This is a genomic window from Nitrobacter vulgaris (genome assembly GCF_002028545.1).
Lineage (GTDB): Bacteria > Pseudomonadota > Alphaproteobacteria > Rhizobiales > Xanthobacteraceae > Nitrobacter > Nitrobacter vulgaris.
Genome location: NZ_MWPQ01000059.1, coordinates 1 through 49,223, shown reverse-complemented (window position 1 = coordinate 49,223; position 49,223 = coordinate 1). Strand labels below are relative to the sequence as shown.

The window sequence follows — 49,223 nt, the reverse complement described above, 5'->3', positions numbered from 1 at the left end:
TGTTCGCTCGTCATGCTGTTCTCTCCATCTTCAAATTGAAGACAGGAACAGATCGGGGTCGCTAACGATCGAACAAGGGTGCGAGAAATGGACGCTTACGCGAAATACAAGAATCGCCGTTCGGATCTGACCGTAGGCGAAGCCGCGCGCTGGGAGGCCCGCTATCAGATCGGAGCGGTGCTCTACGCAATTGTGCTTGGCGCATGGTGCGCCATCGCGCTTCTGATGACCGACGACGCCGTCGCGCACATGATCTGCATCTCGGTCACCACGGGCTATGTGGCGGCCGGCGCCGGCCGCGCCTACGGACGCCCATGGATTTTCCACCTGCAGATTCTGCTGACCTGCGGGCCGATGGCTGGGGCGATGGCGCTGAAAGGCAGTCCTTACTACCTTGGGATGGCGCTTCTCACCCTGCTGTATTTCCTTGGTCTCGAGAGGATCACGACCAGACTACAGCAGATTTTTCTCCGCGCCTTGATCGCGCGCGAACGCGAAGCCGCGCTCGCCGGCCAGTTCGACACCGCGCTGAACAACATGCCGCATGGCCTGTGCATGTTCGGCGCAGACGGTCGCCTTGGCGTGATGAACTATCGTTTCAGTGAAATGATGCATCTCGCCGACGACTTCGTGCATCGCAGCGTCGGCGCAGCGGATGTCATCGCCGCATGCGTGGCCGCCGGAACGATGTCGTCCGAAAACGGGCGGACGATTATCTCGGAGATCGAGAATTCGCAGGCCGGCGCAATCGTGACCACCGACGTGGATATGGAGCAGGGGCGGGCGTTATCGTGGACGTTCCAGCCGATGGCCGTCGGCGGCGCGGTCGTGCTGGTCGAGGACATCACGGAGCGGCGCAAGGCGGAAGCGAGAATCAACCATCTCGCTCGCTTCGATCCGCTTACCGAATTGCCCAACAGGCTCAGCTTCCGCGACGAAATCGAACGCCTGCTGGCGATTTCCAATAGTGCGCCGAGGCTATCGGCGCTGCTGTTCATCGATCTCGATCAGTTCAAGCAGATCAATGATACGCTGGGTCATCCCTGCGGGGATCGCCTGTTATGCATTGTCGCCGACAGACTCCGGGGAATGCTTCGCCCGGAGGACTTCGTCGCGCGATTCGGCGGCGACGAATTCGTGGTGTTTCAGCAAAACATCCAGTCGGCGGAGGAGGCGGCCGCGCTATCCCGCCGCATCGTCGAACGGCTCACCGAGCGATATGAAATTGATCGCCATCTTGTCGAGATCGGCGCGAGCATCGGTATCGCAATGACATCACCTGGCATCACGGCCGACAACATTCTGAAGCACGCCGACATGGCGCTCTACCGTGCCAAGGCCGATGGCCGGGGAACCTTCTGCTTCTTCCGCAACGAGATGGCTGAAACGGTCGAATCGCGCCGCGCCCTCGAACTCGATCTACGCAACGCACTGGCCAAGGAAGAGTTCGAACTGTTCTATCAGCCGCTGGTCAATCTGAAGTCGGGCCGGATCACCGCCTGCGAGGCACTCCTGCGCTGGAATCATCCCTCGCGCGGTACAGTGTCGCCGATGGACATCATTCCGGTGGCGGAGGAGATGGGGATCATCATCGATCTCGGCCGCTGGATTTTGCGCAAGGCCTGCATGGAATGCATGACGTGGCCGGAGGTTGTCAGCGTCGCCGTCAATTTCTCGTCGGAGCAATTCCATCAGCGCGACATCCTGAGCGAAGTCCGCTATGCCTTGGAGGTTTCCGGTCTTCCGGCGCACCGCCTCGAAATCGAGATTACAGAATCGTCGTTACTGCGCAACACGCAGTGGACCCACGACGCGCTGAGCCAATTGCGCTCCGCGGGCGTGAGGATTTCACTCGACGATTTTGGCACAGGGTATTCGAGCCTTAGCTATTTGCACAATTTCCCGCTCCAGAAGGTCAAGATCGATCGCTCGTTTCTGGAAGGGATCGATACGGACCGGCCCCTGATGCTATTGCGTGGTGTGGCTCGGCTGAGCGCCGATCTCGGCATGGCCGTCGTCGTCGAAGGCATTGAAACCAACGAGCAGCTCGATCTCGTCAGCGTCGATGGCACGGTGACGGAAGCGCAAGGCTATCTGTTCAGCCGACCGGTCTCGGCGGCAGGCATCCGTCGGCTGCTCGACGCCTCTCATGGACGTCGTCTGATGGCAGTGTGAAGGTCGTCCGGTCGATCGCTTAGATTTCTCCCTAAGGGCATGCCACCACCTCCGAGTCGAGGGTGGTCCATTGAAAGAATGTGAGGATACACTAACATTAATGTTTTGTTATCTTTTCATTTTATTAACGAATCGTTAACCTTCGATTGTCTGCTGGAATCAGACGGCGAGGGTGCTCCCAATGAGTTTGGCTCTAACAGTCGCCAAGCCTGTAGACCGAAGTATCGAACTTCTGGATCGGGTTGATTATCGCTTGGTGGAAACGCCGGCAGATAGGGATATCATCTACCGCCTTCGATATCGTGCCTACCTGAATGAGGGCGCGATCGAGACCAACCGCGACCATAAAATCTTCGATCGTTTCGACGATATGCCGAATTCCTGGATTTTTGGCATCTATCTGGACGGCGCGCTCGCCAGTTCCATTCGTCTCAGCATTTCGTCGCCGGAGCATCCGCGCAGTCCCTCGGTGGATGTGTTTAACGATTATCTCCAGCCGGAAGTCGATCGGGGCAAGGTTATGGTCGACCCGACCCGCTTCGTGGCGGATCCGGAGCTCGCGGGCCGATTTCCTGAATTGCCCTACATCACGCTCCGTCTATGCTTCGTCGCCTGCAGTTTCTTCAATGCGGACCTTGGTCTGGCCACCGTTCGCGCCGAACACCGGTCGTTCTACCGGCGTTTATTTGATCACCAGCCGTTGAGTCCTCCACGCCGGTATCCTGGTCTCGTCAAGCCGATCTGTCTGATGGCGGTCGATTTTCCGGCCTCGCGCGAAAAGGTCTTTGCCCGCTATCCGTATCTCCGTTCGAGCTATTTCGAACGTCGAATGTTATTCGAGCGCAGAGCTGGCGCCGCAACTCTGGTGCCCACCGATTCTCCGTTTTCGTTCGCGCGACCCTCGATCGTCCCGAGGTCCTGATATCCGACCTATTGTTGTGATGTATGATGTGGGTTCAGGGGCGGACTCCGCGGACCGCACGGTTGTGAAATCGCTGTCGGTTCACCCTCGCGCCACATTTGCGGCTTATTAACCATCGCGGGCGCTTCTTTCGCAAACATGGCATTTGATGCAATCGAGCAACCTCTCATCAAGGTTGACGGAACGTTCGCTTAACCATCACCCTGTAGAGCGAATAACAGTGGAAAACGCGAGCGTGGAGGCTCCGGAATGTTAAATCAGAAGCGATTCCTCCGGGGATTGAAGCTCGCCGCCGTGGTTGCGGCGGCGCTGTCGATGGGTGCTTGCGCTAATAAAAATCCGATGGACGGGAGGGGCGGCGGGATGGCCGGCGCCGCGACCCCGGGCAGCCAGCAGGATTTCGTGGTCAATGTCGGCGATCGCGTTTTCTTCGAGAGCGACCAGACCAGCCTGTCGCCACAGGCGATAACGACGCTGGAGAAACAGGCGCATTGGCTGCAGACCTACAATCGCTATTCCTTCACCGTCGAAGGCCATGCGGATGAACGAGGCACCCGCGAGTACAACATTGCGCTCGGCGCCCGCCGCGCGCAGACGGTTCGCTCTTTCCTTGCGTCGCGCGGCATCGATCCGGGCCGGATGCGGACTATTTCCTATGGCAAAGAGCGCCCGGTCGCGGTCTGCAACGACATTTCCTGCTGGTCCCAGAACCGTCGCGCTGTCACGGTGCTCAACGCCAGTTCCTGAGGCGTCCCTTATTTTGTTTTCAGCCGGCGCTCTTGGGGCGCCGGTTTTTTTGCGCCAGGACGATCGATGAAATAAAAGCCGGCTTCTGCCTTCTGTCTTGACGATGCAAACCGGCTGTTATCTGCAGCTCAAGCCAGAGGGCGCCGTTTTCACCCTTAACGCCACGAAAATATTTAAGGAGAAGACTGACCGGCAAGATCGTCGTAAAGTGATTGTTGTTGTTGGACCAAGTCACATTTTCGGCGTACTGAAGTTTTCAATGGGTGCGCTTTCGATGTGACGTTTATTCAGTCGACAGGCCAAAATGTCATCCATACCTTCGAGGTTTGCACGCGCAATGGCCGTTGCCACGATGCTCGTGCTTTCGTCACATGTCTCCGCGCAATATGACGTCGATCCCGAACTCCGCATCCAGCAACTGGAACAGCAGCTGCGAACCCTGACCGGGCAGAACGAAGAGTTGCAGCACCGGAATCGGATGCTCGAACAACAGCTGCAGCAGTTGCAGCCTGGAACGGCATCACCTGGCGTCGCGGCGACTGCGCCGGCAAATCCAAACGCCGGTTCGCCTCAGCCGAATTACGATCAGCGAGGAGGTCAGCCACCCCTCGTGCAGGAGCAGGTCGTGCCCGTGCCTGCGCAAGGTCATCGGGGTGATGCCTTCAACCCCAGTCAGAACCCTAATGCCCCGGGTGCGCCGCGCGCGCTCGGCGGCGGACAGATGCCGGTCCCGGCGACGGCCGTAGGTTCGCCCGGCGGCCGCGAAGCCGGCGCTCCGCTCGATCTCGCCAACGTCGGTCCACGCTCTTCGGGGAACTATCCGACGACCGGCAACGCCCCGCTCAATTCGGGGGGCCTGACAACACTGCCGCCATCGGCGACGCCGCGGGACGAATTCGATCTTGGCATTGGCTACATGCAGCGCAAGGACTATGCGCTTGCCGAGGAAACCATGCGCAATTTCACCCAGAAATACCCTTCCGATGCTCTGACGGGTGACGCGCAGTACTGGCTCGGAGAAAGCCTGTTTCAGCGTCAGAAATATCGCGAGGCTGCTGAGTCTTTCCTGGGCGTGACCACAAAGTACGACAGTTCGGCAAAGGCGGCCGATGCGTTGCTTCGGCTCGGACAATCGCTGGCCGCGCTGAAAGAAAAAGAGGCCGCCTGCGCCGCGCTTGGTGAGGTCACGCGCAAATATCCCCGCGCCTCCGCCGGAGTGAAACAGGCCGTGGACCGTGAGCAGAGGCGGGTAAAATGCTAGCGCATGATCCGCCACAGTGTGAGCGGTTTGGCGAAAGATCATGCGTATTCTCAATATTCGAGTGCGATCGGACGCAAAACCGGAAACCACTTTTGCGGATCGCGCTCTAGAGAACATGCGCCGGATCGCGTAAATTCGGGCGGGTCTCCGACTGTAAGGAGCGTGTCCGATGAGCCCTCATGCCCCGCAATTTTGTTCGGCCGCGACCCTGTTCGTGGTCCAGGACGTCCCCAAAGCCGTTGCTCATTATCGCGACGTCCTCGGCTTCAAGGTCGGCTTCACCTACGGTGATCCGGTTTTCTACGGCGGCGTCGAGCGGGGCGACGTCACGATTCATTTCCAGGCCGAGAACAAGACGCCACGCGAATCCGGCCAAGGCGCCGTCAACGTGTTTGTGACCGAGGTCGACGCGCTGCACGATGAGCTGAAGTCGCGCGGGGCGACCATAGTGCATCCGCCGGGCGATCGTCCCTACGGCATGCGTGATTTCGATATCGACGATCTGGACGGCAACCGCCTGACATTTGGGATGGGCATCGGTGGTTCGGACTAGATCGACCGCACAAGCGATGAAGCCACCGAAAACGGGCCCCGCTTTGCCGATTTCGGCAACGGAAGCGAAAACGCTGTTCGCGGACTGGAAAGCGGCCCGCGTACTCGTCCTCGCCGTATCCGGCGGCCCCGATTCCATGGCGCTGATGTGGCTCGCGGCACGTTGGCGGCGCGCCGTGACAGGCGGTCCCGACCTCATTGCTGTCACCATCGATCATGGCCTGCGGCGTGGCTCCGCGCGCGAGGCGCGACACGTCAAGCTGCTCGCAACCTCGCTCGGCGTGACCCACCGCATCGTGCGCTGGAGCGGCGCCAAACCGGAATCCGGATTACCGGCGGCCGCGCGAGACGCCCGCTACCGCCTGCTGGCGAGAACAGCCCGTGCCCACGGCGCATTGCATATCCTCACCGCTCACACCTGTGATGATCAGGCGGAAACCGTTCTGATGCGATTATCACGCGGCAGCGGCATTGCGGGCCTCTCCGCAATGGCACGTGAAACGATGCGTGACGGGTTCATCCTTGCCCGGCCGTTTCTGAATGTTCCGAAGTCGAGGCTGATTGCGACGCTGAAGAAGGCAAAGATCGACTACGTGGAGGATCCGACCAATCGCGACCTCAATTTCACGCGTCCGCGTTTGCGTGCTCTGATGCCGGCGCTGGCGGAGGAAGGATGCGATGCCCATAACCTGACGCGGCTTGCATCGCGTCTGGCGCGAGCTAATACAGCGCTGGAACTCCTCGTCGACGGCGCGGAGCGTTATCTGGCCCTGCAGGATGACGACGCGCAGCATCCGGGCTTTCGAACGGAGGCGTTTGCGGTCCTCTCGGAGGAGATCAAGGTTCGATTGTTGTTGCGGGTGATCGATCGTATCGGCTGCGAGGGACGGGCTGAATTGGGTAAGGTTGAGGCTCTGCTCTTGGCACTCGAAAGCGCCGCAAATCATGCGGGTTTCGGCCGACGCGTTTTGCTCAGAAGGACGTTGGCGGGGGCGCTGGTGACGCTTACCTCCGAGCGGATCAGCGTCGAGCCGGCACCGCCCCGGCGTCGGACCAACTAATGCGGCTTGGTTAATCGCCGCGCAGAGGACCTAGCCTGTAATCCAAGGCGGATCTCATTTCCGCCCCGCGTCAAGTTCCGTCAAGCGCCACTATGCTTCAAAAATATGAAGCGACCGCAGACTCCGCCGGGCGTAAGCTTGAAAGATGAAGCGGATCAAAGAGGTGATAAGCAGAAATATTGGAAATGCGAAACCTTGTGTCAACTGCCAGGGCCGAATAGGTTTTATTTAATAAGAGTTTCACCCGGTTCCCTTGGCAGGGGCAACCTCCGCGCCTAGATTGTATACGTCTCGGCAACCCCCATCTATTAAGTCGATGCAGGGATATCCGGCTGCGATCCGCGCGGCCTCGAAGGAAGATCGATGAACGCCAATATGCGCAACTTCGCCCTCTGGGTCATCATTGTCTTGCTCCTGTTGGCATTGTTCACATTGTTCCAGAGTCCTGGTCACCACACGACCGCGCAGGATATTTCGTTCTCGCAGTTGCTGACGGAAGTCGATCAGAACAATGTTCGCGATGTCGTGATCCAAGGGCAGGAGATTCACGGCACCTTCACCAACGGTTCCAACTTCCAGACCTATGCGCCAACCGATCCGGGGCTGGTGAAAAAGCTCTATGACGCCAAGGTGCAGATCACAGCTAAACCCCCCGGCGACAGCGTCCCATGGTTCGTTTCGCTACTGGTCTCGTGGCTGCCGTTCATCGCGCTCATCGGCGTGTGGATTTTTCTGTCGCGCCAGATGCAGGGCGGCGCCGGCAAGGCGATGGGTTTCGGCAAGTCTCGCGCCAAGATGCTGACGGAGGCCCACGGCCGCGTCACCTTCGAGGACGTCGCGGGCGTCGATGAGGCCAAGCAGGACCTGCAGGAGATCGTCGAGTTCCTGCGCGACCCCGGCAAATTCCAACGCCTCGGCGGGCGTATTCCGCGCGGCGTGCTTCTGGTCGGCCCGCCCGGCACCGGCAAGACGTTGATCGCGCGCGCTGTCGCGGGCGAGGCCAACGTGCCGTTCTTCACCATTTCGGGCTCGGACTTCGTCGAGATGTTCGTCGGCGTGGGCGCCAGCCGCGTCCGCGACATGTTCGAGCAGGCCAAGAAGAATGCGCCCTGCATCATCTTCATCGACGAAATCGATGCGGTCGGCCGTCACCGCGGCGCCGGTCTCGGCGGCGGCAATGATGAGCGAGAGCAGACGCTGAACCAGTTGCTGGTCGAAATGGACGGCTTCGAGGCCAATGAGGGCGTCATCCTCATTGCGGCGACCAACCGCCCCGACGTGCTTGACCCCGCGCTACTGCGCCCTGGCCGCTTCGACCGTCAGGTCGTGGTGCCGAACCCGGACGTCGTCGGCCGCGAACAAATTCTCAAGGTTCACGTTCGCAAGGTGCCGCTTGCACCCGATGTCAACCTCAAGACCGTCGCCCGCGGTACGCCCGGTTTCTCTGGCGCGGATCTGATGAATCTCGTCAACGAGGCGGCGCTGACGGCCGCCCGCCGCAACAAGCGCATGGTGACGCAGGCCGAGTTCGAGGAAGCCAAGGACAAGGTGATGATGGGCGCCGAGCGCAAGTCGCTCGTCATGACTGAGGAAGAAAAAATGCTGACGGCCTATCACGAGGGCGGTCACGCCATCGTCGGCCTTAATGTCATCGCTACCGATCCGATTCACAAGGCGACCATTATTCCGCGGGGCCGGGCGTTGGGCATGGTGATGCAACTTCCCGAACGCGACAAGCTGTCGATGTCGCTGGAACAGATGACCTCGCGACTCGCGATCATGATGGGTGGCCGCGTGGCAGAGGAAATGATTTTCGGCCACGAGAAGGTGACGTCCGGGGCTGCGTCCGACATCGATCAGGCGACGCGTCTTGCGCGCATGATGGTGACGCGCTGGGGCCTCTCGAAAGAACTCGGCACCGTGTCCTATGGCGAGAACAATGACGAGGTGTTTCTCGGCATGCAGGTCAACCGCCAGCAGAACGTGTCCGAGGCGACCGCCCAGAAGATCGACTCCGAAGTCAGGCGTCTGGTCGAGACCGGTTACAAGGACGCGACCCGCATTCTTGGCGAGAAGCGTGCCGATCTGGAGACGCTGGCCAAGGGCTTGCTTGAGTTCGAAACCTTGACCGGCGATGAGATCACCGATCTGCTCAACGGCAAGAAGCCGAACCGGGAATCGGTGCTGGAGCCTGCGACACCGCGCACGTCGGCGGTGCCGCCTGCCGGCAAAACACGTCCGCGCCCGGAACCCGATCCAGGTCTCGAACCACAGCCGCAGGCCTGAGCACCGAACGTTCGGTGCTATCCATCGGCGTCTAAAATCAAAACAGCCCGGCGTAAGCCGGGCTGTTTTGCGTTGTGCTCCGAACTTGAATTGTACGTGGATATCACTTCAGAACGAGGCCGTTCGCGTAGCTTGCGCGGCGTTGTCGAAACGTGGTGTAAGGCGCGCACGGTTTCCCTTACGAGGAATGGTTTCAAACCATGGCCAAAGCTGCCTCGAAGTCGAAAAAGCCTGCAACGAAATCAAAACCATCTACAAAATCCCGGGCGAAAAAGCGAAATTCCGCCGGTACGGGGAGGGCGACGAATAACGCAACGCCGCCGGCGAGGGGCAAGTGGGTCTATACGTTTGGAGACGGCAAGGCGGAGGGCAAAGCAGAACTGAAGGAGCTGCTCGGCGGCAAGGGTGCCAATCTCGCCGAGATGGCAAATCTCGGTTTGCCAGTGCCTCCCGGCTTCACGATTACCACCTCGGTATGCGCGGTTTTCTATGCGCATGACAAATCCTATCCCAAGGAGCTGAAGCCACAGGTCGAAAAAGCACTGCAGTACGTCGCAAAAATAACCGGCAAGGTGTTCGGTGACGCGGCCAATCCGCTTTTGGTCTCGGTGCGATCGGGAGCGCGCGCCTCGATGCCCGGCATGATGGATACGGTGCTCAATCTCGGTCTCAATGACAAGACCGTCGAAGCTATGGCCGCGCTCTCTGGCGATCGGCGATTTGCTTATGATAGCTATCGCCGCTTCATCACTATGTATTCGGATGTCGTGCTGGGCTTCGCACATCATCACTTCGAAGACATTCTGGATACGTTCAAGGATGGCAGGGGCTATTCGCTTGACACGGACCTGACCGGCGACGACTGGGTCGAGGTGGTGGGCAAGTACAAGACGGCTGTTGCACGCGAGACCGGCAAGGATTTTCCGCAAGATCCTTATGAGCAGCTGTGGGGCGCGATCGGCGCAGTGTTCTCGTCCTGGATGAATGCGCGGGCGGTCACTTATCGCAGCCTGCACAATATTCCGGAGTCGTGGGGCACCGCCGTCAACGTGCAGGCCATGGTGTTTGGCAATCTGGGTGAGACATCGGCAACCGGCGTGGCGTTCACGCGCAATCCGTCCACCGGCGAAAGCCGGCTCTATGGTGAGTTTCTCATCAACGCTCAGGGCGAGGACGTGGTGGCAGGCATCCGCACGCCGCAGGACCTCACCGAGGCGGCGCGCAAGGAGTCCGGGTCCGACAAGCCGTCGATGGAAACGGCAATGCCCGAATCCTTCAAGGAGTTGACGCGCATCTACAGGTTGCTTGAAAAGCACTATCGCGACATGCAGGACATGGAGTTCACGGTCGAGGATGGCAAGCTGTGGATGCTCCAGACCCGAAGCGGTAAACGTACCGCGCGCGCCGCGTTGCGCATCGCGGTCGAACTTGCCAATGAGGGCCTGATCTCCAGGAAAGATGCGGTGGTCCGTATCGATCCGGCCTCGCTTGATCAGTTGCTGCATCCGACCATCGATCCCAGCGCACAGCGCGACGTGGTTGCCACCGGCTTGCCGGCGTCGCCCGGCGCGGCTGCGGGTGAGATCGTGTTTTCTTCGGAGGAGGCAACCAAGCTGCAGGCCGGCGGCCGCAAGGTTATCTTGGTACGGATCGAGACCAGTCCGGAAGACATCCACGGTATGCATGCCGCCGAGGGCATTTTGACGACGCGCGGCGGCATGACCTCGCACGCGGCGGTGGTTGCGCGCGGCATGGGCAAGCCCTGCGTTTCCGGCTGCGGCAGCATCCGCGTCGATTATGGACGCGGCACCATGGCAGTCGGAGATCGCACCTTCAAGGTCGGTGACGTCATCACCATCGACGGTTCGCTCGGCGAGGTGCTGGCGGGACAGATGTCGATGATCGAGCCCGAGCTGTCCGGTGAGTTCGGTACGCTGATGGGCTGGGCCGACGAGATTCGCAAGCTCGGCATCCGGGTCAACGGCGACACGTCAGCCGACGCGCGAACGGCGGTGAGGTTTGGTGCCGAGGGAATCGGCCTGTGCCGCACCGAGCACATGTTCTTCGAGGAGACTCGCATCCGTACGGTGCGAGAAATGATTCTGGCCGAAGACGAGCAGGCGCGCCGCGCCGCGCTGTCGAAACTGTTACCGATGCAGCGCGCCGATTTCGTCGAGTTGTTCGAGATCATGAAGGGCCTGCCGGTCACGATCCGATTGCTTGATCCTCCGCTCCATGAATTTTTGCCGCATACGCAGGCCGAGATCGAGGAAGTCGCGCGTGCGATGAATACCGATCCGCGCAAGCTGGCTGACCGTGCTCGCAATCTCGCGGAATTCAATCCAATGCTTGGCTTTCGTGGGTGCCGCCTTGCCATCGTTTATCCTGAGATCGCCGAAATGCAGGCGCGGGCGATCTTCGAGGCGGCGATCGAGGCCGAAAAGCGCACCGGCAAGGCCGTCGCCGTTGAAGTCATGGTGCCGCTCATCGCGACCAAGGCGGAGTTCGATCTGGTCAAGACGCGGATCGATATGACCGCGCAATCGGTGACACGCGAAACCGGCGGCAAGCCGGCTTACCAGGTCGGCACCATGATCGAATTGCCGCGCGCCTGTCTGGCGGCAGGAGAGATCGCCGAAACGGCGGAGTTTTTTTCGTTCGGCACCAACGACCTCACGCAGACCACGTTTGGCATCAGCCGCGACGACGCGGCGAGCTTCCTTGGCGCCTATATCGCGAAGGGAATTTTGGAGATCGATCCATTCATCTCGATAGATCGTGGCGGCGTCGGAGAACTGGTGAAGATTGGCGTCGCGCGTGGCCGCAAGACCCGCCCGAATCTCAAGGTGGGCATCTGTGGTGAACACGGCGGCGATCCCGTTTCGGTGGCATTCTGTCACGAGATCGGATTGAACTATGTGTCATGCTCACCATACCGCGTACCGATCGCGCGTCTTGCCGCCGCTCATGCGGCGCTCGGCAAGATGGTCGCGAGCCGAGTGGATGATGGACGGTCATGATCGGAAAGCCTGCCGGCCGCCTAAATCAGTTCCTGAAAGCAGAAGCAGGTTTTCAGATAAGATCATGCTCCGCCGGTGAACCGCCTGCGCGTCATCCGCGGCAAATCAAGCGTTGACCGTATCTTTACTATTTCGCTCGAGGCGTTGTTTACCAACGCTCCCGATATTCGCGCGCGCTTTCGGATGCCTCTTGCCTGTTGTGCACTTGCATCGCCGATTAACGCCCTCGCAACTTTAATTGGATATTACCGAGATCGATCGAAATGGACTAAACGTACAAATCGATCACGTGTGTGGCGTTGCGTGAGCGTGTCGATGTCTGTGTTGCGTAACCAACCGAAGAGCGCGCATCTTGCGCTCTTCGGTTTCGGTCTCTGCGTCTTCGCATTGATCCCGAACGAAGTCGGATATCAGGATATTGCGTCATTGCTTGCGAGGCAGCCGGGTGTCGCCGAACGCTGGCAAAGGCGTGTTTCCGCCAACGCGGTCAGCTCCATTCAGGTCGCGACCTTCAATTTCGGGCGTCCGGTCGGCACATCGGTACCGCGCGCGGCCACACTCTTGCTTGCGAGTCTCGATGATGGCGTTGGTGCTGCCGCGCGCACCCGGCTGACGCGGCCGCCGCCACGCTATAGCGCTTCGGATTTCCCCAAGGTCAATCGGACGCTGAAGAGCGACCGTTTAGCCCTCGTTGCGCCGGAGCCGCCGCCCATTGCGCCGACGGATGCTGCGCCGCAGGACCCCTCAACGTCCAATGCGTCGGTGTTCGGGGCAAAGACGGCGACGACCCGTCATGACGGGGAACCCTCGGGGCTCGATCCCGAACTGGCGGAAGCCCTGAACGCACCTCCTTTGCCGCAATACGATATTCCGCTCGATGTGCAGCCGTCAGACGATCTTGAGGCTGACAAAGCGGTCGAGAGGCCGCAACCTTCCACCGACGAGTTTTCCATCAAGACGGCAAGCCTGTACTTCGGCAGTTCGGCACTAGGTGTCGCAAGTGAAGGTTTGGAACATTGGCGCCCCGGCGAAGAACCCATGATCGTGATGCCGGCCCTGGCAGCGGATCCTGACATGAAGGCATCCCGGCCGCCGCAGCGGGATTCTGCAAAAGCCGGCGAAACCGTGGTCGGCAAGGGCGAGGTCAAAACGCCGGCCGAGCGGCTCGGTCTTCTGGATGACAAGAAGCGCGCCAAGCAGGAAAAATGCCTCGCGGAGGCGGTTTATTTCGAAGCGCGCGGCGAAGCGGTTCGCGGCCAGATCGCGGTTGCTCAAGTGGTTATGAACCGCGTGTTCTCGGGTTACTATCCGACCACGGTGTGCGGCGCAGTCTACCAGAACGCAAATCGTCGTTTGGCCTGCCAATTCACGTTTGCCTGCGACGGCATTCGCGACGTCGTCACCGAGCCGGACATGTGGGATCGCGCCCGCAGGATAGCGAAGGCCACTCTCGACGGACGGCTGTGGCTGTCGGAAGTCGGCAAGTCGACGCACTATCACGCCTATTGGGTGCATCCTTCCTGGGTGCGCGAAATGAAGAAAATGTACCGCACCGGTGTTCATACCTTCTACCGTCCGCGCGCGTGGGGCGACGGCAAGGATGCGCCGAGTTGGGGCACAACGGCTCAGACCGCCGAAATCTCCGCCAGACTCGCCGAGGCAGCTCACAGTTCGGCTGAATTTGGTAGCTCTGCCCGGCGGTAGAGTTGCCGGCGCAATCGCCAACAGACGGCCACTGTCATTTTGGATCCTAGGCGGAGTAAGGCGCGGATCAAGGGCGACTGGCTGGCGGCTTGCGAATGATTTCTATTGTTAGAAATATCTGAAATAACTTATGAAATTCGTCTGGAAGCGTTGATCCAGCCGTCACCAGGATTCTCGCGGGCGAAGTTCGCGGGCGCCTCGTGGTGAAAGTTTCCTAGGATATTCAGACTTTACCAACCAAGCTGCTCCAATGTTGCCACGGTTAGTATGGTAAGGAGCGGGTAAAGGTCGGCCATCGGCGCCATCCCGCGATCAAGTTGTCGGAGTTGCAGTATGCTCGCGCGTTTCGTGTCAGGAGTCCTGGTTGCAGGTGCGATCGCCGCACCGGCAACGGCCGGTCACCTCATGAATGCCAACGAGGCCAAACGGTTCGTATCCGGCAAGGTTTTCGCGTTCACCTGCTTCGACGGTACGCGTGGCGCCGGCCGGGTGTTCGAGGACGGGGGCGCGGCCGGCGCGGTGCAGTTCAGCGGCGAAGGTCCGGTTCGCCACATGAGGCTGCCGGGCAATACATTACAGGTGCGCGGTCAGGCGGTTTGCGCGTCGATCAAGGGTCTTCCGTTCGAACCGTGCTTCAACCTCGACAAGAAGAGCGAAGCCAGCTTCCGCGGTTCGGTATCGGGCATGGGCTTTGCGTATTGCGACTTCGACCATCAGGGGGGCAGGCAGATGCTGCTGGCGCGCGCTGCTGCACACCCGTATGCTCGCCGCAGGGTTTCGCGCACGGCCGATGCGTCGAACACGGAAGTGACCGCGCGTGTCGAAACCCCGAGGGTCGAGAGCGCCAGGCTTGAGCCCGTCAAGCCGGAAGCCAGGCCGGCCAAGGTCGAAGGCGCTTTGGAACTACGACGTTCCACCGATTAAGTTCGGTAGACACACCGATCGCGCTGGGTCGCGAGCCGCTTTTCCGCGAAAAGCATAATATCGATTATTCCAGATCGATGCGGAACGGTCGGCCTTCGATCGTCATATCGCCGGGACCCATTTCGTCGACCGCGCGCAGCATTCGTCCTCCACGTCCAAGAGCTTTGTCTGCCAGCGCTACGATCAGGCGATTCGGCTGCGCGATTGGCGAGGCCGCTCGGATCTGACGTGCGATGGAGATCTCGTCGCGATGCGGGTTGAGCGCGCAGGCGGCGGTGAAAGCGCTCGCGGTCGACCGGCTGATCCCGGCGTAGCAATGCACCACCAGCGGCGCCTTGCGATCCCAGCCACGGATGAACGTCAGAACCTGCATGATATGATCGTCGTTCGGCGCGACGAAACCATCCACGGGCTCGTTGATGTCGTCCATCGACACCTTCAGATGATTAGCCTCGAGAATCGAGTGCGGCCGCCGCACCTGATCGACGTTCGCCATGACAGTGAGGACATGGCTGGCACCGCTGGTTTTCACGGTTTGCGCAAGCGCGGCAAGCGAGCAGACGTGGATCATGGCGTTCCCGAGTTTTCGGGAGATTATAGGCCGGAGCGCCTTGGGACAAAAGGCGGTCCGCGAAGATGATGCGGTTCCGATATTTTTGGGCGGGACGCAGGCGCCAAATACTTATCCTGATCCCGCTCTAACCGCACAGGCTCTGGAATCGCGCCAGGAACCGGTTCTCGGCCTCGCTCGCCGGCCACGGCGTCAGATAATCCTCGATCATCGCCTCCGGAAGGCCCGGATCGCTGCCGAACAGCCGCTTCGCCTCGGGCTCCGAGAAACCTGCGAGATGGGTCGCTTCGAGATAGGCCGCGCCCATGTCGGCATCCTTGATCTGCTGCTCGATGTCGGCGGGCAATGCTGGTTGCAGTCCGAAGCGGATGTGGATCGCCGACAGCAGCCGCTTCTCCACCGCCTTGTAGGAACCGCCGATCACCGCCTTGAATGGTGAGATCATGTCGCCGATGACATATTCCGGCGCGTCATGCAGCAGCGCCGCCAGCCGCACCCGGATATCGACGCGTGGCGTGTGCTCGCGCATCACGGCCTCGACCAGCAGCGTGTGCTGCGCGACCGAGAAAATATGCTCGCCGTGGGTCTGGCCGTTCCATCGCGCGACGCGGGCGAGGCCATGCGCGATATCCGCGATCTCGATGTCGAGCGGCGAGGGATCGAGCAGGTCGAGCCGCCGCCCGGACAGCATTCGCTGCCATGCGCGCGTCGCGGTCTTCGAAACCCGTCCCGTCATTGCGCAGCGGAACGTGGCTTGCGCGCCTGCTTGCCGCACGTCTCATGGCAATGGCATGTGACCAGATGGTCGTTGACCATCCCCGTCGCCTGCATGAAGGCGTAGACGATCGTGGGCCCGACGAACTTGAATCCGCGCGATGTCAATTCCTTCGAGATTTTGATCGACAGCGGTGTCGAGGTCGGTACGGTCGCGGTGGTCTTGAACCGATTGACCTTCGGCCGGCCGTCCATGAAATTCCACAGCAGCGCGGAAAAGCCCGGACCCTGCTCCATGATCGTCACGTAGGACTTCGCGCTGGTGATGGCCCCCTCGATTTTAGCCCGATTGCGTACGATTCCCGCATCGTCCATCAGCGCGTGGACCTTCTTCTCGTCGTAGCGGGCGATTGTCTCAGGGTTGAAATCCTCGAAGGCGCGGCGGAAGTTGTCGCGCTTGCGCAAAATCGTGATCCACGACAGACCGGCTTGAAAGCCGTCGAGGATCAGCTTTTCGAACAGCGCGCGGTCGTCATATTCGGGTATGCCCCATTCAGTATCGTGATAGGCGAGATAGAGCGGGTCGTCGCCGGGCCACGGACAGCGGGCGAGGCCGTCGGCATGCATACGCGCGGATTGCGTCATGCGACAGTATTCTTCGCCGATAGCTTCAGATCGTCCGGTTCGGCGACATGGATCGGAACGCCGCCCACGGTCAACGGAATCCCGGCCTCGATCGCGTCGGCGGCGCGATCCAGCCGCAGCAGCGCAAGACCCTGGTCCGCTGCCGACGAGCCCATGGTGCCTACGGACTTCTCCCCCGCGACCACGGCCGCCCCTGGCTCGGGCGCGCCATTGTCCAGGCGCACTCGCACAATCCGGCTGCGCGCAGTGCCGCGATGCTCCATGCGTGAAACCACTTCCTGACCGACATAGCAGCCTTTGTCGAAATCGACGCCGTGTAGCCGGTCCATATTGGCTTCATGCGGAAAAGCATCGCCGAACGTGAAATCCAGTCCGCCGCTCGGCACGCCCGCGGCGATCCGGTGAGCCTCATAGTCGGCGCTTTCGACCAGTTCGGCGCCGATCACATTGGCTGCTCGGGCCGCGAGTTCTTCCGGCGCGAGAATGCGCCAGCCGAGCTTGTCGCTGCGCGGGTCTGCGAAGGTCAGGTCGGGGTGCATGGCGGGTTCGCCGTCCCAGGCCGCCAGCACGCCGAGCTTGCCCGAAAGGTTTTCGACCGTGACCTTGGCGCGCAGCTTGTAAAAACCCAGCTTGGTCGCGAGCGGCTGAGCTAGCGGCAACGGGCAATCGATAAGAAAGCCGCCGCCGTGACCGGCCTGCGCTTCGGTGATGAGGAAATCGAAGGTGATCTTGCCTTGCGGCGTCAGCAGCGCGCCAAATCGCCCAAGCCCCGGCTCAACCTTGGTCACGTCCGTGGTCACCAGACCGTTGAGAAAATTGCGGGCGTCGTCGCCGCTGACCTTCACCACGCCCCGGTCGGGAAGAAACGCTGCTTTCATGACACTTCTCTTGGTTCGGGCGTTGCTCTCTTGGCGGTTCCCGCGCAGTACCCACCGGGGAAACCTGCGTGCCGGATTTCGCTTTCGGAACGTAAGCCGCTAAGGTGCGGGCAACAAGGTCCGCGCGGCCGCGCGGAAAGCTTTTGGGAACGATGACCAAGACATTTGACGTGATTCTGAGATCCGGCACCATCGTCAATCAGGACGGCGAGGGGGTCGGTGACATCGCCGTTTCAAACGGCCGCATCGCGGCGATCGGCGGATTTGGCCAGGCCGACGCGGGCGAGGTCATCGACTGCCGGGGGCTGCATATTCTGCCCGGCGTGATCGACACCCAAGTGCATTTCCGCGAGCCGGGACTGACGCACAAGGAAGACCTCGAAACCGGCTCGCGCAGCGCGGTGATGGGCGGCGTGACTGCGGTGTTCGAGATGCCGAACACCAATCCTCTGACAGTCACGGCGGAAACCTTCGCCGCGAAGATGAAGGCGGCGCATCATCGGATGCATTGCGATTTCGCATTCTTCATAGGCGGCACCCGCGAGAATGTGCAGGATCTGCCCGAACTGGAACGCGCTCCCGGCTGCGCCGGCGTCAAGGTGTTCGTCGGATCGTCCACCGGCGCGCTGCTGGTCGAGGATGACGACAGTCTGCGGAAAATCTTCAACGTGATCCGCCGCCGTGCCGCGTTTCACGCCGAGGACGAATACCGTCTGAACGAGCGCAAGAATTTGCGCGTCGACGGTGATCCGCGCTCGCATCCGGTGTGGCGCGACGAGACCGCCGCGCTACTGGCGACGCAGCGGCTCGTTACTCTCGCCCGCGAGACCGGAAAGCGCATTCATGTGCTGCATATTTCGACCAAGGAAGAGATCGAGTATCTGCGCGACCACAAGGATGTGGCCTCCTGCGAGGCGACACCACATCACCTGACCATGGCCGCCCCCGGATGCTATGAGCGGCTTGGCACGCTGGCGCAGATGAATCCGCCGGTGCGCGATGCGGCACATCGCTCAGGGATATGGAAGGGCATCGAGCAGGGCATCATCGATGTGCTCGGCTCCGATCACGCACCGCATACGCTGGAGGAGAAGCAGAAGACCTATCCGGCATCGCCGTCGGGCATGACCGGCGTGCAGACGCTGGTGCCTTTGATGCTGGATCACGTCAATGCGGGCCGCCTGTCGCTGGCGCGCTTTGTCGATCTCACCAGCGCCGGTCCGGCGCGGCTGTTCAACATCGCTTGCAAGGGACGGATCGCAGCCGGCTACGATGCCGACTTCACTGTGGTTGATCTCAGCCGGACCGAGACCATTACGAACAAATGGGTGGCGTCGCGCGTAGGCTGGACGCCCTATGACGGTGTCGACGTGACGGGCTGGCCGGTCGGCACTTTCGTGCGCGGCCGCCGCGTGATGTGGCAGGGGGAACTGACGACCGCATCCACGGGCGAGCCGGTGCGTTTTCTGGAGACGCTGAAGCCCTAGAGCATGATTCCGAAAAGTGGATACCGATTTTCGGATAAGATCATCTCAATCAAAAGGATGGCCGGAGCTGGGCTTATTGCTTCGCCAGCGCGATCGAGAACTCGCCGTTGCGAACGCGGCCCGCAAGACCTTCGACGAACGTCGCCACGGCATCCTCGCCATAGGTGCCGACAAGTTCGGCGAAGGCAGCAAACAGGCTGGCCTGCGCCAGACAATCGCCATCGACACCGTCGTGCCGCGCCTCGGCCCACGCTTCATTGAGGTAGCTCAGCGCAGCCTGCTTCTGCTCATGATCGGGCAGATCGCGGGCCGGGCTGAATGCAAATGGCGGGCGCATGAAAATTCCGAATACGTCTGACGAGGCGAACGCTCAATGGCCGTGGTTTAGCACGCGATTCGGGGCCGGACAGCCAGTTCTTTAGGAAAGGTTAACGCGCCTTGGCGCATTTGACGCGCAATCCCGGCGGCAGAATCAGTTTGCGTATCTGGCGGTCAGGTCGCGGGAAATTTTCGCGCCTTCCTCGACATACCGACGGATTGCGACATTCGCGGCTGGCGTGCATACCCGGTAAGTCTGCTGGAACCAGTTATAGCCGCGGTTAAAGGCTGCGATCATCCTGGAACGGCGTTCGCCCGAGGGCGTTTCGGCGTCGATCAGGGCCTGCATTTCGCTGCGCCATTTCGCGCCGTCGTTGGCGGCGCAGATGTCGCGAAGATAGTGCAGCGTGCCGAGGATTTCGGCCAGACGTTGTAGATCGGCGTCAAAGGGCGCGGCCCCGTCCTGCGCGCGCGCGGGCATCGCGCCACAGATCGCAGCCACCAGAACAACCGCTAAAACCGATTTACGCATGAAGAGGCCCGGATCCGTCGTGATATGCCCCTTCAATGCGATGGAAGCAAGGCGGGACGATCTGCACAGGGCTTTCAACCCCGGTTCAAACCCCGACGAGCCGCCGTGCGGAATCGATGATGGTTTGCAGACCTTCGGTGAGCCGCAATTCGCCTGGCAACTCGGGGGCGACCCAACTGAAGGCGTCGAGTTCGTCGTTCAGGATGGGGTCGCCTGCGATCCAACGGGTCGCGAACGACATCACGATGTAATGCCCGTCGCCGGGCCGAGTCGGCATCACCTCCCGCCAGCCCACGAGACCGATAATCTCGATCGTGAGCCCGGTTTCCTCCGCCACCTCGCGATGTAGCGCGCCAGCGACGGTCTCGCCGAATTCGATTCGTCCGCCGGGTAGAGAGTGCAAGCCCTTGCCGGGCGGCCGGGCGCGGCGCACCAGCAAAATCTTGCCGTCGCGGAAGATCGCGGCGCTGACGGCGAGTTGCGGAAACTGACGCGCGGGAGGCATCAGTGGTTCATAATGTAATCGACATCGGTTTCGCCACCCTGACCATTGATGATGCCGCCGGCCCGCATGACCATCGGCTTGATCCAGCCGACCGCCTGTGTCGCAAGCGCGGCGCGTGTCTCGTGCTGGCGAACCTCCTTCATCGCCGAAGCCACTGCGGTCAGGATTGAGGTCATGGTGGCAGTCAGCTTATCGAATTTGGCGCGAATGTCGGGGTTGGCGTTTTCATAAGCCTGGATCGCCTGCTCGCGTGCCTTGAAATTCGAGGCCATGAAATGCTCCCGGTAGGTCAGGGGCCGCCAATTTAGGAAATCCTCCACGCAATCGGGCATGTCTGGTATCATTTCGAGCAGCATGATGGCTTCGTTGAAGTGATTGAGATAGTCAGTCGCAAGGCCGCTTTGCGGGTTGATATTGGCGGCCGCCAGCGCGGCCCCGCTGCCCGCCCCGTTCTGGTCGGCTTGCGTCGCGATTGCTGGAGAGAAGGGTGATTCGTTGGCCGTCGATGTCATTCGTTCCAGTGTTGGACTCCGATATTAAAACGGATTGAATGTCGCATCTGTTGGGACAATGAAATGTGCGGGCGCTACGTGATCTTGTCGCCGCCGGAGGCGATGCGTCAGGTTTTTGGGTACGCCGAACAGCCGAATTTCCCGCCGCGGTACAATATTGCGCCGACCCAGCCGGCTCCTGTCGTCATCCTTGAGAATGATGCCCGGCGTTTCCGTCTCATGCGGTGGGGCCTGATTCCGGCCTGGGTCAAGGACCCCCGGCAGTTCGCGCTTCTCATTAATGCCCGCGCCGAGACGGTGCTGGACAAGCCCTCTTTCAAGAACGCGATGAAACGGCGCCGCTGCCTGCTTCCGGCCGACGGCTACTACGAATGGCATCAATCGGAAGAACGAAAGCGGCCGTTCTTCATCCGGCCGGGCAATGGCAGGCTGATCGCGTTTGCGGGCCTTGCAGAGACCTGGGTCGGGCCGAACGGCGAAGAGCTTGATACGGTCGCCATCGTCACCACGGCGGCGCGCGGCGATCTCGCGACCTTGCATCCGCGCGTGCCGGTGACGATCGCTCCTGCGGATCGCGCGCGCTGGCTCGACGGCGCCGCTATCGAATCCGAAGAGGCTGCGCTGTTGCTGCGCGCGCCGGAAAACGGCGAATTCGTCTGGCATGAGGTGTCGGCGCGCGTGAACCATGTCGTCCACGACGATGAGCAACTGATTATGCCAATCTCAGCAGAGCAACTGGAAAGCGAGGCGAAGCAGGCCGCAAAGAAGCCAGCGGCTCGCAAGGCTGCGTCCGCAACCTTAAGCGACGATGGTCAGGGCTCGCTGTTCTGACGTGGAAAGCAACATTTCGTGGCCATTGCGCCATTTCAAAAAAGCTGCCGTTTTCCAACCCCTACAGTACCTTGCCCGGATTCATGATGCCGAGAGGGTCGAATAGCGCCTTAATGCCGCGCATCACTTCGATTGCCGTCTTGTCCTTCACGCCGGGCAGATCATCGCGCTTCAGCACGCCGATACCGTGTTCAGCGGAAATCGAGCCGCCCATCCGCAGCGCGATCTTGAAGACGACGGCATTGACCTCCTGCCACCGGGCGAGAAATTCCTGTGTCGTCATCCCGCTCACGGGTTGGCTGACATTGTAGTGAATGTTGCCATCTCCAAGGTGGCCGAACGGGACCGGGCGGGCGTCCGGAATGAGCTTTGCCACGGCGATATTGGCCTCGGCGATGAAGGCAGGTACGGCGGCGACGGGCACAGAGATATCGTGCTTGATCGAGCCGCCCTCCCGTTTCTGTGCCGGCGGGATCGTCTCGCGCAGCTTCCAGAACGCCGCTCGCTGCTGAAGGCTGGCCGCAAGAACCGCATCGCCGACGAAGCCGTTCCTTATGCCCCGATCGAGAACGGCCTCAACGGTCGCAGCCGCATCGTCACGCGACGATGAGATTTCCATCAGCACATACCAGGGATGGCGGTAAGCGAGCGGATCGCGGATGTCGGTGCCGTGCTTGAGGCAGATGTCGACGCAGATCTCTGCAAGCAGTTCGAAACTTGTCAGGCTCCCGGCCGCTTCGGCCTGAGAGATGGCCAGCAGTTTCAGAGCGTCGGCCGGCGATTTCAGGCCAACGAAAGCGGTTTGCACCGAGCGCGGTTTCGAGAACAGCTTCACGACCGCGGCGGTGATGATACCGAGGGTGCCTTCGGCGCCGATGAACAGGTTGCGCAGATCGTAGCCGGTATTGTCCTTTTTCAGCTTGGACAAACCGTTGAGGATGCGCCCGTCGGCCAGCACCACCTCGAGGCCGAGCGCCATGTCGCGAGCCACGCCATACGCCAGCGCGCCGGTGCCGCCGGCATTGGTCGAGAGATTGCCGCCGATGGTGCAGCTTCCTTCAGCGCCGAGCGACAAGGGGAAGAAACGGTCAGCCTCGTCGGCGCGCCGCTGGATTGTCTGCAGGATAACGCCGGCCTCGACCGTCATTGTGTTGGAGGCGGTATCGACTTCGCGGATTCTGTCCATCCGCCGCATCGACACCACGACCTCGCCGCTGTGCGGGGTCTGTCCGCCGACGAGACCGGTGTTGCCGCCCTGCGGGACCAGCGCGATCCGATGTTCACTCGCGAGCTTGCAGATCGCCGATACCTCTGCCGTCGATGCGGGACGCAGCACCAGCGGGGAGCGGCCATGAAACAGGTTGCGCGCCTCCGTGAGGTATTGCGCCAGTTCCTCGGCGTCGGTTACCGCATATTTGTCGCCGACGATGGCCGTGAGGCGCGCAATCAGATCGGGCGACAACGGCGGCTGCAGGAATTCTGGCCTGACGATCGGCACGTCCATCAGCCTTTCGGGGCGGCGGCGCGGCGCAACCTGTCGTTGATGGCTTCCCCGAGCCCCTCGTCGGGAACCGGCATCACTGCGATGGTCCGCGCACCGCTGGTGTCTAAGGCGCGAAGACAGCCGAAAAGATTGGCGGCGGCCTCCTTTAGATCACCGCATTCGGACAGATTTATCACAGCGGCCGCGGTGTCGACACCCGACAGATCGGTCCGACCGAAAGCCAGTAGCGCCTCGCCGCGCGTAAGGTTCGCTACATTGAGCCGCATCCGGGCGCGTGGTGCGTAGTGCGAGTCCAGCATTCCTGACGCCAGCGGCCGTCCAGCGGCCGCGCCGGGATCTGGCGAGGCCAAAGTGTGGCCCAGCACGCGCTCGATGTCGGCGCGCGGAATTCCGCCGGGACGCAGCAACGCCGGCCGATCGAAACAGCCGATGATGGTTGACTCAATGCCAACCTCCACCGGTCCGCCGTCGACGATGAGGTCGATCCGTCCCGCGAGATCGCTTTGTACATGCGCCGCCGTCGTCGGTGAGACGTGGCCCGACAGGTTGGCGGAGGGCGCGACAACCGCGCCGCCGAAATCGCGCAGGATAGCGCGCGCCACTGGATGAGCGGGAACCCGCAGGGCGACGGTGTCGAGGCCCGCGGTGGCAAGATCGGCTACCGGGCAGCGAGTGCCCTTCGGCAGCACCAGCGTCAGCGGACCCGGCCAGAACGCATCGGCGAGCGCGAGGGCGGTGGCATTGAACCGGGCGGTCCGTTTCGCGGCCGCAAGGTCTCCGACATGGACGATTAGCGGATTGAATGCGGGCCTGCCCTTGGCCTGGTAGAGCCGTGTGATCGCCTCCGCGTTGGCGGCGTCAGCGCCGAGGCCGTAAACCGTCTCAGTGGGGAACGCGACAAGCCCGCCGTCGCGCAGCGTCCGCGCGGCTGCGGCTGTCGCGGTCTCCCCGGCCGGTCGAATCTGCGTTGTCAGGTCCACGGTCATAGCGGTTTCGGTTCTCAATTCAGCTTCTTGCGGTGCGCGAAACCCAAGGCTATAAGCCGCGTCTTGTCGGAGTGTGGCTCAGCCCGGTAGAGCACTGCGTTCGGGACGCAGGGGTCGCAGGTTCAAATCCTGCCACTCCGACCATCATTTCAATGACTTATAATTTCGATGCGCCAGCCGCGCAACGCGGCGCGCGACGAATTGACCCCTCATGCGTGCGGTGGCCGTATGCTAGGCGCTAGTGCTTGTTTACGTCGGACCGCTTGTTACGCGGCCGCGAGATTGTCTGGCATGCATTTTCCCGTTTCAGTATCCTGTTATGCGTCGACTTCGATCTTTCGATGCGAAAGATCAAAAGCGTTGACCCGATGCATTTTGCGTCAAGATCGCGCGGTGGTTGCTCACGCGCGAACCTACCGGGCCGATTCACCTGGCCGGCGTAGGCCCCGGATCAGTGCCGCCGTGGCCGAGCGGCGCCTGCGGCAGGAACTGCCGGCCGTTTTCGACCAGGAAATCGAGCATTTCCTGCGCCGGAGGAAGCAACACCTTGTCTTTTCTCCTGACGACGAACCATTGCCGAATAATAGGAAGCCCGGTGATGTCGAGCGTGATCATCCGGCCTTCCTTAAGTTCCACGGCCACGGTGTGCGCCGAGATGAAAGCGATCCCGAGACCGGCGATGACCGCCTGCTTGATGGTCTCGTTGCTGCTCATCTCCATGCCGATCTGGGGCTCGAGATTGCTGTTCTCAAAAAACTGTTCCATGAGGAATCGTGTACCCGAGCCCGGTTTGCGGGACACGAACCTTTCGTGCGCCAGATCGACCGCCGAAAGCCCGGACGCGTTTGCAAGCCGGTGTCCTGTCGGCGCGATGACGACATGCGGATGGTCGCCGATCAAATGCCGGTCCAGTTCGATATCGGGAGGCGGGTGGCCCATGATGGCAAAATCGAGCGCATAGCTGCGCAGAGCCTGACGTATGTCCTGGCGATTGACGATCGTCAGACTGATGTCCATCCCCGGATGAAGCTTCGAAAACGCGGAAATCGCAAATGGGACAAAATATTTTGCCGTACTGACAGCGCCGATCGATATGCGCCCGCCGGTTCGACCGGTGATCATGTCGAGCGACGTTGCGCAACTTTCGATCGCAGCTTCGATGCGCTCGAAAAGCGTGTACAACTCCTGTCCAGCAGGCGTGAGAACCATGCCATCGCTGGTTCGCTGGAGCAGAGGCAGTCCGCAGAGTTGCTGAAGATTCCGCAATTGCAGCGTGACCGCAGGTTGAGTCAAATGCAATTTGTTGGCGGCGGCAGTGACGCTACCTCCTACCGCAACCGATGCCAAAGCACGAAGCTGCCGAATTGTAACGTCGCGAAGCTTCGTGATCATATAAGAAAATTTTTGCCTCGATGAAGGATATTGAAATTGTACTTATTACATGCAACGAGTCAATTCTCGCGATGCTCTGGAAAGCGGCAAATCGGCTGTTTGGAGATTGCGGCCGAGGGGGAGTCTGAATGAGCCAAGAGCTGACACTGCAGCAAAGGATGGATGGCGAGGCGGGATCGGATCCGCTCCGCCAGGCAGTGAAGGAAGCAGTAGCTGCGCTTGCGCGGGCTGCGGTCGATATTTCCGATCTGACCTGCCGCGGAGCGTTGGCCGGGATCACCGGACAGGCACAAGGTCGTAACACCGACGGTGATGTTCAAAAAGATCTCGATGTTCGCGCCGATCAAATTATTCGCGACGCTCTCGGCAAGCTGCCGATCGCAGCGCTTGCCTCGGAGGAAATGGCGGATCTGGATATTTTGAATCCGGGCGCGCCGATCTGCGTTGCATTCGATCCGTTGGACGGTTCGTCGAACATCAACACGAACATGTCGGTAGGTACGATTTTTTCAATCATGCCGACGCCTTCCGATGTCAATGCGGCCTTCAGGCAAGCAGGAAGTGCGCAGCTTGCGGCCGGTTTCGTTGTCTATGGTCCGCAGACCTCTCTCGTTCTCACGCTCGGGCGGGGTGTCGACATCTTCACGCTTGACCGAGCCGACAGGGTGTTCAAGCTCACCGGATCGTCAGTGCAAATCCCGACGGACGCAAACGAGTTCGCGATCAATGCATCGAACAGGCGGCACTGGGACCTGCCGGTTCGCGCCTATATCGATGAGTGCCTTGCGGGAGCCGATGGCCCCTGCGGCAAGAATTTCAACATGCGCTGGATCGGCTCGCTCGTCGCGGAGGCTTTCCGCATTCTTATTCGCGGCGGTATTTTCCTCTATCCCGGAGACGCTCGGGACGGCTATGAGGAAGGGCGCCTGCGCCTGGTTTACGAGGCGCACCCGATGGCTTTCATCGTCGAGCAGGCGGGCGGCGGCGCTTCGACCGGACGAAAGCGGGTTCTCGATATCGTACCCGACAGCCTTCATCAGCGAGTGCCGCTGATTATGGGTTCGATCAAGAACGTCCAGCGGCTCGAACATATGCATACGGTCCCCGACGTCGCTCTGGAAGCGAATGCGCCGTTGTTCGGGAACCGCGGTCTGTTTCGCGTTTGAGGGGCTGATATCGTGTCAAGGAAGCATCCCATCATATCAATTACGGGTTCGTCGGGCGCCGGTACGACGTCCGTCAAGCGAACCTTCGAGCAGATTTTCCGCCGCGAGAATGTCGTTGCGGCCTACATCGAAGGCGACGCCTTCCACCGTTACAATCGCGCTGAAATGCGCACCCGCATGGCCGAGGAATCGGACAAGGGCAACAAGCACTTCAGTCATTTCAGTCCTGAAACCAACTTGTTCGCCGAACTTGAGGGTGTGTTCCGTAGCTATGGCGAGACCGGAACGGGCAACACGCGATACTATGTTCACGACGATGCGGAATCGGCGCTGCACGGTGTTCCTCCTGGAACGTTTACGGACTGGCAGCCTCTGCCGGATGCCTCGGATTTGTTGTTCTACGAGGGTCTTCACGGGGCCGTTGTGACCGACAAGGTAAATGTCGCTCAGTACGCGGATCTCAAGATCGGTGTCGTTCCCGTCATCAATCTCGAATGGATCCAGAAGCTGCACCGCGACCGGAATGCGCGCGGCTATTCCACCGAGGCGGTCACCGACACCATCCTCCGGCGCATGCCGGATTACGTCAATTATATCTGTCCTCAATTCGCTGAGACGGACATCAATTTCCAACGCGTGCCGACGGTGGATACTTCGAACCCGTTCATCTCCCGGTGGATACCGACGCCCGACGAGTCGATGGTCGTCATCCGCCTCAAGAATCCGCGCGGGATCGATTTTCCGTATCTGCTGTCGATGATTCCGAGCAGCTTTATGTCGCGCGCCAACTCTATCGTCATCCACGGATCCAAGCTGGACCTCGCGATGCAGTTGATCCTGACGCCGCTCATCCTTCAGCTCATCGAGCGAAAGAAACGCGCATGAGTGAAATCGCATGTCCGAAATCGCCAGCCCCGGCGGCGTCAAGACGGGGCGTGGCCAACAATACGATCGCGCTAAACGCGACATCTTTTCACGATAGCCAGATGGGGAGGGAACCGACATGGCGCGCATAACTTTGAGACAGTTGCTGGATCACGCTGCAGAGCATGGCTACGGCGTGCCGGCGTTCAACATCAACAATATGGAGCAGGGACTTGCCATCATGGAGGCTGCGGCCGCCGTCGATGCGCCGGTCATCATGCAGGCTTCGCGGGGCGCGCGCTCCTACGCCAACGACATCATGCTCGCGAACATGATCGACGCGTTGGACCAGATGTATCCGCATATTCCGCTGTGCATGCATCAGGATCACGGCAACGAGGAATCGACCTGCGCCACCGCGATCAAGTACGGTTTCACCTCGGTCATGATGGACGGCTCGCTCAAGGCCGACGCCAAGACCGCAGCGGACTACGAATATAACGTCGACATCACCCGCCGCGTCGTTGACTTGGCGCACTGGGTCGGCGCCTCGGTGGAAGGCGAACTGGGCGTGCTTGGCTCGCTCGAGCACGGTGGCGGCGAGCAGGAAGACGGGCACGGCATCGAAGGGCCGGTTAGCCACGATCAACTGCTGACCGATCCGGATCAGGCCGTCGATTTCGTCCGCGCGACCAAGGTCGACGCTCTGGCGATCGCGATGGGCACCTCGCACGGCGCCTACAAATTCTCGCGCAAGCCGGACGGCGACATTCTCGCCATGAAGGTGGTCGAGGAAATCCACCGCCGCCTTCCCAATACCCATCTGGTGATGCATGGCTCGTCTTCGGTGCCGCAGCATCTGCAGGATGAGTTCAACAAGTTCGGCGGCGAGATGCCGCAGACCTGGGGCGTGCCGGTCGAGGAAATCGTTCGCGGCATCAAGCATGGCGTTCGCAAGGTCAATATCGACACCGACTGCCGTCTGGCCATGACTGCGGTATTCCGGAAAGTCGCGGCCAGCAACAAGAGCGAATTCGATCCACGCAAGTTCCTGAAACCCGCGATGGATGCAATGCGCGACCTCTGCCGCGAGCGTTTCGAGCAGTTCGGCACTGCCGGGAATGCCTCGAAGATCAAGGTGATCCCATTGGCTGAAATGGCCAAGCTTTACCGCACCGGTAAACTTGATCCGCGTATCGGTGAAACAGCCGTCGCGGCCGAGTGATACGATCCTGGCTGGCGCAGCCCGGCCTCCGGCTTGACCGCCGGAAGGCCGATTGCCGCAGCATCGCTACACCACCGTCTCCCATGCGGTGACCGCACGTCCCGAGGGCCAGTCTAGCACCTCGTGACATGCCTCCATCCGGTTCCAACTAGGACGATTCATCCTCCCGATCGTCCAGCCCCGGATGTACTGCTCCGTCGTCTTGCATGGCGACGGAGCCTTTCTCTCGGAAGTGCCCTGAATATCCAGGAGAAAATACGAGGGTAAGCCGATCGGGACGCCCGTGCCGCCGCATTCTGGCGCGTGATGTCACAGCACCGCCGAAATATTCGATGGACTTACAATCCCCGCAATCGGGTTCAAACAGTCGCTTCAGTCTCATTCAATCGCATTGTATCAGGCTGAAGCGTTACTTTCATTTGACCATGATCTTATCGATCTTATCGAAAGTGGTTCTTACCCTTCGGGATCATGCTCCAAGCTCTGGCAGTCGGGGGACGATCATGGGAGGACGAATGACATCCACACGCCACGCGGCCATCGTCCTGGCCGCGCTGTCACTGGGCGGATGCGCTAATCTTGAGCGCCACAATTCGAACGCGCTGTCCCAGAGCGATGACGATGGCTATTGCCAGGCGCAGGGCGGACCGCAGGGATCCGCAGCCTACACTGCCTGCCGCAAAAATCGTGACGTCGCCGCCACGCGATCGGATCGGATGGAACGCACCCATCGGGATCTTGCCGAGCGGATGCTGAACGGACAGTAGCCGACTGATTTTCTAAGCCAGCGGACTCACGAACGTCACGGCTTAACTCCCGTCCTGCGAACTGGGCTCGGATCGTGGTTCGTCGCGATATTTCAGAATCCATGCAACATAGAACGTGAAAAGTCCGATAGAAAGAACTGCAGCCGTCACAACCAGGGTGTAGACAAAAGCAACAGGATGGTCGTGTGCTGTGATCCAGTGGCCAGAAGTAAATCGGCCCGAATAATATATTCTGCCCTGACTGAGGGCGTTCCAGAAATTATCTAGCGAAATCCAGAGACACAGAATCGTTACCTCGGTCGCAAAAATCCGATGGCGCTTTAGTTGCTCCAGTGCTTTGCCATTGCGCTTCATTTGTGACCCGAAAGCTCTTGGTACTATCGCTTGGATGGCGTCGCGGACTTTCACGAGAATTGAAGTCGTGTTTGAAACCGTTTGCGTCCGCAATCATATCGCCGGATCCGAACCTTTCAAGGCTGAGGCGACAAACGTTAGCGCTCGTCCTCCTCCTCGGCCTTCTTGCCGCCGATTGTCTTCAGCTTGGCGAATACGGCATCGACGTTGAGATCGTCCTGCTGCTTTTCGGTAGGTTCGAATTCGCTGTCCTGACGGGTGGTCTCGGACGCCGGCAGTAAGGTAGCGCCGCCATATTGCTGATCGGTCGGCTTCTCCTTGGCCGCGCGTTGCACCTCGAAATCGAGTTCGATCTGCGAGCAAAGCCCCAGCGTCACCGGATCCATCGGAGTCAGAGTCGAAGCGTTCCAGTGGGTGCGGTCGCGCACCGCGGCAATCGTGGTTTTGGTCGTGCCTACCAGACGCATGATTTGAGCGTCCTTCAATTCCGGATGATTGCGCACGAGCCAGAGGATCGCGCTTGGCCGCTCGTGGCGGCGTGACACCGGGGTGTAGCGGGGGCCCTTTTTCTTGGCTGCCGGTGGCAGCACCACTTTGCTCTCACTGAGCCTGAGGCGGTAGTCCGGGTCCTTTTCGCCCTTCTCGATCTCGTCGCGGGTGAGTTGGCCGGTGGAGATCGGGTCCATGCCCTTGATGCCCTGGGCGGCATCGCCGTCAGCGATGGCGCGGACCTCCAGGGGATGCATCTTGGTGAAGTCAGCGACCTGGTCGAACGACAGCGCGGTATTGTCGACGAGCCACACGGCAGTCGCTTTCGGCATCAGCGGTGCATTGCTCATGGCAAATCTCCTTTGCGCTTTGCCCACCCCTCAGAGCAAAGCCTTTTGGTCATCGACGATGACGGGAATTGGGGTCTATATATGCTGCCGGAGGTCGGCCGCGCAATGGTTTGCTCTGTCGATCCCTGGTTTACGGAACCTGCCTTGACAGCGCCCGAAAGCCGTCCAAAGTCATCTCTTAAGTATTGGCCGTTCCCGCCCCGCCGGTGTGGGATGATTCGGCCCGGATCGCCTCATGAATGCTAAACCAAAACTTAAAATCGTGCTTTGCTCGCCCCGCGGCTTCTGCGCCGGGGTGGTCAGGGCGATCGATACCGTGGAACGTGCGCTGACGCTGTATGGCGCGCCGGTCTATGTGCGTCACGAAATCGTCCATAATCGCTATGTTGTCGATAGCCTTCGCGCCAAGGGAGCGATCTTCGTCGAGGAACTGGCGGAGATCCCCGACGACACCAAGGCGCCGGTGGTTTTTTCCGCCCATGGCGTGCCGAAGTCGGTTCCTGCAGATGCTCAGAGGCGTAATTTCTTTTCGCTCGATGCCACCTGTCCTCTCGTGACCAAGGTTCACCGCGAGGCGGCGATCCATTTCAAGCGCGGCCACGAGATTCTGCTGATCGGGCATTCCCATCACCCGGAAGTGGTCGGCACCGTCGGCCAATTGCCGGCGGGTGCGGTGACTCTGATCGAAACCGCTGAGGATGCCGAGAAATTCACGCCGAAAGATGCCGGTAATCTTGCTTTCGTGACTCAAACCACGCTGTCCATCGACGACACCGCCGAGATCGTGGCGGTACTGAAGCAACGCTTTCCGGACATCCATGGTCCGCACAAGGAAGACATCTGCTACGCCACCACCAACCGCCAGTTGGCCGTCAAGAAGGTCGCGCCGGTGGTCGACGCGCTGATCGTGGTCGGAGCGCCGAACTCCTCCAATTCGCAGCGGCTGCGCGAAGTTGCCGAGCGCGAGGGTTGCAAAGTATCCGTGCTTGCGCAGCGCGCCAGCGATCTCGACTGGAGCATGTTCGAGGGCATCAGAAGCCTTGGGATCACCGCGGGCGCGTCGGCGCCCGAAGTCATCGTCGAGGAAATCATGGACGCATTCGCTGCGTGCTATGAACTCGAGGTGGAAACGGTTTCGGCTGCGGAAGAAAACGAGTTTTTCCCGCTGCCCCGCTCGCTGCGGCCTGACGCCGCCTAAGGTCTTTCCGCTTCTGATGGAATCAGAAGCGAGGCTCTATGATTCTGATTTGACGCGTTTTCTTCACGCCAACCGGTACCCACTTCGCTCGAAAACACTGTAGCACGACCGGGACCGGAACGAGGATACGAGATGGCGGTCTACACCGACGTCGCCGCCGAGGAGCTTGCGGATTTTCTGAAAGCCTACGATATCGGCGAGATACTGTCCTACAAGGGCATCGCCGAAGGCGTCGAGAACTCTAACTATCTGCTGCACACCACCTCCGGATCGTTTTTCCTGACGCTCTATGAAAAGCGCGTCGCCATCGACGACCTGCCGTTCTTTCTCGGTTTGATGGGTCATCTTGCGACCCACGGCATTGTGTGTCCGCAGCCGGTCAAGGCGCGCGGCGGCGAAACGCTTGGCCGACTCGCGGGGCGTCCTGCCGCCATCATCGATTTTCTCGAGGGCGTGTGGCCACGGAAGCCGAACGTCGCTCATTGCGCCGCGACTGGCGCTGCGCTGGCGAAGCTGCATCTCGCCGGCGGTGATTTCCCCATGAGCCGCGCTAATGCGCTGTCGGTGTCCAGTTGGCGGCCGCTGTTCGAACAGGCCGGAGCTTGCATCGATACCGTGCAACAGGGTTTGCACGATTTTCTCAAGGCTGAACTCGACCACCTTGAAGCACACTGGCCGGAGAAGCTGCCGGCTGGCGTGATCCATGCCGACCTGTTTCCTGATAACGTGCTGTTTCTCGGCGAGAGGTTGTCGGGGCTGATCGATTTCTATTTCGCTTGCAATGATTTCTTGGCCTATGACGTCGCGATCTGCCTCAACGCCTGGTGTTTCGAGCCGGATCATTCCTTCAACGTCACCAAGGCCCGGGCGCTGCTTGCCGCCTACAATTGCGAGCGCGCGCTGTCGGAGGCCGAACAGGCGGCGTTGCCTTTGCTCGCGCGGGGCGCCGCGTTGCGGTTTCTGCTGACGCGGCTGGTCGATTTTCTCAACGTGCCCGCCGGCGCGCTGGTGAAACCGAAAGACCCGCTCGAATACGTCCGCAAGCTGCGTTTCCAGCAGCGTGTCGGCAGCGTTCGCGACTACGGCGTCGCGCTCTCGGGGCTGGTGGCGTGAATTCGCCCGCGCTTCCGCATGTCACGATTTTCACGGACGGCGCCTGCTCAGGCAACCCGGGTCCCGGCGGCTGGGGCGCGATCCTGCGGTTCGGTGAAATCGAAAAAGAACTGAAAGGTGGCGAACCGCATACCACCAACAACCGGATGGAGTTGCTGGCGGCGATCTCAGCGTTGGAGGCGCTGAAGCGTCCGGCGCTTGTCGATCTCACCACCGACAGCCAATACGTACGGCAAGGCATCACCGGCTGGATTCACAACTGGAAGCGGAACGGCTGGCGTACCGCCGATAAGAAGCCAGTGAAGAACGCCGATCTCTGGCAGCGGCTCGACGATGCGTTGAAGCCTCATGACGTGCGTTGGCACTGGATCAAGGGCCATGCCGGCCATGACGAGAACGAGCGCGCCGATCAGCTTGCGCGCGAAGGCGTGGCGATGGCGAGGTTGAAGTAAGTCACTCATCATTGCCGGACTTGACCCGGCAATCTATTTCAAAAATCCTACGAAGAAGATGGATGCGCGGGTCATAACGAGCGGGAGCGACCCCGTTCTTCGAACGGCTATGCCCGCGCATGACATCAATTTTTACAACTGCTCGACCAACGTATCTCCGCCGGAGACCTCGACCTTGCCAGGCGAGTCCTCGACGTTCAGTTTCTTCACCACCCCGTCCTCGACCAGCATGGAATAGCGCTTCGAGCGGATGCCGAGACCCTTCTCGGAGCCGTCGAACTCCAGGCCGATCGCCTTCGCGAACTCGGCGTTGCCGTCCGCAAGGAACATCGCCTCGTTACGCTGGTCGGTATCGCGCTTCCAGGCGCTCAGGACGAACACGTCATTGACCGAGACAATGGCGATCTCGTTCACGCCCTTGTCCTTGATGGCGCGAGCGCTAGCGAAAATACTCGGCAGATGCTGTTTATGACAGGTGCCTGTGTAGGCACCGGGCACCGCGAACAACGCTACTTTCTTTCCTTTGAAGATGTCGCCGGTGCTTTTGGTCTGGACCCCGTCCTCGGTCATGATACGAAACGTCGCATCGGGCAGGCGGTCGCCAACTTTGATGGTCATCGTCAAATCTCCATGGAATGGCAGCGTGGGGAGGGAGGGAGGTACAATATTCCAACAGCGAAATAGCAACGGCTACCCGTTCACCGTACCTCCATAACGCGCTTTCGGGTCTACATCGCGAAAACGTCTCAAATATAACGCTAACGCCCAGGCCTTGATCCATCAAAGTCAAAACCGCGCTAGCCTGCAAACCCGCCCGCGTCGAGAAACGTCTGCTCTTCCGCGCTCGTCGTGCGCCCGAGCACAAGATTGCGATGCGGAAAACGGCCGAACCGGCAAATGATGTCGGCATGGATTTCCGCGAATTTGAGGTTGTCCGGTCGGCCGCGGGCGCGAAACAGCTCAATGCAGCGGTCTTGATCCGCGAGCCGCTCGGAATGCATGAGGGGCATATAAAGGAACTCGACAAGGTCGAGCTCTATGCGCGTGTCGGCGCCGCCTGCAATGGCACGAACGGCGACGGCTAGCGCCTGATCGTCGGTCGAGAAGGTCCGGGCGTCGCCCCGGAACATGTTGCGCGGAAACTGGTCGAGCACGATGACGAGCGCCAGTGCGCCATCGTCGGTCTCCTCCCATCCCGCGAGTTCGCCATCCCGAGCGGCTTCCCAAAGCCTTTGAAAGCGACGGCGTACCTCGGCGTCGAACGCGTCGTTCTTGATATACCATTTGGATATGCCGGCCTCTCGCCAGAAGGCGAGGATATCGGCGGGAGAGGGGAGAGTTGTGTCATTCATGATCGAACAGGCGTTTTCCTGAACCCTGTGCTCCGGAAGAGATGATTGCTAAGCCGGGCCTTTGACTTCGTCGCGCAATGCGCGGCGGAGAATCTTGCCGACATTGGTTTTCGGCAGGGTGTCGCGGAATTCGATTCGCCTCGGCACCTTGTAGCTCGTCAGCTGCGTCCGCACGAACTTGATGAGATCCTCGGATGTGAGATTCGGATCCTTCCTCACCACGAAAGCCTTCACCGCCTCACCCGATTTCTCGTCCTTGACGCCGACCACCGCGCATTCCAGCACGCCCGGATGACTCGCGATCACGTCCTCAATCTCGTTCGGATAGACATTGAACCCGGAGACCAGGATCATGTCCTTCTTGCGGTCGACGATCCGGGTGTAACCGTCCGCGGACATGATGCCGATGTCGCCCGTACGGAAGAAGCCGTCCGCCGTCATCACCTTTGCGGTCTCGTCCGGCCTATTCCAGTAGCCGGGCATTAGTTGTGGACCGTGGACGCAGATTTCGCCGGGCTCGCCGAGCGGCGCTTCCTGGCCGTTATCGTCCCGGATGGAGACGTATGTTGAGGGCATGGGAAGCCCGATCGAGCCGGAGAATTTGGTGCTGTCGGCGGGATTGCAGGTCAGCGTCGGCGAGGTTTCCGAAAGGCCGTAGCCTTCCAGCAACGGGCATGCCGTCGTTTTCAGCCACCTTTCCGCCACGACCTTCTGAACGGCCATGCCGCCGCCGATCGACACCTTGAGTTTCGAGAAGTCGACACGGTCGAAGCCGGGTGCGTTGAGAAGGGCGTTGTAGAGCGTATTCACCGCCGGGAAGACGTTGATCTGATACTTCATCAATTCCTTGACGAGGCCCGGCATGTCGCGCGGATTCGGGATCAGCAGATTGACGCCGCCCGCGCGCATCCCCAGCATGAAGCACGCGGTCAGCGCGAAGATATGATAGAGCGGCAGAGCGCAGACGATGAAGATCTGATCGATCATCGGCGGCTTCGTCAGCGCCGGCTGCAGCCAGGCATCGTTCTGCAGCACGTTGGCGAGAATGTTGCGATGGAGCAGCGTCGCGCCCTTCGAGACGCCGGTTGTGCCACCGGTATATTGCAGGAAGGCCACATCGTCAGCTGCGAGTTCGGGCCGGGCAAGCGTCATACCGCGTCCCGCGGCAAGGGCGTCGTTGAACTTGACCGCGCCCGGGATTGATGACGGCGGCACCATCTTTCTGACGTGGCGAACCACGAAGTTGACGATCACGCCCTTGAAGCCGAGCAGATCGCCCATGCTGCCGACAATGACGTGCCTGACGTCGGTTTTACCGATGACCTGCTGTACCGTCGACGCGAAGTTCTCCAGCACGATGATCGCTTCCGCACCGGAATCCTTGAGCTGATGTTCAAGCTCGTGCGGCGTGTAGAGCGGGTTGACGTTGACCACGACATAGCCGGCGCGCAGCACGGCCACTGTCGAAATCGGATATTGCAGGACGTTCGGCATCATCAGCGCGACGCGCGCGCCCTTTTTCAGTCCCCGGCCTTGCAGGTAAGCGCCGAGGGCAAGCGACGTCTCGTCGAGCTCGCGATAGGTTATCGCCTTGTCCATGCAGATGAAGGCCTTGCGGTCGCTGAACTTGGCAAAGCTCTCCTCCAGCAACGTGATCAACGAAGCGTACTGCGACGCGTCGATGTCAGCGGGCACGCCTGCGGGATATTGCCCAAGCCAGATGCGATCCATGTGACGCCCCGGTGATCCTTGTTCAAAGGGAGAGAAAGATGTCGTGGTCAGGGAATATCGGGCAAGGCGGCTGTCCAAGGCAAGCAGTTGCGCGGTAACGACGCATGGGTGCCGCCGTAGCAGGCTCGAGGGCTTGTCTTGGCGTGGTTGGCCCGCGATGGTTGGTGGCCAGCGCCTGGCGGCGGTTTACGGCTTGGACTTGCCTTCGGCTGTTTTCGGCTTGGCGGAAGCTGGCCGGGCACCGGTACGCTTCGCATCAGGCTTTTTGCTGGCGGCCGGCTTCGTATGGGCTGGAGGTTTTGTGGAATTGGGGTTGATCGTTACCGAGACCTGGTTCTTCGATTTTTCATTAGCTTTGGCTTCCGGCGCGGCATTGTCGTCGCGTTTGCTGTGGGCAGTCTTGCTGCGCTTACCGGCTTTTGGCGGAGCATCGCGTGCGGCATCGGCTTCTGCTGCTGCGGCGATGGCAGCACCGGTTCGCGTCGGCCCGGTATAGACAACGATTGGATCCGAGGGCGCCGGAGCTGCCGCCATCATGTCCACCGGTCGCAGCGCTGGCGGTTGCGTGCCAGTCGCGAAGAACGACATCACGGCGGCGCTTGTCGTCGACGTGTTGGCGACAACATCGTTATCTTCATCGCTAGCAGGATGCGCGCGTTTCGATCCGCACATTTCATCGCGCAGATTGGGAGGCGCGGCCGCGATCGGCGCCAGCCCGTCAACAGTGCCGAGCGCCGGACGCAGCCACGACATCGTATTGTTGGCGAAGCCGCGCTCCAGCATTTGCGCGGCGCGCACAGCGCGCATCGTGCCCGACGATGCGCCGAGCACCACCGCGATCAGGCGTTTGCCGTTCTGTGTAGCGGATGCAACGAGATTATATCCGGAGGCGCATATGAACCCGGTTTTAAAGCCATCGGCGCCCGGAAAGCGCCCGATCAGCTTGTTGAAATTGTGCGTCACCCTGCGGCCGTAGCGTATCGAGGGGATGTGCACGAAATATTCGTATTCAGGCAAATCGTGAATGATGGCGCGCGCGAGAATAGCCATGTCGCGCGCCGAGGAAATCTGGCCGTCGGCAGGCAAGCCGTTCGGGTTGACATAGCTCGTCTGCGTCATGCCAAGCCGCTGCGCGGCCGCGTTCATTTCGGCCGAGAAACCGTCGATCGAGCCGCCGACGCCTTCCGCAAGCACCACGGCCATGTCGTTGGCCGACTTCACCAGCATCATCTTCAACGCGTTGTCGACGGTCACCTGCGTACCCGGCCGAAAGCCCATCTTCGAAGGCGATTGTGCGGTGGCGGTCGGCGATACCGTAAACAGCGTGTCGAGTGTGATGCGTCCGTGCTTGACCGCCATCAACGTGACGTAAGCGGTCATGAGCTTGGTGACTGAGGCCGGATACCAGGGAAAGGTGGCATTCTCGGCTTCCAGCACCTTTCCGCTGTCCGCCTCGATCAGCAGATGCGCTTCGGTGGCATGAGCTGCGCGCAGTGGCGCGACCGCAACCAGCAATCCGGCAGCAAGGACCATCCAGATCGGCAGCCATTTGCGAAACAGGACGAAGCAAGAATGCACGGTTGTTCCGGTCCTTTGAGACCTCACTTTGGCAAGGAGGCCTGCTTCTCGAGTATTTTCCGGCTAAGGGGAGTCCGACTTAACCGTAAGAAATGCTCTCAATGAGTAACTGCGCGTATTCTGATCGCAAAACCGGTATCCACTTTTGCGGAATACGCGCTAGGTTTCAAGCGTGTCCAGGCGCCGTCGACGCGGCGGCTCCAATCTATACCGGCCTGGCAAGCCAGAACAGATGGCTCGCAGCCTAATTCCCCAACGAAAGGGGCCGAATTTCGACGGTTGGGCTGGTTCGCGACGATGGCTAGCCTGCTGGGGTACTCTCTTGCGTCATGAATTGCGCTTTCGCAAGTTGAGCGAAGTGGCCGCCGTTCGCCACCAGTTCGTCAAAGGTTCCGTTTTCGATCACACGCCCGTTCTCGAAAACCAGAATACGCGTGGCGTTGCGGATGGTGGACAGCCGGTGCGCGATGACGAATGTCGTGCGTCCCTTCATCACCTCGTCGAGCGCGGCATTGACCTTGGCCTCGGTCACTGCGTCGAGCGCACTGGTTGCCTCGTCGAGGATCAAGATCGGCGGGTCCTTCAGCAACGCGCGGGCAATCGATAGCCGCTGCCGCTCGCCGCCGGACAGCATTCGCCCGCGCTCGCCGGCATGGGTGTCGAATTTTTTCTCGCCGCGTTCGATGAAGTCGAGCGCCTGGGCCCGCTCGGCGGCGAACCGCATCTCCTTCTCGGTGGCGTCAGGCTTGCCGACGCGCAGGTTCTCCGCGATCGAGCGGTCGAACAGCAGTGCCTCCTGAAACACCACACCGATGTTTCGTCGCAACGAGGTCAGCGTCAGGCTGCGGATGTCCATGCCGTCGATCTTGATGCTGCCGGACTGCGGATCGAACGCGCGATGCAGCAGCGCGGCGGCGGTGGACTTGCCGGCGCCGGTCGGGCCGACCAATGCGATGGTCTCGCCGGGCAACGCGACGAACGACAGATCCTCCACCGCGGGCCGCTTGCCGTCATAGGAGAACGACACGTCATGGAATTCGATGAGTCCCTGCAATCGCCCGGCGTCGACGGCGTCGCGACGGTCGCGCACCGCCGGAACGGCGTCGAGCACGTTGAAGAACTCCTTGAGCCGCGGCGCCTCCATGAACACGCTGTTGATGAAGGCTACCACTTGCTCGAGCCTCTGGATCAGCATGGTGGCGAAGCTCACGAACATCACGATCTCGCCGACCGATGTCATCCCCCGCTGATTCAGCACGATGCCGACGGCGAAGATCGCCAGGATGGTGATAGTGGTCGAGGCGCGCGTCATCACGGTGACGACGGCCCACCACGACAGCACCGGCATCTGCGCCGCCAGCAGCTTGTCGACGACGAACCGCAGGCCCTGAACCTCGGCATCGACGCGCACAAAGCTCTGTACCAGTGCGACGTTACCGAGGGCGTCGGAGGCGCGCGCAGAGAGGTCGCTGAAATGCGCCTCCACCTCGTTCTGCATATCGAAGGTTCTGCGAACCACCAGCGTCGTCAGCATCGTGAATACGATGCAAAGCGCGAACAACAGGATCGCCAGCCGCCAGTTGATATAGAGCGATAGCGGCAGCAGCACCACGAGCGACATCATCGCCGCGAAATGCTCGCGGAAGAATCCGAGCCACAGCCGCCACAGGGCGTCCGTGCCTTGCAGCATCACCTTCATCAGCCGTCCCGAATGGGTGCCGGCATGGTAGGTGAGCGGCAACTGCATGATGTGCTCGAAATAGCCCGTCAGCACGGCCTGGCGCTGGCGATGGGAAAGACGGTCGGCCTGCAGGGCCACGATCACGCCGCACAGGATCGTGAAGAGGCCGAAGGCCACCCAAACCGCCAGCAGCGGCCACGGCGAGGTCGAAGTTGTCCCGAAAGGACCCGCGGCGGGATTGCCGGAGAGTACGTCGACGATGCGGCCGAACAGCACCGGCTCGGCGAACTGCGCGCCGGCCAGCAGCAGATTGGCGCCGGCTAAAATCCAGCCAAGCCGCGCTTCTCTGCCAAGCAATTCAAGAACGCGCGTATAAAGGCGGACCATCGACATTGGAAGAGGCTCTTGCGGATCGCAACACTATAGCGGTTTCGAGCGACGTGGATACCGGTTCGCTCGAAAACGCTATAGCCGGGCCGGCAGCGGAATACAGCTTCCTCGTGCCGTCTACTCGGCCTGCGTGATCTTGCGGTCGCTGGCGGGTGGTAAAAAACTGCTGTCAAAAATATCCGTGGCCGCCGGACGATTTCGGAACTTGAAATTTTCGGCGATCTGGTCGAGCAACGTCTCGAACCGGACCGGGTCGATACCGCCGATGCCTCTGTGTCTCACCTCGCTAGTCAGAATGTTGTCGCTCAGGACCGCATGCAGGCGTTGCAGTTCGACGGCCCGTGATCCGCTAGCCATCTGACCCAGCACGTCATCGACAGCCTGCGCGGGCTCCCTGATGGTAAGTCGCAGACCGGCGATCACCGCGCGCACAAATGCCTTCACCGCTTCCGGCTTGTCGGCTGCGAATTCCGGGTTGACGATCAGGGCCTTGCCATAGGCGGCGCAGCCGTAGTCGGAAAATCGCAGCACGGCGATATCGTCGGCCGGAATTCCGCGATTGCGCAGGTCGATCGCCGACAGGTACGACAGGCCGGATATGGCGTCGAGCTGGCCCGCCGACAGCATCGGCTCACGAACGGCGGGGCCGATCTGCTGCAGCTTCACGGCCTTGAGTTTTAATCCGTTCCGCCGTGCGAGTGCAGGCCACAGTCTGATGGAAAGATCGCCATCGGTGACGCCGACCGTTTTGCCCTCGATGTCGGCAAGCGTGGTGATGCCCCGGCTCTTGCGCGCAATGAAGGCGTAAGCCGTTTTGTCGAACAGCACGAACACCGCCTTGATTGGCCGTACGCCTGGCTGATCGCGAAAGCGGATCAGGGCGTTGAGGTCGGCGAGCGCCAGTTCGCTCGTGCCGACCGCGACGCGCGCAATGGCGTCCGCCGTGTCGGTGGCGGCCATCGTCGTGACATTCAGGCCTTCCGCGCTGAATAGCCCCCTGGTCGATGCCAGAACGACCGGAGCCACGGCGGCGTCGATCGGGCGGTCGAGCGAGAATTTGATCTCGGTTGGCGCGCCGGCGTCGGCCCGGCCGCCCGCAACGCCGAGGTATGCAACGCCGACCGCGCTCACGAGCACAAGGAGGACATACCAGAGACGTATAGACCGTATTTGCATGGAAGATGCTGCGGCGGACTGATTGTGGGGCCGCAACGCGCGACCGTAACTCGGTTGCAGTCTATCAGAGGCAATTTAAATGCGCGATGACCGCTGCAATATGTCGCGCATTCAGGTTGTCTTTTACACTCCGTCGGGAACCGATGGGTGAGTCGACCGTCGGCCCCAGTTCGCTGTGCAAGCACCGCTGAATCTTCGCATCAGCCATGGACAAATCGGCTCTGCGATGGTTGATCGCGCCATGCTGAGACGGACCTACAACTGGTGCATCGCCGCCGCTGACAAGCCCTATGCGCTCTGGATTTTGGCCGCAGTGGCTTTCGCTGAAAGCTCATTCTTTCCGGTGCCACCTGATGTCATGTTGCTGCCGATGGCGCTGGCGCGGCCACAACGGGCCTGGCTGTTCGCGACCGTATGCACGATCGCTTCGGTTGCCGGCGGCGTGCTTGGCTATGCCATCGGCGCATTGCTCTACGACTCGGTCGGCCAATGGCTCATTCATCTGTATGGACTTGGCGACAAGGTCGAAGCGTTTCGCGCGTCGTATGCGCATTGGGGCGCGTGGATCATCATCGGCAAGGGCCTGACGCCGATTCCCTACAAGCTCGTCACCATCACATCGGGTTTCGCCGGATACGATGTCTGGCTCTTCATCCTGTGCTCGATCATCGCCCGGGGGGGCCGCTTCTTCATCGTCGCGATCCTGCTCGATCGCTTCGGCGACGCTATTCGCCACGAAATCGAAAAGCGGCTCGGTCTTTGGGTGTCCATCGGTGCTGCCGTTATCGTCCTGGGATTCGTGATCGCATTCCGCTTGATCTGAAGCATCATCCCGACCCAAAGGGCGGCGCATGCGCGCGAAGCGTTTGCATTGATGAACAGGGCAGAGTTGGAATAGATGGAGGCCGCAGTTCGGGCGAGATCGCTTTTTAACGGCGGAGGAGGGAGGGCCATAAGATGACGGTCAATGATGACCTGGAAAAATTCAGGCAGGCGAGGGCGATGGCCTTCAAACGTGGCTTTGTTGTTCGAAGGGCGGACGACCCGGATGATCCCAAGCCCTACACGCTGGTTCGCCAGGCCGTGGAAACGCATCTTGCGACCATCGATGAGGTGCTGGAGGAACTCAAACGGACCAAGTAATTGTGCCGGACGGGATCGCCAGCTTCGTGAACTCGTCGTGGGGGGGTGTTCCAGCGGCGGTTCGTTCCAAGTCCGCTCTGAGCGGAACCAGAGGACTCCTTGGGGGGCGGTTCCGTTGTTAACACCTCATTAACCACTATCAGACACCTTGTCCGAGACCGATATGTATCTGCCGAAAGAGGCCAGATACCGTTCGAGCGGGCATAAGGCCGATGGAACACGACATCGCGTCGGTAAGAACACCGGCGACCATCCAGGAATTACAGGCGCGAGTGACCGCGGCGTTCGGCAGGCATCCATTGTGCCGCGAGGTGCAGTTCGACATCGTCAGCACGCCGAAGACCCGCAGAGGCGCCAACTGGACGGTCAGCATGAATGCCATCCCGCCAAATGCAATCTGGGAAGTATCCGAACTCGTCGCCGACATCCAGGACGCCTATATTCTGGCAGCCTGACTGCGGGCCACCGCGTCCCGAGATTCGGATTGCGTGTGAATATCGGCCGCCCAGCCCGGTCTTGCCCAGGCAAGCCTTGATTCATATCGAGTTGTGAGGATCAATCGGCTCCGCTCGTGAACTGGACTGGAGGCCTTTTTTGACGCGGACGATGACGATTCTGGCGCTTGCGTGCTGCGTTGTCACGGGGGTGGCGCTGGCGGCGATATTCGGCCGCGGCAACGTTCTGATGGTCCGGTTTGTCGCAACGCCGTCTCCAGTGTCCGTGGAATCAGAACCGACGGAGTTGGCAGCCAATCGCGAGAGCAAGGCAGACAAGCTTCCGGTCCAGACTGCTGTGCCTGACGCTGGCGCCGATCTGACGTTGTCAGGATCGCTGCGGCCGGCGGTTGCGACCGAGCTTCCCCTCGACACCGAGATTGCGCCGTCGACGCCACCGATCGAGGACCCGCCGCTGCCACGTCCCCGACCTAAACTCGCAAACCAGTCCATTCAGAAGGATTATTCGCTGCTTAGCGATATGCAGATCGCTGCGTTGAAAGGAAGGCTGCGACTGACGCCCGGGCAAGAGCCCTACTGGCCAGCCGTGGAAAGCGCATTGCGCGATGCCGCCCATAAAATCCACGAGCGGCGTTCGGCGCCGGGCAAGAACGCCTCGCTCGGAGCCGGTGAGATCGAGCAGATCAAGGTCGCGGCCCAGCCGTTGTTGACCAGGCTGCGAGAGGACCAGAAGCAGGAGGTGCGTGCGCTGGCGCGCATCATCGGGCTAGAGGCGGTGGCTTCGCTGATCTGAGGCTGTTCGCCATTTGACGTCCTAGCCGGCGTCGAATTGGCTTGCCGAGTACCACTCGTACGTCCGACGGCCGTTATGTCGTTCTTACCAACGTCTCGCACATTAAAGGCCGAAGTCACTGAGGTCCGGACCCTTCGGGACGATCCTTGGACTGGACCGGTTGCCAGTCCGATGTCCATTTTCCATTCACCAGCATATTGGAGCCTCCAAAAATGGTGGACAAACAAGCGGAGAGGCTCAGATCATGGCCGCCGTTCGCGTACCGTTGCAAGCGCGCGGGTTTCGGCGCGAATGCGGATACTGAGCACCAGCGCGTTCAGGACAGTGAAGACAAGCGCCAGCAGATACAGATGAAGCGCGAGCGGTAACACTGCGATTTCCGCGACAACGATCGCATAGTTCGGATGCGACAAGTATCTGTAAGGTCCTGATGTCACCATCGGCGCATCAGGTAAGACGATGATGCGCGTGGTCCATCGTGGTCCGAGGGTTGCGAGTACCCACAAGCGAAACACCTGGAGCAGAATGAAAACCGAAAGGGCGACGAAGTTGACATCCTGATCGCGGCCCCACGCCCACAATGCGATCAGCCAGGCGGCATGGGTCGCGACGATCAGCGGATAATGACCAGGCGCGATCTCGATCGCGCCCCGCGCCAATAGTTTCGCGGTATTGTAACGGGACAGGATAAGTTCGCCTAGCCGCTGCACTGTAACCAGCGCGAGAATGAGAGCGGCGAGAGTCACGCGGCGTGACGCAGCGTGACGCAGCTAGCGGTGAAGCCCGGGCCCAGCGAGGTCACAAGCGACCGCGAGGGCAGGCCCTGTGCGCGGGCACGTTCGAGTACAAACAAGACGGTGGCCGCTGACATGTTGCCGTAATCGGCAATGACGCTTCGTTCGTGATCGAGAGTTCCCTGATCGAGGGAGAAAGCACGCTCGATCGCGACGATGACCTTTGCGCCACCGGGATGGCAAATGAAGCGGTCGATGTCTCCGATCGAGAGACCCAGCCCGGACAGAACTGCGGTGACGCCCGGCTTCATGTGCGCGAGCACAAAGTCCGGAATTGTCCGCTGGAAGATCACGCCGAATCCTTCAGGGTCTACGCGCCATCCCATAATATCGAGCGTGTTCGGCCAGAGGTACTCGCCGGTCGCCTCGATACGTGTTGCACCTCCATCTCCGGCGCGCAGCACGACGGCCGCAGCCCCATCGCCGAACAGGCTGGCGGCAACGATATTGGCCTTCGTCAGTTCGTCGTGGCGAACGGCAAGCGTGCAAAGTTCGAGGACCACGAGGAGCACGTTGGTGCCTGGCCGGGCTTGCGCCAATCGCGATGCAATGGATAGTCCCGCGACGCCGCCGGCGCAGCCGAGCCCAAACACCGGCACGCGCGACACATCCGTTCGGAAGCCAAGCCTGCCGGCGACGCGGGCCTCAAGCGTCGGGGTGGCGATGCCGGTCGAACACACCGTAACGACGGTGTCGATGTCAGTTGCGCCAAGATCGGCCCGCTCCATGGCCTTTTGCGCGACGTCGACGAATAGTGCTTCCGCGCCGTCCAGAAAGGCTTGAGTTCGCTCCGGCCAGCCCCGCGGCTCGCAATACCATTCAATCGGCTTCACGCCGTAGCGGTGCTGGATGCCTGTGTTGGCGAAAAGAGCGGATAACGTTTCGAATTGCGGATATCGCGAGCCTAAGATGAAACGCGCCGCGTCGAGAATTTGCGACTGATGAAACACATTGGGCGGAACCCCGGTCGCCATTGAAAGCAAAGCGGCCGTGTGTTTCATATCATCGCTCCTGCTCCTATTGTCTCCTCATACACGCAGCCGCCGCGAAAAGCTTTCGCAGCTAACGTCTCTATGCGCGTGCGGATGGGTTCAAGTTTCAATTCAGGTCTCAGTCCGCCTAAGCGAGCGAACGGGGTTGAGGCGGGAACGCTGTTTTGGGGTGTTGATCATGGAGCAGCACGGCCAGGCGGCGCCGAACTTCAGGGTCAACTGATGCGGCCTCGAAGATCTGTTCCTGAACATCCCGCTTAAGTTCAGGCCAGAGCTGCAAAACCGCACGGCCAAGCAATTGTTCAGACTCGTTCATTCATATCGCCCTTGAAGTTGTGGATGGGACGGGCAGATGACAGAGGCTGCGGGCTCCTATGTCCTTCTAGAAACTGGCGGCATAGTAGTCGTCGACCGTCTTGGTTCGCGCTGGCTCGGCCCAATCCCAGCCGCTCCCAACCCGATATTTCGGGGCACTTTGGAGTTGTTCGATGGTTACGCCGGTCCGATAGCCGCCGAGTAGAATGTCATATTTCAGGGTATGCCAAGGCAAAGGATAATGGTCGTCGCCGATTCCAAGGAATCCGCCAAAACTCAGGACGGCATACGAAACACGGCCGCTTGTCTTTTCGATCATAACCCGCTCGATCGAACCGATCTTTTCGTTGTCGGGGCCAAAGACGGCCGTCCCTTCGACTTTGTCGCTGCCGATCAAGTTGCTGGTTTCGTTTTCTTCCAAGGTCATAGGCATCCTCCCAGGACAGAAAGCAGAAGCGTCGAACGCACCAAAAGTTCCCGAGCGGCGTGTTCCGGAAGGACTAAACAAAACCGGGTAGCTCGACAGAGAGCCTGCTTTCGACCGGGACCAAAGGCATTTGAGGAGTCTCCGCCCTGCGGGCTACAGTTTTTCAAGCGAAGCGGATGCCGTTCGCGGGAGCAGGGCCCGGCGACCATTCCATCGATTCTGTCGTCATCGGTCGCGCGAGCGTCTGACCGAACTGCCTGATCGGCCATGCGCCATTGTGATCAGGCGATCAGCGTGACCCTTGATCGGGCCTTTTCGGAAAATCGATAGACGCGAAGCTTGCCGCGAGTTACTATGTCAAATAGTTGACATAACGACGCCAAGAGTCCCCATTTGGTGTCGCCCGGTAAGTTGGCGTCGCGCCGGCGATACAGAAGTTATGATGAGGAGCGACCGTGGAAAATTTAAATGTCGGGGCTAACCAGGCGGCAGAGCCGTCAGGTAACCCAAGGGTGTTGTGGATCTCAACCTTGGCATTCTCCCTCGGTTTCGCAATTTGGGGAATGTTTTCCGCACTCGCTCCCTTTCTGATCGAGTGGTATCATTTTACAAGCACCCAGGTGCTGATCCTCGCTGCGATGGAGCCGCTTTTTGCGGCCGCTATCAGCATTCCGCTCGGCATCTGGGCTGACAAGTACGGCGGCCGGACGGTTTTCACGCTTTTGCTTGTGGCTCTCTCCGTGGTCCTGATTTTGGGAACCTTCGCCGAGAGCTATTACGGCTTCCTGTTTCTGGGAACGATGCTCGGGCTTGGCGGCGCGAGTTTCGTGGTCGGCAATGCCCATGTGTCGTCCTGGTACCCTAAATCGAAACAAGGGACCGCCCTTGGCCTTTTTGCTATGGGCAATGTCGGGATTACAGTCGGCATGATGGCCGTCACGTTCTTGATCACGAACGTTTTTGACAAAAATGATCCGGACGGATGGCGGATGATATTCCCGATATTCGCTATTCCCACGTTGTTCATGGCGGCGGTCTACATGTTCTTTACGTCTGATCCGCCGAACCGGGTGCTCAAGAATACGTCGATGAGCGAGATCTTCGCCGTCTACCGCTCGGGCATCGTCGTATGGCTCGTTCCCGGTCTTTATTGGGTTGCGTTTGGCACGTTGGTTTTCTTCGCGTCAACGATGCCGACTTATCTGGTTGATCATTGGCGCGTGGATCCAACGACTGCGGTCGCGGTCTATACGCCGATTCTGGTGGTCTGCGTTGCCATTACTCGACCATTGGGGGGCTGGCTCGCCGACCGTTACGATGTTCTCAGCATCTTGAGCATAATGTTCGGATTGATGTCGGCGCTGGCGGTGCTCTTGGCCTTGCAGATCTCGCTGACCATCGAGCTGTTCGCTATTTACGGGCTTGCGTTACTGTCCGGTGCAGCCGCGGCGGCAGTCATCAAACTGATCCCGATGTACTTCGTGCACGTCGGTGCGGTTAGCGGACTGGCCAAGGCTGCCGGCGCAGCATGCGGTTTCACCATGACCGCGATCCTTGCCGGCAGCAAATTTCTCATGGGCGGTTACACTTTGGGCTTCTTCATCTGGGCGCTCATGAATATCGCCGCGTTCTATGTCTCGTTCTCGCGCGTGGGTTTCAAGAACGTCAAACCTATTCACGCGATTGCGGAGTCCGCGCCCGCTCACTGAGGTGAGGTTCGGAAAGGATGAAATGTGATGAGGCCCGGCTCTGTCCTTTGGACACGCCGGGCCTTTAACTTGAATACGGACAGAATCGTTTGACATAGGAGAGGAAGCGCTCAGCCATCGTTGATTTGCGACCGCTTCCCAACCTGGACCCGCGATCGTTGCGTTGTGCGTCGGCCATCGGTATCTCCAGATGCGAGATGAATGGCATAGAACGCTAAGGCAGAGCGTCTGTTCCTAAGGTTTTTGGCACATCCGCTATTCCGCATGCCGACGGGTCAGGTATTTTAGTACGGTCGGTGTGATAGTCCTCACTTGCTCTGGAAAATCCGCGGGCGCCTTTTAAGGTTCGGCTCTACGGCCACACGGCCACCTTCGATACAGGCTGTTCAGCAGCGAACAGATTGCGCGCGCTTCGCCTCAGCGGAATTCCGCCGCTGATTATGTGCTTCAGCGACATCATTTCGTACAAATCCCAATGATCCAGTTGTCTAAGGTTGCGGTGCGTTTGCAGATCACACGAATACCTTGAAATGACCTAGCTTGCATAAGGCAGCCATCTCGATCATATTTTGGGGTGATTTTTAGTCCACGCACGCTCCACGCTGAACCCGCTCTATGTCTCTGTCGTATTGTGTCTCTGTCGTGCCTTTACACCCACCGACCACTTAAGGTCGTTCAACTCATTTCGAATTATCCTTTAGCAGGGGTCCAGATCATGGACATCAAGCGTAGAGATTTTGTCAAAGGGTGCGCAACTGTATCTGTCCTGTTGCTGCCGGGGATCGCCAGCGCTGCGAGCGGTGAAAACACGAATCGCGCATCGGCTGCGGCATCCCGCTTGCAGGTCGAAAAATCGATCAAGGCCAACTTCGGTGGTGGTTTCTCTGTACGGAATTACTCGCAATCAAACGGACGGACTTACGCCAATATCGAACATTTCGGTAACCGGTATGCAGTCGCCTCCGCAGACCTGCTGGATTGGAAAATCGTTAAGGCATCGCTCTAAGCAACCCGAATTTTTTTCGTCAAAAATATTATTTGATCCTCCTTTAGGTGAGGATACTTGGATATTGATGTTTCCGATGCTCTTTCCGACAATAGCGATTTCTGGAGACAATGAGCTTTGGCCGAGAAGATCAAGAGCATTCGCATTCATCCCGGTATCGGCATCGCTCGTCTGGG

At 60.2% G+C, this 49,223-nt stretch carries 46 protein-coding genes, 1 tRNA gene and 1 pseudogene; 25 read left to right on the top strand and 23 right to left on the bottom strand.

All coding sequences use genetic code 11. The features are described from left to right. Positions 1-87: 87 nt before the first annotated feature. The 10 genes from B2M20_RS17305 (at position 88) to B2M20_RS17260 (ending at position 14,652) form a co-directional block, all read left to right on the top strand. Entirely contained in the window at positions 88-2,175 is a 2,088-nt protein-coding gene (locus B2M20_RS17305; RefSeq protein WP_244553576.1) for a putative bifunctional diguanylate cyclase/phosphodiesterase, read from the top strand. Between the two features lie 181 nt (positions 2,176-2,356). Further along, positions 2,357-3,097: an N-acyl amino acid synthase FeeM domain-containing protein gene (locus B2M20_RS17300; protein ID WP_079448282.1), complete on the top strand. Its 741-nt coding sequence runs from the start codon at positions 2,357-2,359 to the stop codon at positions 3,095-3,097. Positions 3,098-3,346: 249 nt separating this feature from the next. Next, positions 3,347-3,844, top strand: a complete 498-nt coding sequence (gene pal / locus B2M20_RS17295; protein ID WP_079448281.1) for a peptidoglycan-associated lipoprotein Pal — start codon at positions 3,347-3,349, stop codon at positions 3,842-3,844. A 337-nt stretch (positions 3,845-4,181) separates the two neighbouring features. After that, the gene (ybgF, locus tag B2M20_RS17290) at positions 4,182-5,105 is read left to right on the top strand and encodes a tol-pal system protein YbgF (RefSeq protein WP_079448280.1); all 924 of its coding nucleotides are present in this window, start codon (positions 4,182-4,184) and stop codon (positions 5,103-5,105) included. A 169-nt stretch (positions 5,106-5,274) separates the two neighbouring features. After that, a complete protein-coding gene (locus B2M20_RS17285; RefSeq protein ID WP_079448279.1) occupies positions 5,275-5,658 on the top strand; it encodes a bleomycin resistance protein in 384 nt (127 codons plus the stop codon). Positions 5,659-5,674: 16 nt separating this feature from the next. Next, a complete protein-coding gene (tilS, locus tag B2M20_RS17280) occupies positions 5,675-6,718 on the top strand; it encodes a tRNA lysidine(34) synthetase TilS (protein WP_079448278.1) in 1,044 nt (347 codons plus the stop codon). 363 nt (positions 6,719-7,081) lie between these two features. After that, a complete protein-coding gene (gene ftsH / locus B2M20_RS17275) occupies positions 7,082-9,004 on the top strand; it encodes an ATP-dependent zinc metalloprotease FtsH (protein ID WP_079448277.1) in 1,923 nt (640 codons plus the stop codon). Between the two features lie 200 nt (positions 9,005-9,204). Further along, a complete protein-coding gene (ppdK, locus tag B2M20_RS17270) occupies positions 9,205-12,024 on the top strand; it encodes a pyruvate, phosphate dikinase (protein WP_079448276.1) in 2,820 nt (939 codons plus the stop codon). Positions 12,025-12,339: 315 nt separating this feature from the next. Then, positions 12,340-13,728 (top strand): cell wall hydrolase, encoded by a 1,389-nt coding sequence (locus tag B2M20_RS17265; RefSeq protein ID WP_079448275.1) that lies wholly within the window; start codon positions 12,340-12,342, stop codon positions 13,726-13,728. Between the two features lie 333 nt (positions 13,729-14,061). Next, positions 14,062-14,652, top strand: a complete 591-nt coding sequence (locus B2M20_RS17260) for a hypothetical protein (protein ID WP_079448274.1) — start codon at positions 14,062-14,064, stop codon at positions 14,650-14,652. A 64-nt stretch (positions 14,653-14,716) separates the two neighbouring features. Here B2M20_RS17260 and B2M20_RS17255 read toward each other — a convergent pair whose 3' ends face one another. The 4 genes from B2M20_RS17255 to ygfZ all read right to left on the bottom strand — a co-directional run bounded on the left by B2M20_RS17255 (position 14,717) and on the right by ygfZ (position 17,460). Continuing rightward, a complete protein-coding gene (locus B2M20_RS17255; protein ID WP_079448273.1) occupies positions 14,717-15,223 on the bottom strand; it encodes a tyrosine phosphatase family protein in 507 nt (168 codons plus the stop codon). A 127-nt stretch (positions 15,224-15,350) separates the two neighbouring features. Next, the gene (locus tag B2M20_RS17250; protein WP_079448272.1) at positions 15,351-15,959 is read right to left on the bottom strand and encodes a YfbR-like 5'-deoxynucleotidase; all 609 of its coding nucleotides are present in this window, start codon (positions 15,957-15,959) and stop codon (positions 15,351-15,353) included. Next, on the bottom strand, positions 15,956-16,582 hold the full coding sequence (locus B2M20_RS17245) for a DNA-3-methyladenine glycosylase I (RefSeq protein WP_079448270.1): 627 nt from the start codon (positions 16,580-16,582) through the stop codon (positions 15,956-15,958). Before B2M20_RS17245 ends, B2M20_RS17250 begins: the two co-directional genes overlap by 4 nt. After that, complete coding sequence (gene ygfZ / locus B2M20_RS17240; RefSeq protein WP_079448269.1) at positions 16,579-17,460, bottom strand: CAF17-like 4Fe-4S cluster assembly/insertion protein YgfZ; 882 nt, start codon at positions 17,458-17,460, stop codon at positions 16,579-16,581. Before ygfZ ends, B2M20_RS17245 begins: the two co-directional genes overlap by 4 nt. 152 nt (positions 17,461-17,612) lie before the next feature. On the opposite strand from ygfZ, the gene B2M20_RS17235 reads away from it, so the two are divergent. Continuing rightward, positions 17,613-18,947 (top strand): dihydroorotase, encoded by a 1,335-nt coding sequence (locus B2M20_RS17235; protein WP_079448268.1) that lies wholly within the window; start codon positions 17,613-17,615, stop codon positions 18,945-18,947. 73 nt (positions 18,948-19,020) lie between these two features. Here the strand turns inward: B2M20_RS17235 and B2M20_RS17230 are convergent, their stop codons facing one another. From B2M20_RS17230 to B2M20_RS17215, 4 genes are all read right to left on the bottom strand, one after another. Further along, positions 19,021-19,284, bottom strand: coding sequence for a hypothetical protein (locus B2M20_RS17230; RefSeq protein WP_079448267.1), 264 nt, complete (start codon positions 19,282-19,284; stop codon positions 19,021-19,023). 135 nt (positions 19,285-19,419) lie between these two features. After that, the gene (locus B2M20_RS17225; protein ID WP_079448286.1) at positions 19,420-19,797 is read right to left on the bottom strand and encodes a TIGR02301 family protein; all 378 of its coding nucleotides are present in this window, start codon (positions 19,795-19,797) and stop codon (positions 19,420-19,422) included. Positions 19,798-19,882: 85 nt separating this feature from the next. After that, positions 19,883-20,302, bottom strand: coding sequence for an NUDIX hydrolase (locus tag B2M20_RS17220; RefSeq protein WP_079448266.1), 420 nt, complete (start codon positions 20,300-20,302; stop codon positions 19,883-19,885). After that, the gene (locus B2M20_RS17215; protein WP_079448264.1) at positions 20,302-20,814 is read right to left on the bottom strand and encodes a hypothetical protein; all 513 of its coding nucleotides are present in this window, start codon (positions 20,812-20,814) and stop codon (positions 20,302-20,304) included. Before B2M20_RS17215 ends, B2M20_RS17220 begins: the two co-directional genes overlap by 1 nt. A gap of 63 nt (positions 20,815-20,877) precedes the next feature. Between B2M20_RS17215 and B2M20_RS17210 the strand changes: the two genes are divergently transcribed. Further along, positions 20,878-21,645 (top strand): SOS response-associated peptidase, encoded by a 768-nt coding sequence (locus B2M20_RS17210; protein WP_079448262.1) that lies wholly within the window; start codon positions 20,878-20,880, stop codon positions 21,643-21,645. 61 nt (positions 21,646-21,706) lie between these two features. Here B2M20_RS17210 and B2M20_RS17205 read toward each other — a convergent pair whose 3' ends face one another. Continuing rightward, positions 21,707-23,149, bottom strand: coding sequence for an FAD-binding oxidoreductase (locus B2M20_RS17205; protein WP_087881218.1), 1,443 nt, complete (start codon positions 23,147-23,149; stop codon positions 21,707-21,709). Continuing rightward, positions 23,149-24,135, bottom strand: a complete 987-nt coding sequence (locus tag B2M20_RS17200) for an L-threonylcarbamoyladenylate synthase (protein ID WP_079448261.1) — start codon at positions 24,133-24,135, stop codon at positions 23,149-23,151. The genes B2M20_RS17205 and B2M20_RS17200 overlap by 1 nt, the downstream gene beginning before the upstream one ends. Positions 24,136-24,202: 67 nt before the next feature. Between B2M20_RS17200 and B2M20_RS17195 the strand changes: the two genes are divergently transcribed. Next, positions 24,203-24,279 (top strand) — tRNA-Pro (locus tag B2M20_RS17195). 282 nt (positions 24,280-24,561) lie between these two features. On the opposite strand, the gene B2M20_RS17185 is transcribed toward B2M20_RS17195, so the two are convergent. Further along, the gene (locus tag B2M20_RS17185; RefSeq protein ID WP_079448259.1) at positions 24,562-25,527 is read right to left on the bottom strand and encodes a LysR family transcriptional regulator; all 966 of its coding nucleotides are present in this window, start codon (positions 25,525-25,527) and stop codon (positions 24,562-24,564) included. Positions 25,528-25,655: 128 nt separating this feature from the next. On the opposite strand from B2M20_RS17185, the gene B2M20_RS17180 reads away from it, so the two are divergent. The 4 genes from B2M20_RS17180 (at position 25,656) to B2M20_RS17165 (ending at position 29,549) form a co-directional block, all read left to right on the top strand. Further along, positions 25,656-26,693, top strand: coding sequence for a class 1 fructose-bisphosphatase (locus B2M20_RS17180; protein WP_079448258.1), 1,038 nt, complete (start codon positions 25,656-25,658; stop codon positions 26,691-26,693). 12 nt (positions 26,694-26,705) lie between these two features. Further along, positions 26,706-27,578 (top strand): phosphoribulokinase, encoded by an 873-nt coding sequence (locus B2M20_RS17175; protein WP_079448256.1) that lies wholly within the window; start codon positions 26,706-26,708, stop codon positions 27,576-27,578. Between the two features lie 118 nt (positions 27,579-27,696). Continuing rightward, complete coding sequence (gene fba / locus B2M20_RS17170) at positions 27,697-28,782, top strand: class II fructose-bisphosphate aldolase (RefSeq protein WP_079448255.1); 1,086 nt, start codon at positions 27,697-27,699, stop codon at positions 28,780-28,782. Positions 28,783-29,297: 515 nt separating this feature from the next. Continuing rightward, positions 29,298-29,549 carry a hypothetical protein gene (locus tag B2M20_RS17165; protein WP_173816059.1) on the top strand — a complete coding sequence of 84 codons (252 nt, stop codon included), beginning with the start codon at positions 29,298-29,300 and terminating at the stop codon, positions 29,547-29,549. Positions 29,550-30,040: 491 nt separating this feature from the next. On the opposite strand, the gene B2M20_RS17155 is transcribed toward B2M20_RS17165, so the two are convergent. Further along, complete coding sequence (locus tag B2M20_RS17155; RefSeq protein ID WP_079448252.1) at positions 30,041-30,742, bottom strand: DUF1013 domain-containing protein; 702 nt, start codon at positions 30,740-30,742, stop codon at positions 30,041-30,043. A 235-nt stretch (positions 30,743-30,977) separates the two neighbouring features. Between B2M20_RS17155 and ispH the strand changes: the two genes are divergently transcribed. The 3 genes from ispH (at position 30,978) to rnhA (ending at position 33,505) form a co-directional block, all read left to right on the top strand. Beyond that, the gene (ispH, locus tag B2M20_RS17150; protein ID WP_079448251.1) at positions 30,978-31,940 is read left to right on the top strand and encodes a 4-hydroxy-3-methylbut-2-enyl diphosphate reductase; all 963 of its coding nucleotides are present in this window, start codon (positions 30,978-30,980) and stop codon (positions 31,938-31,940) included. Between the two features lie 132 nt (positions 31,941-32,072). Beyond that, entirely contained in the window at positions 32,073-33,053 is a 981-nt protein-coding gene (locus B2M20_RS17145) for a homoserine kinase (RefSeq protein WP_079448250.1), read from the top strand. Then, positions 33,050-33,505: a ribonuclease HI gene (gene rnhA, locus B2M20_RS17140; protein ID WP_079448249.1), complete on the top strand. Its 456-nt coding sequence runs from the start codon at positions 33,050-33,052 to the stop codon at positions 33,503-33,505. The genes B2M20_RS17145 and rnhA overlap by 4 nt, the downstream gene beginning before the upstream one ends. 132 nt (positions 33,506-33,637) lie before the next feature. Here the strand turns inward: rnhA and B2M20_RS17135 are convergent, their stop codons facing one another. The 6 genes from B2M20_RS17135 to B2M20_RS17110 all read right to left on the bottom strand — a co-directional run bounded on the left by B2M20_RS17135 (position 33,638) and on the right by B2M20_RS17110 (position 41,413). After that, entirely contained in the window at positions 33,638-34,123 is a 486-nt protein-coding gene (locus B2M20_RS17135) for a peroxiredoxin (RefSeq protein ID WP_079448248.1), read from the bottom strand. A gap of 179 nt (positions 34,124-34,302) precedes the next feature. Then, positions 34,303-34,857: a DUF924 family protein gene (locus tag B2M20_RS17130; RefSeq protein WP_079448246.1), complete on the bottom strand. Its 555-nt coding sequence runs from the start codon at positions 34,855-34,857 to the stop codon at positions 34,303-34,305. Between the two features lie 48 nt (positions 34,858-34,905). After that, a complete protein-coding gene (locus B2M20_RS17125) occupies positions 34,906-36,588 on the bottom strand; it encodes a long-chain fatty acid--CoA ligase (protein WP_079448245.1) in 1,683 nt (560 codons plus the stop codon). A 186-nt stretch (positions 36,589-36,774) separates the two neighbouring features. Then, a complete protein-coding gene (locus B2M20_RS17120) occupies positions 36,775-38,166 on the bottom strand; it encodes a D-alanyl-D-alanine carboxypeptidase family protein (RefSeq protein ID WP_079448244.1) in 1,392 nt (463 codons plus the stop codon). A 301-nt stretch (positions 38,167-38,467) separates the two neighbouring features. Then, positions 38,468-40,240, bottom strand: a complete 1,773-nt coding sequence (locus B2M20_RS17115; RefSeq protein ID WP_079448243.1) for a glucan ABC transporter ATP-binding protein/ permease — start codon at positions 40,238-40,240, stop codon at positions 38,468-38,470. A 114-nt stretch (positions 40,241-40,354) separates the two neighbouring features. Next, entirely contained in the window at positions 40,355-41,413 is a 1,059-nt protein-coding gene (locus B2M20_RS17110; RefSeq protein WP_079448242.1) for an ABC transporter substrate-binding protein, read from the bottom strand. Between the two features lie 241 nt (positions 41,414-41,654). Here B2M20_RS17110 and B2M20_RS17105 point away from each other — a divergent pair, with 241 nt between their 5' ends. From B2M20_RS17105 to B2M20_RS17090, 4 genes are all read left to right on the top strand, one after another. Further along, positions 41,655-42,236 (top strand): YqaA family protein, encoded by a 582-nt coding sequence (locus tag B2M20_RS17105; protein ID WP_079448284.1) that lies wholly within the window; start codon positions 41,655-41,657, stop codon positions 42,234-42,236. Positions 42,237-42,370: 134 nt separating this feature from the next. After that, a complete protein-coding gene (locus B2M20_RS17100) occupies positions 42,371-42,556 on the top strand; it encodes a hypothetical protein (RefSeq protein WP_079448241.1) in 186 nt (61 codons plus the stop codon). A gap of 212 nt (positions 42,557-42,768) precedes the next feature. Further along, on the top strand, positions 42,769-43,011 hold the full coding sequence (locus B2M20_RS17095; RefSeq protein ID WP_079448240.1) for a hypothetical protein: 243 nt from the start codon (positions 42,769-42,771) through the stop codon (positions 43,009-43,011). A gap of 139 nt (positions 43,012-43,150) precedes the next feature. Continuing rightward, entirely contained in the window at positions 43,151-43,804 is a 654-nt protein-coding gene (locus tag B2M20_RS17090; RefSeq protein ID WP_244553575.1) for a hypothetical protein, read from the top strand. 242 nt (positions 43,805-44,046) lie between these two features. Here B2M20_RS17090 and B2M20_RS17085 read toward each other — a convergent pair whose 3' ends face one another. The 4 genes and pseudogenes from B2M20_RS17085 to B2M20_RS17075 form a co-directional block, all read right to left on the bottom strand. Next, a complete protein-coding gene (locus tag B2M20_RS17085; protein ID WP_079448238.1) occupies positions 44,047-44,550 on the bottom strand; it encodes an isoprenylcysteine carboxyl methyltransferase family protein in 504 nt (167 codons plus the stop codon). Continuing rightward, positions 44,547-45,602 (bottom strand): annotated as a pseudogene (locus B2M20_RS17080) (type III polyketide synthase); the annotation flags it as partial. The gene B2M20_RS17085 and the pseudogene B2M20_RS17080, both read right to left, overlap by 4 nt. Before the next feature lie 115 nt (positions 45,603-45,717). After that, positions 45,718-45,906 carry a hypothetical protein gene (locus tag B2M20_RS19260; RefSeq protein ID WP_139372942.1) on the bottom strand — a complete coding sequence of 63 codons (189 nt, stop codon included), beginning with the start codon at positions 45,904-45,906 and terminating at the stop codon, positions 45,718-45,720. 66 nt (positions 45,907-45,972) lie between these two features. Further along, on the bottom strand, positions 45,973-46,332 hold the full coding sequence (locus B2M20_RS17075) for a PRC-barrel domain-containing protein (RefSeq protein WP_079448235.1): 360 nt from the start codon (positions 46,330-46,332) through the stop codon (positions 45,973-45,975). Between the two features lie 455 nt (positions 46,333-46,787). Between B2M20_RS17075 and B2M20_RS17070 the strand changes: the two genes are divergently transcribed. Then, positions 46,788-48,041 (top strand): MFS transporter, encoded by a 1,254-nt coding sequence (locus B2M20_RS17070; RefSeq protein ID WP_079448234.1) that lies wholly within the window; start codon positions 46,788-46,790, stop codon positions 48,039-48,041. Positions 48,042-48,945: 904 nt separating this feature from the next. Here the strand turns inward: B2M20_RS17070 and B2M20_RS20010 are convergent. Further along, positions 48,946-49,223: hypothetical protein (locus B2M20_RS20010; protein ID WP_210189131.1), on the bottom strand; the 278-nt coding region annotated here is incomplete at its 5' end.

What these genes read in the sequence shown, in the direction of transcription:
- B2M20_RS17305 (WP_244553576.1), top strand. Translation starts at nt 88, where the DNA reads ATGGACGCTTACGCGAAATACAAGAATCGCCGTTCGGATCTGACCGTA.
- B2M20_RS17300 (WP_079448282.1), top strand. Translation starts at nt 2,357, where the DNA reads ATGAGTTTGGCTCTAACAGTCGCCAAGCCTGTAGACCGAAGTATCGAA.
- pal (WP_079448281.1), top strand. Translation starts at nt 3,347, where the DNA reads ATGTTAAATCAGAAGCGATTCCTCCGGGGATTGAAGCTCGCCGCCGTG.
- ybgF (WP_079448280.1), top strand. Translation starts at nt 4,182, where the DNA reads ATGGCCGTTGCCACGATGCTCGTGCTTTCGTCACATGTCTCCGCGCAA.
- B2M20_RS17285 (WP_079448279.1), top strand. Translation starts at nt 5,275, where the DNA reads ATGAGCCCTCATGCCCCGCAATTTTGTTCGGCCGCGACCCTGTTCGTG.
- tilS (WP_079448278.1), top strand. Translation starts at nt 5,675, where the DNA reads ATGAAGCCACCGAAAACGGGCCCCGCTTTGCCGATTTCGGCAACGGAA.
- ftsH (WP_079448277.1), top strand. Translation starts at nt 7,082, where the DNA reads ATGAACGCCAATATGCGCAACTTCGCCCTCTGGGTCATCATTGTCTTG.
- ppdK (WP_079448276.1), top strand. Translation starts at nt 9,205, where the DNA reads ATGGCCAAAGCTGCCTCGAAGTCGAAAAAGCCTGCAACGAAATCAAAA.
- B2M20_RS17265 (WP_079448275.1), top strand. Translation starts at nt 12,340, where the DNA reads ATGTCTGTGTTGCGTAACCAACCGAAGAGCGCGCATCTTGCGCTCTTC.
- B2M20_RS17260 (WP_079448274.1), top strand. Translation starts at nt 14,062, where the DNA reads ATGCTCGCGCGTTTCGTGTCAGGAGTCCTGGTTGCAGGTGCGATCGCC.
- B2M20_RS17255 (WP_079448273.1), bottom strand. Translation starts at nt 15,223, where the DNA reads ATGATCCACGTCTGCTCGCTTGCCGCGCTTGCGCAAACCGTGAAAACC.
- B2M20_RS17250 (WP_079448272.1), bottom strand. Translation starts at nt 15,959, where the DNA reads ATGACGGGACGGGTTTCGAAGACCGCGACGCGCGCATGGCAGCGAATG.
- B2M20_RS17245 (WP_079448270.1), bottom strand. Translation starts at nt 16,582, where the DNA reads ATGACGCAATCCGCGCGTATGCATGCCGACGGCCTCGCCCGCTGTCCG.
- ygfZ (WP_079448269.1), bottom strand. Translation starts at nt 17,460, where the DNA reads ATGAAAGCAGCGTTTCTTCCCGACCGGGGCGTGGTGAAGGTCAGCGGC.
- B2M20_RS17235 (WP_079448268.1), top strand. Translation starts at nt 17,613, where the DNA reads ATGACCAAGACATTTGACGTGATTCTGAGATCCGGCACCATCGTCAAT.
- B2M20_RS17230 (WP_079448267.1), bottom strand. Translation starts at nt 19,284, where the DNA reads ATGCGCCCGCCATTTGCATTCAGCCCGGCCCGCGATCTGCCCGATCAT.
- B2M20_RS17225 (WP_079448286.1), bottom strand. Translation starts at nt 19,797, where the DNA reads ATGCGTAAATCGGTTTTAGCGGTTGTTCTGGTGGCTGCGATCTGTGGC.
- B2M20_RS17220 (WP_079448266.1), bottom strand. Translation starts at nt 20,302, where the DNA reads ATGCCTCCCGCGCGTCAGTTTCCGCAACTCGCCGTCAGCGCCGCGATC.
- B2M20_RS17215 (WP_079448264.1), bottom strand. Translation starts at nt 20,814, where the DNA reads ATGACATCGACGGCCAACGAATCACCCTTCTCTCCAGCAATCGCGACG.
- B2M20_RS17210 (WP_079448262.1), top strand. Translation starts at nt 20,878, where the DNA reads ATGTGCGGGCGCTACGTGATCTTGTCGCCGCCGGAGGCGATGCGTCAG.
- B2M20_RS17205 (WP_087881218.1), bottom strand. Translation starts at nt 23,149, where the DNA reads ATGGACGTGCCGATCGTCAGGCCAGAATTCCTGCAGCCGCCGTTGTCG.
- B2M20_RS17200 (WP_079448261.1), bottom strand. Translation starts at nt 24,135, where the DNA reads ATGACCGTGGACCTGACAACGCAGATTCGACCGGCCGGGGAGACCGCG.
- B2M20_RS17185 (WP_079448259.1), bottom strand. Translation starts at nt 25,527, where the DNA reads ATGATCACGAAGCTTCGCGACGTTACAATTCGGCAGCTTCGTGCTTTG.
- B2M20_RS17180 (WP_079448258.1), top strand. Translation starts at nt 25,656, where the DNA reads ATGAGCCAAGAGCTGACACTGCAGCAAAGGATGGATGGCGAGGCGGGA.
- fba (WP_079448255.1), top strand. Translation starts at nt 27,697, where the DNA reads ATGGCGCGCATAACTTTGAGACAGTTGCTGGATCACGCTGCAGAGCAT.
- B2M20_RS17165 (WP_173816059.1), top strand. Translation starts at nt 29,298, where the DNA reads ATGACATCCACACGCCACGCGGCCATCGTCCTGGCCGCGCTGTCACTG.
- B2M20_RS17155 (WP_079448252.1), bottom strand. Translation starts at nt 30,742, where the DNA reads ATGAGCAATGCACCGCTGATGCCGAAAGCGACTGCCGTGTGGCTCGTC.
- ispH (WP_079448251.1), top strand. Translation starts at nt 30,978, where the DNA reads ATGAATGCTAAACCAAAACTTAAAATCGTGCTTTGCTCGCCCCGCGGC.
- B2M20_RS17145 (WP_079448250.1), top strand. Translation starts at nt 32,073, where the DNA reads ATGGCGGTCTACACCGACGTCGCCGCCGAGGAGCTTGCGGATTTTCTG.
- B2M20_RS17135 (WP_079448248.1), bottom strand. Translation starts at nt 34,123, where the DNA reads ATGACCATCAAAGTTGGCGACCGCCTGCCCGATGCGACGTTTCGTATC.
- B2M20_RS17130 (WP_079448246.1), bottom strand. Translation starts at nt 34,857, where the DNA reads ATGAATGACACAACTCTCCCCTCTCCCGCCGATATCCTCGCCTTCTGG.
- B2M20_RS17125 (WP_079448245.1), bottom strand. Translation starts at nt 36,588, where the DNA reads ATGGATCGCATCTGGCTTGGGCAATATCCCGCAGGCGTGCCCGCTGAC.
- B2M20_RS17115 (WP_079448243.1), bottom strand. Translation starts at nt 40,240, where the DNA reads ATGTCGATGGTCCGCCTTTATACGCGCGTTCTTGAATTGCTTGGCAGA.
- B2M20_RS17110 (WP_079448242.1), bottom strand. Translation starts at nt 41,413, where the DNA reads ATGCAAATACGGTCTATACGTCTCTGGTATGTCCTCCTTGTGCTCGTG.
- B2M20_RS17105 (WP_079448284.1), top strand. Translation starts at nt 41,655, where the DNA reads ATGCTGAGACGGACCTACAACTGGTGCATCGCCGCCGCTGACAAGCCC.
- B2M20_RS17100 (WP_079448241.1), top strand. Translation starts at nt 42,371, where the DNA reads ATGACGGTCAATGATGACCTGGAAAAATTCAGGCAGGCGAGGGCGATG.
- B2M20_RS17095 (WP_079448240.1), top strand. Translation starts at nt 42,769, where the DNA reads ATGGAACACGACATCGCGTCGGTAAGAACACCGGCGACCATCCAGGAA.
- B2M20_RS19260 (WP_139372942.1), bottom strand. Translation starts at nt 45,906, where the DNA reads ATGAACGAGTCTGAACAATTGCTTGGCCGTGCGGTTTTGCAGCTCTGG.
- B2M20_RS17075 (WP_079448235.1), bottom strand. Translation starts at nt 46,332, where the DNA reads ATGACCTTGGAAGAAAACGAAACCAGCAACTTGATCGGCAGCGACAAA.